The following is a 55,490-nucleotide window of genomic DNA, read 5'->3' on the forward strand; positions in this document are numbered from 1 at the left end:
CGCGCTGCCATAGTCTGGGAGCGACTCCGGTGAACCGGCCGGAGCCACGGACAGAACGAGAGGTGCCATGGCCGAGGCCGTCACCGCCGTCCAGAGCCCGCCGGCCGGCGCCCAGGCCGTCCAACGGGCCCTCGGGTTGCTGCACTGCTTCCACGACAACGGCCCGGATCTGAGCGCCTCGGACCTGGCCCGCCGGATGGGACTGTCGGTCTCCACCGCGCACCGTCTGGCCCGCACCCTGGTCAGCGCCGGTTTCCTGGAGCAGGACGAGCACACGGCCCGCTACCGGCTCGGCCCGGCCGTCGCGGAGCTGGGCCAACTCACCTTCCACCAGCGGGGCCTGCACCTGGCCGCCCCCGAGCTCGACCTGCTGTCGCGGCGCACCGGCGCCGCCGCCGACCTGGCGATCCGCAGCGGCCCGCACGCGGTGATCCTGGTGGGCGCCTCCGTTCGCCCGGACACCGGGCTGGGGCTGCGCCGGCCGCTGCACTCCACGGCGCTCGGCAAGGTCCTGCTGGCCTGGCCGCGCCCGGGGGACGCGGGGGTTTCGACGCTGGGCCCGCTGCCGCCGTTCACCGACCGCACCATCACCGAACCGGACCGCCTGGGCGAGGAGTTGGAGAAGGTCAGGACGGCCGGCTACGCGCTCAACGACGGCGAGTCGGCGGCCGGGGTGCGCACGGTGGCCGTGCCGGTGCTGGACGGCGCGGGACAGGCCCGCTTCGCGCTCGCCGTCCGCTCGACGCCCGCCCACCTCACCGACGAGCGGCTGGACTGGTTCCTCGGCCACGCGCGGTCCTGCGCCGGCGCGCTCGCCGTCCTGCTGCTGCCGCCGGACCAGCGAATATGACGGACCGCCAGACATGCCGGAAAGGCCGGGCGTTCACGGGAACGCCCGGCCCGGTGGGCGGCGGTCAGGCGACCGGGGTGTACTTGTAGCCGACCCGACGGACCGTCACGATGCTGTCCCGGTAGGCCACTCCGAGCTTGCGGCGCAGCCGGGCCACGTGCACGTCCACCGTGCGGCCGTCGCCGACGTGGCCGTAGCCCCAGACGGCGGAGACCAGGTGGTCGCGGGTGTGCACCCGCTGCGGGTGCTCGGTCAGGTGGGCGAGCAGCTCGAACTCCAGGTACGTGAGGTCGAGCAGCCGCCCGTCCACGTAGGCGTTGCGGCGCTCCACGTCGACCGTGATGCCGCGGCCCGCGGGCCGCACCGGACGGACGGGGGACGCGGTCGCGAACGCGCCCGAGGCGGACGCGCCGGGGACGGAAGGACCGGGGACGGAAGCGCCCGCGACAGCGGGGCCGACGACGGACGGGCCGGCGCCGAACGGCGCGCCGGCGGCCGGAGCCGCGGCGGGCGCCGGGGCCCCGATCGCCGCGACCGGGAAGCTGGTCGCGGCGGCACCGCCCGCCGGAGCGGCGGCGGCGCCGTCGGCCGGGACGAGCACCAGGTAGCCGACCATCGGCTGCCCCGCCGAGCCGCCGAACTGCGCCCCGTACTGGGCGAGCAGGGCCTGCGGCAGCGAGCCCTGCGGCAGCGCGGCGACCACCGCCGCACCCTCCGGCAGCGCCGCGAGCAGCGCCTGCGGCGGGAGCACCGGAACGGCCGGGGCCGGCCCGGGCACTCCCGGGACGACGGACGGGACCGCCGCGGCGGTCGGGACGGAGCCGGGCTGCCCGGGCACCGGGCGCTGCGGACCGGGCCCGCCGTGCCGGCGTTCGGGATTGGCGGGGACGGAGCGGACCGCGCGCAGGTGCGGGGTCGCGGAGGGGAAGGAGAGGGTGGCCGTGGAGGTGGTGGACATGATGCCGCTCATTTCGCGCGTGACGGACGGGGTGGAGTCGTCTGCGCGTCGACCGGGCGTGCTGCCGAAGACTGACCCGAGGTCAGCGGAGGGAGTGCCGGGACGCGCTGGGCGAGCCCGGACACGTCTGATCGAACAGGTGCGGCTGCCGGGACGGCCAGAACGGCTCGAGGTCGGGGTGCCGGCCTCTTCTTCCGTCCGCAGCGTGGTTCCCGCGCCCATCCGACCGGGTGGCCCCCGCGTCGCACCGCATCGTCCCGGCCGCCCCGGCCGTCCCTGCCGCGACGCGCACGGCGGCGCTGACGGTGACGGTGGTGGCGACGACCGGGTGGAGGGTGGTGCTGGCGAGGTTCACTGGTGCTCTCCGCGAAGCGGGCAGGGACGACGGCGGCCCACCGGACGGCTGGTGTCCGGTGCTGCCGGGTCGACGGTGCGAGGGGCCGTGGGCTTCCGCCGGGCCCGGTCGGGCGACCCGGTCGGGCCGGGCCGGCCGGGAAGGCTCCCCGGGCGGCGGGCTACGGCGACGGTGACGTGGACGGCGAGGGGTGGTGACGTCAGCGACAGCAGGCGCTGCAGATCAGCGCCTGGTCGATGTACCGCCGAACGGTCAGCGCCGGGGTGACCGGAACGGGGCGAGCCGGGAAGGCGGATCCGGCCGCGGCACGTCGCTGGTCGACGTTCACGGTACGGTCCTCCCCCCTCTGGTCTCGATGCGCGGGCACGTCCCTGTGCCGCGCTGCGGCGCGCGCCGGGCGCACTCGGTGCGCGGCACGTTCGAGGCACCCCGGCGACGGGCCGGGCGGCCTTCGTTCCCAGAGCCTTCCACGCCGGGCCGGTCAAGGCAACCTGCCGCGCGTCGATCGTCCGGCATGTGAACACCGGAATGAGACGCTGACGCGGCGCCACCCTCCGTGGCGGGGAGGGCGAACCGGCGCCGGGGCCCGTCCGGCCCTTCTCCCCGCGCCGGGTCCGACCCCGCCCGCGGCCGCCTCAGACCGGGGCCGGCGCGCCCCGGCGGCGGGCGGCGGCGTGCTCGACCAGCGCCACCAGCAGCTCCTTGCCGTCCTCCCGCAGGCGCGCGTCGCAGAGCAGCACGGGGATGCCCGGGTCGAGGTCCAGCGCGTCCCTGACCTCCTCGGGGGCGAAGACCTCGCTGCCCTCGAAGCAGTTCACGGCCACCAGGAACGGGATGCCGCGCTGCTCGAAGAAGTCCACCGAGGGGAAGCAGTCCGCCAGCCGGCGGGTGTCGGCCAGCACCACCGCGCCGAGCGCGCCCCGGGCCAGCTCGTCCCAGACGAACCAGAACCGGTCCTGACCCGGCGTGCCGAACAGGTAGAGGGCGAGCCCGGGCCGCAGGTCGATCCGGCCGAAGTCCATCGCCACCGTGGTGGTGCGCTTGGCCTCCACGCCCGCGGTGTCGTCCACCGGGCGGCCCAGTTCGCTGAGCTCCTCCTCGGTGCGCAGCGGGCGGATCTCGCTGACCGAGCCGACCAGGGTGGTCTTGCCCGCGCCGAAGCCGCCGGCGACCAGGATCTTCACCGCGACCGCCGGGCCGCCCCGCCACCGCGGGTCGTTGGCTCGGTCCTCGGCTCGGTCGTCGGCCCCGCTGCCGGCCCGGCCGCGGGCGGGCGGCGGCGGCGGGACGGCGGTGGCGGTCGCGGGCAGGTCAGAGCGCACGGAGTCCATTGATCACGTCTCGCAGCAGGCGCTCGTCCGGCAGCTCGGCGAGCGGAACGGGTCGGGTGACGCTGATCAGGTCGGCGTCGTAGAGGTCGCCGAGCAGGACGCGCACGACGCTGACCGGCAGGTCGGTGTAGGAGCCGAGCTCGGCCACGGAGATCGGCTCCCGGCGGCACCAGGCCAGGATGGTCTGGTGCTCCGGGTCGAGCACGTGCGCGGGCACGGCCCCCGTGGCCGGCGCGGGGTCCTTGGCGATGATCAGCGAGATCAGGTCGAACAGGCCGTCCTCGACCGGCCGGGTGCGGCCGCGGGTCATCGAGTAGAGCCGCACCACCGGGCCGGCCTCGTCGTCGAACCAGCGGTCGTCGACCGGCGTCCGCGCCCGGAACAGGTCGAGCTCGGGCCCGTCCTGCGCCGGGACGGCCGGGCCGATGTCCGGATCGACCGGGACGGCCGGGCCGTCCGGCCCCCGGTCGTCCCGTCCCGGTTCCGGTTCGGGGGGCACCGGCGTCGGGTCCTCGTCCGCCATCGGACCGCTCATCTCCCGGGCGGGGCCACGTCGGCGCGCGGTTCGGCGGCCAGGTGCTCGCCGACCCGCTTGACCAGCAGGGCCATCTCGTAGGCGATCTGGCCGATGTCCGCCTCGGCCTCGCTCAGCACCGCCAGGCAGCTGCCGTCGCCGGCCGCGGTGATGAACAGGAAGGCCTCGTCCAGCTCGACCATGGTCTGGCGCACGCCGCCGACCTTGAAGTGCCCGCCGGCGCCCTTCGCCAGGCTGTGGAAGCCCGCCGCGACGGCGGCCAGGTGCTCGGCGTCCTCCCGGTCGAGGTCGCGGGAGGCGCCGGTGGCCAGGCCGTCGCTGGAGAGGATCACCGCGTGCCGCAGCGCGGCGACGCGTCCCACCAGGTCGTCCAGGAGCCAGTTGAGGTCTCCGGGCGACTGCGTCGAAGTGGTCATTGAATCTGTTCCTTCCGCTGGAGCGGGTGGTGCGGGTGGTGCTCTTGTTGCTTGTCGTGCCGGTGGTGCTCTTCGTGCCGGTGGTGCGGGTCCTGCGGGGTCGTACGGGTCTTACGGATCGTGCGGGCCGGGCGGGCCGGGCGCGGGTCAGACCGGTGGTGCGGGTGGTGCGGTGCCTTCGGACGGCCCGTCGGACAACGGACCGGCGGGTGCGCCCGGTTCCGCCGCCGCGCGCGGAGCACGGACGAGCCTGCTCGGCGGCGGCACGGGGGCGCGGCGGGCGAGCGGCGCCGGCTCGCCCCCGGCGGGGCCGGGCAGCGCCGCCGGGGCGGGCGCCGGGCTGATCGCGCGGCGCGCCTGGTCCGGCGGCTGCCAGCCGGGCACGGGCCGCGCGGCCGCCGCCGAGGCCGCAGGCGGGGCGGGCGCCGGGGAGGTGCCCCGGCCGCGGGTGAAGCCCCGCTGGAACGAGGCGAAGGTGGCCCGGGCCTCCTCGGGCGAGCGCTCGCGCACCGCCTCGGCTCCCCCGTCCGCGCGCTCGCCGGCCGGAGCGGCGGCAGCGGCCTCCGCCGCCCGCTCGCGCAGTTGCGGGGCGAGGCTCGCCTGCCGGACGCGGCGCGGCAGGGCGCCGCCCGGCGAGGCGGTGTCACGCACCGGTGCGGTGTCCTCGGGGACCGTCGCCGCGACGCCCGGCAGGCCGTCCGGCAGGCTGTCGCCCGGCGCTCCGTCCGCCGGGGCCGCCCCGTCGGCCTCGGCGCGCCGGTGCCGTCCGGTGCCCGGTCCGGCCGGCTCGCCGCCGGGCGCCGGGACGAGCACCGGCCCGCCGTTGCCCCGTGACCGGCGCGGCAGTCCGCCGGGCGTGCGCGCGGGTTCCGGCGCCGAGGGGCGCGGCCCCCCGCTGATCCGGTGCCGCCCGCCCGGGGCGTTCGCCGCTTCGGTGCCGTTCGCCGGTTCGATGCCGTTCGGACCGCCGGTGCCGCCGTCCCCGTCCGCGCCGAGCGCCGGCACCGCGACCAGGTCGCGCCGACCCGCCGCCACCCGCCGTCCCCCGGCCGCTCCCGGGCCCGTACCCGTGCCGGGACCGGACCCCGAGCCAGAACCGGAGCCGGAGCCGGTCCGAACCCCCCGGCCCGAACCCGTCGCGGGCGGCTCCGGCAGTCCGTCCGGCGCCTCCGCCAGCAGCTCGCGCGGGATCAGCACCACCGCCGTGGTCCCCCCGTACGGCGAGGGCCGCAGGTGCACCCGGATGCCGTGCCGCCGGGCCAGCCGGCTGACCACGAACAGGCCGAGCCGGTCGGTGTCGGCGAGGTCGAACTCCTGCTCCACGGCAAGACGTTCGTTGATCCCGGCGAGGGCCTGCTCGCTCAGCCCGAGCCCCCGGTCGTCGATCTCCAGCGCGAAGCCGTGCGCCACCACCTCGCCCTGGACGGTGACCTGGGTGGCGGGCGGGGAGTACACCGCCGCGTTCTCGACCAGTTCGGCGACCAGGTGGGTCACGTCCGCGACCGCGCTGCCGAGCAGTCCGGTGCCGGGGAACGGCCGGACGATCACCCGGGCGTAGTCCTCGACCTCGCCGACCGCCGCGCGCACCACGTCCACCATCCGCACCGGCTTGCGCCAGGCCCGGCCGGGCGAGCCGCCGGCCAGGATGATCAGGCCCTCGGCATGCCGGCGCATACGGGTGGTGAGGTGGTCGACCTTGAAGAGGTCCTCCAGCTCCGCCGGGTCCTCGGTGCGCCGCTCCATGGTGTCGAGCAGGGTCAGCTGGCGGTGCAGCAGCACCTGGCTGCGCCGCGCCAGGTTGACGAAGACCGCGGAGACGCCGCGCCGCAGTTCGGCCTGCTCGACGGCGGCCTCGACGGCGGCCCGCTGCACCGCGTTGATCGCCTGTCCGACCTGGCCGATCTCGGCCGGGCCGAACTCCAGTTCCGGGGCCTCGGCGGCGACGTCCACCGCCTCGCCCTTGCGCAGCCGCAGCATCACCGAGGGCAGCCGGGTGCCGGCCAGCTCGTTGGCGGCGTTGCGCAGGCCGATCAGCTCGCGGACCAGGCCTCGGCCGATCCGGTAGGAGATCAGGATCGAGAGCAGCACCGCGACCAGGCCGATCACACCGGCGATGCCGCCGCGCCAGAGCAGGCCGATCGCGTACGCGTGGTCGCGGTCGTCGATGGTGCCGGCCAGCCGGGTGTTGATCGCCGCGAGGTCGCCGAGCGCGTGGTCGGCGATCTGCCGCCAGTCGCTGCCGTTGAGCGCCTGGACCACGCGCTCGGGGCCGCCCGCGCCGACGAAGTCCGCCTCGGCCCGGGAGAGCGCGGCCCAGGCCTCGCCGCCGCGCAGGGCGATGTAGTCGGCCTGGTCGACCGGGTCCAGCTCGGCGATGTAGACGGTGAACAGGGCCTGCTGGTTGTGCAGGGCGTCGAGCGCGACCTGGTACTGCTCGGCCGTGGGCCGGCCGGTCGCGGTGCGCAGCCCCTCCATCGCCGCGTCCTCCTGGGAGAGGTACTCACGGGCGCGCACCAGCTCGGTCAGGATCGTCCCCTGCCGCGGGAGCTGGCCACTCTGGCGGGCCACGAAGGCGGACCGGAAGCCGAAGGTGGGCTTGACCAGGTCGGTGTACTGGGCGAGCGCGAACTCCCAGTTGAGCGCGGCCCGGCCGACCTGCGCGCGCAGCGGCGGGAGCTGGTCGGCGGCGGCGAGGATCTGCAGCAGGCGGCCGCGCTGGGCCTCGTCGAGCCGGCCGCTGCGGACGTCCTTCTTCTGCCGCAGGACGGCGAGGTCCCGGTCGGTGACGGCCTGCGCCTGTTCGAGGGCGTCCCGGGCGGCGCGCGAGGCCGGGTCGGCCAGCCGTCGGACGGCGGCCCGGCGCTCGTTCTGCAGGTCGTGTGCGTACTGGTCGACCGGGGTGCCGAACTCCTGGTACGTCCTGCTGAGGTCCAGCCGGCTCCAGACGTCACCGGCGGTGGTGAGCGTCGCGTACGCCCAGAGGGCGGCGAGGGCCACGATGGGCACCAGGAGCAGCGCGATGATCTTCGCGCGGATCGAGCTGCTGCGCAGACGCATGGAGTCCTCGGTCGGAAGTGCCAGGCGCGGACGGGGTGCGGGCGGCGGGGTCGGTGGGGGGCGTGGAGCGGCGCGGACGGGAGGCGGGATGGTACGGACCAAGTGCCGGTCCGGGGGTGGTTTTCAGGACAGGCCGGGAAGCCCCGGCCGCAGGTCTGCGAGACTCTACTACGCCCTGACCACTCGTTCGAGGGTCGAACCCGGCCTCTCTTCGCCCCGGGCCGGATCATGTCCGGATCGGCACCGAGATCACCGGTTTCGCACCGGCGGCGGGCAGCCGCGCCCGACACCGCCGCACGGCCCCGCCCCGCCCCGCCGACCGGCGACGTCGCAGGCGGATGACCGTTCGGCGGCACTTTTCGCACGGACCGGTGCCGATCTCGTCGCGTCACGGTCACAACCCTGGGCAGTCGGCACGCCATCCGATAGTTTCGCTCCACCTGCAGGACGGATCGGGGGGATCGTGCGCGAGTTCACCACCCCCGCCCCGGCCGGAGCACCGGCCACCGGCGGGCTGGCCGACTCGCTCTACGACGCCGCCGAACGCTCGCCCGGCCTGGTCCAGTTGGCCCGTCGTACCCCCGGAAGCGCGCGGGCCCCTCGGGGCGCCCGCGCGGCCGGCGGAACCGGCACCACCGGCGCAGGCGGCGCAGGCGGCACGGACCGCGCGGCCGGCACGGACGGCTGGCAGGACGTCACCGCCGCCGCCTTCCGCGACGAGGTGCTCGCCCTCGCCAAGGGCCTGCTCACCCGCGGCGTGCGCTACGGCGACCGGGTCGCGCTGATGTCCCGCACCCGCTACGAGTGGACACTGTTCGACTACGCACTCTGGTCGATCGGCGCGATCCCCGTCCCCGTCTACCCCACCGCCGCGGCCGAGCAGGTCCGCTGGATCCTCGCCGAGACCCAGGCGGTGGCCTGCCTGGTCGAGGACGAGGACCACGCGATGACCGTCGGCGCGGTCTGCGACGCGCTGCCCGAGCTGACCGGCATCTGGCAGCTGGACCGGGGCTGCGTCGCCGCGATCACCGAGGACGGGCGCGGGGTCCCCGACTCGCTGGTCCACCGCCAGCGGCTCGGCGTCACCGCCGACACCGTCGCCACCGTCGTCTACACCTCCGGCACCACCGGCCGCCCCAAGGGCTGCCTGATCACCCACGGCGCCCTGGCCACCGCGGCCGACGCGCTGCTCGCCTGCTGGGACGAGGCGCTGTACGACACCGGCGGCCAGCAGCCGTCCACCGTGCTGTTCCTGCCGCTGGCGCACGTATACGGGCGGATGGTGCAGATCGCGGCGTTACGCGGCGGCTTCCGGCTCGGCCACGTCGCCGAGGTGTCCACCGACGCCCTGCTGCCCGCGCTCGCCGCGCTGCGCCCCACCTTCCTGCTGGTCGTCCCGTACCTGCTCGACAAGGTGTTCCAGCAGGCCCGGCGCACCGCCGAGGAGACCGGACGCGGCGAACTGTTCGAGCAGGCCCGGCAGGTCGCCGTCGACTGGGCCGCCGGCCGCGAGCAGCGCGCCTTCGGGCGCGGCCCCGGCCCGGGCGCCGGACTGCGGCTGCGCCACCTCGCCTACGAGCGCACCGTCTACCAGCGGCTGCGCGCCGTGTTCGGCGGCCGGCTGCGGACCCTGATGTGCGGCGGCTCGACGCTGGAGCGCGAACTCGGCCTGTTCTACGCCGGGATCGGCTTCCGGCTGTACGAGGGCTACGGGCTGACCGAGACCTCGGCCGCGATCACCGGCAACCCGCCCGGGCGGGCGAAGATCGGCACGGTCGGGCGGCCGGTGCCCGGTGCGACCGTCGCGATCGCCGACGACGGCGAGATCTGGGTGCGCGGCCCGGGCGTCTTCGGCGGCTACCTCAACCACCCGCGCTGCACCGCCGAGTCGCTGTTCGAGGGCTGGTTCGGCACCGGGGACCTCGGCAGCCTGGACGAGGACGGCTATCTGACCATCACCGGCCGCAAGAAGGACGTCATCGTCACCAGCAGCGGCAAGAACCTCGTCCCCGCCGCCCTGGAGATCCGGGTCGAGACCCACCCGCTGGTCTCGCAGTGCATGGTGGTGGGCGACAACCGCCCCTACGTGGCCGCGCTGATCACCCTCGACCCGGCGGCGCTGGCGCACTGGCTGAAGCGGCGCGGGCGCGGACAGGCCGACCCCTGGGCGGTGCTGACCGACGAGGAGCTGCACGCGGAGATCCAGCGCGCCGTCGCGGCGGCCAACACCGCCGTCTCGCGCGCCGAGTCGATCCGCGCGTTCCGGTTGCTGCCCCGGGAGTTCGACATCGACCAGGGCCTCCTGACGCCCGACCTGAAACTGCGGCGGGCGGCGGTCACCGCGTACTACGCGGCGGACATCGAGGAGCTGTACGGCCCCTGACGGCACGTCTTGTCCCTTTTGCCGCACGGGTGGTACCGGGTCCGGTGGTCGGCACCGGGGGGAATCCGGGGGCGGCTCCGGCACCGGGGGCAGACGGCGGGCCGCCACTCCTTGACGATCGGAGTGGTCCAGTCCATTGTTTTTCTCCGGTCCGAGTGCGGCGCGCCAACGGCTCCCGCCCCCTCCGGGAGCACCCCCACATCCCGTTTCCCGCGCGCCCGCCCCAACGGGCGCGCGTCCCCACGCAGGAGTCCCCACGTGTCCATCTCCTCGCGCATGTCCGCACGCCTGTCGGCACTGGGCGCCTGCGCCGCGCTGCTGACGGCCGGCCTCGCCGGGCCCGCCACGGCGGCGCAGCCCGGGGCCGCCGCGTCCGGCGGCGCCACCGCCCCCACCGTCAACCTGGCCACCAACCCCGGGTTCGAGATCCCCGCCTCCTCGCTCGCCGACTGGGGCAGCGTGCCCGGCTGGCGCTGTTCCGGCGGGCCCGCCGAGGCCTCCGTCACCACCGCCGCCCCGCACTCGGGCGCCTCTGCCCTGGCCGTCGCCCCGGCGGGCGACGAGTCCACCGGCGAGTGCGCCCAGACCGTCTCGGTCCAGCCGGGCACCACCTACACCGCCTCCGCCTGGGTCCGCGGGAAGTTCGTCTTCCTCGGCGCCACCGACGGCACCGACCGCCCGACCGCCCCCGCCTGGACGGAGGACACCCGCGGCGGCTGGCAGAAGCTCACCACCCGTTTCACCGCCGGCCCCACCGCCACCACCGTCCGCCTCGCCGTCCACGGCTGGTACCAGCAGGGCCCGTTCGCGGTCGACGACGTCCGGGTGGACGGCCCGGCACCCGCGCCCGCGACCGGCGCCGCCTCGGTGCCGACCAGCGACAAGGTGGTCTTCTTCACCGTCGACGACGGCTGGCAGACCTCCCCGGAGGCGGAGCGGTTCATCACCGACCACCAGCTGCCGATCACCGCCTTCCCGCTGCCGATGGCCGCCGCCAACAACCCCGGCTACTTCCAGCGGGTCGCCGCCGTGCCCGGCTCCTCCGTGCAGAACCACAGCGTCTCCCACCCCGACCTCACCAAGCTCACGCCCGCCGAGCAGCAGGTGGAGATCTGCGATGCCCGGGACTCGCTGACCCGCCTCTTCGGCACCGCGCCCACCGTGTTCCGCCCGCCGTACTTCGCCTGGAACGCCGACACCCTGCAGGCCGCGGCCAACTGCGGCATGCGCACCGTGCTCACCGCCGACGCGGACTTCAGCTGGGGCGCCTCCAACGTCTGGCACGAGGGCACCCTGTCGCCCGGGGACGTCGTCCTCATGCACTGGAGCGACACCCTCGCCGGTGACCTGCAGCGTGCCCTGGCCGCCGCCGAGGCGGCCGGTCTCAAGCCCGCCGGCCTGACGTCCTACCTGCGCTGAGGACGCCGCACGCCACTCACGCTCCACCTCGCACCACCTCGCACCACCTCGCACCGCCGGTCCCGCGACGGGGGCCGGCGGTGCGCCCTTTCCGCGCCCTGCCCGTGGCCGGGACGAGATCCTCCGCCGTCAGACTCGTCGCCATGGGGAGACCGGGGGTCCGAACCTTCCGCCGCGGGCCGCGCTCCTTCCCGCTGCACCACCCGCCCGCCGACTGGGCCTCGGACGGCGGGCCGCTCCCGCCGCCCGACGAGCGCCCGCGCCGCTACGGCATCGACGTCCGCACCACCGAACCCGCCGCCTCCCACGTCTCCTTCAGCGCCGGCGACCTCGCCGGCCTCTCCCCCCGGACAGGTCTGGGCGCACGCCCGGATCTGGACCCTGGAGGACTTCGACTCCTACGCCCGCACCTCGTGCTGAGCGCCCTGCGGGCCTCGCTCGCGACCCGGGCCCGCCCCGGCCGGCTCGGCCGGCTGACCGCGCGTTGACAGGGCGCGGGCGGGGTGCTCTGATGGGCGCGTGCAGCGTGGCGCCGGCCAAAGAGAAGTGGGCCGGCCGGCAGCCGGGCCGGCACCCGACACCGAGGGACGACGCGTGATGAGTTCGTACTCCGCTCCCCTTTCCTGACCCTTCGCGCGGCCGCGGCCCAGACCGTGGCCGTCGCCCACCCCTGTTCGGAGATCTGTCCAGGCGCATGCCCATGTCTTCTTCCTCTCCCCAGTCCCTTTCCGATTCCTTCTCCGAGTCCTTCTCCCCCGCCCGGTCGTCCGCTCGGCCGCCGCTGTCGTTCAACCAGAGCGTCATCGAGGAGTTCCGCGCCAACGGCGGGCGGGTCGGCGGCCCCTTCGAGGGCGGAGACCTGCTCCTGCTGACCACCGCCGGTGCGCGAACCGGCCGGGAGCACACCGTGCCGCTCGGATTCGTGCGCGCCGAGGGCCTGCTGCTGATCGTCGCCTCGGCGGCCGGGGCGCCCGAGCACCCGCAGTGGTACCGCAACCTGATCGCCCGCCCGGCGGTACGGGTCGAACTCGGCGAGGAGGTGTTCGAGGCGACCGCCGTGCCGGCCGAGGGCTCGCGGCGGGACCGGCTCTTCGCGGCCGTCGTCCGGGCCGCGCCCGGGTACGGCGACTACCAGCGGCACACCCGGCGGGTCCTGCCGGTGGTCGCGCTGGAACGCCGCTGAACGGACGGGCCCGCCGGTCCCTCCCCCGTGTGGGGGACCGGCGGGCCCGGGCCTGGTCAGGCCCCCTGCGGATCCGTTCAGGCCTGGGCGGAGAAGACCTGGAGGTAGCCGCCCGAGTGGCCGGCGGCGTTGGGGTGGTAGCTCTCGTCCACCGGCAGCGTGGTGCTGCGCAGCCAGGTGGTGCCGGAGCCGCAGATCTCGTGCTCGCGGTAGATCGAGCGCACGTCACCGAAGGCGAAGCCCGCGTTGGCGGCGCGCTTGGCGAGGACGTCGTCCAGCGCGTCGGCGGCGCCGTTGATGGCGGCCCGCTTGGTGTCGCCGATGCCGAGGATGCAGCTGCCGCCGATCTTGTAGAGGTGCGGGTAGCCGAGCACGACGACCCGGGCGTTCGGCGCCTTGGCGCGGATCGCCGAGTAGACCCTGTCGAGCTGGGCCGGCAGCGTGCTGGTGGCGTAGTTCTTCGCGGTGGCGACGGCGTTGAGGCAGGCGCTCTCGGAGTCCAGGACGCACGTCTGCATCGTGCTCGCGAAGCCCGCGTCGTTGCCGCCGACGCTGATGCTGACCAGCGTGGTGGTCGAACTCAGCGAGGAGATCTGGTTGTTGATGACGTCTCCGGTCTTCGCCCCGGCGCAGGCGACGAACTTGAACGACGACGGCGCGTGCGCGTTCTTCCACAGGTACGCGTACGCGAGGGTGCTGCGCTTGCAGCTCCCGCTCTCGCTGGTGTAGCTGCCGGCACCGAGGCCGGAGGCGTACGAATCGCCCAGGGCGACGTAGTTGGCGCCGGCGGCGTGGGCCGATCCGGCCGTGGCCAGCGTGGTGAGGGCGAGGAGGGCCGCGGTGACGGCGACGGACATGGCTCGGGCAGGGCGTGACATGAGTCCTCCTGGTCGTGACGTGCGTCACGGAATTTGATACCAGGCGGTAGCTTTCATGTGAAGTTGTCATGCCAAGGCAATTGACGAACAGTCTGACAACCGCCGGGTTAACGCGCCCTTTTCTCACCACGCGCGACGGGGCAAGCGCCGTTGGTGACCGAACGGAGCGTCACCCGGCCGGAGGACGGCTGTCGGTGGAGGGTTGACGACCGACCGAGGGGCGGCGGACGGCCGGGCGACGACGACCGGGTGAAGGGCTGCGGCGGCGAGCGCGTCAGCCGGGCTCGCCGTCGTGGACGACGATCTCCAGCTCGAAGCCCTGGCGGTCGATCAGGTGGACCGTCCCACCGGTGTCCACCCGGACCGTCCAGCCGGCGGCGAGCGCGGCGGCCACCGCCGACCGGTCACCGTGCACGGCGAGGTGGTTCAGGCCCGCCCGCAGCCGCTGGTGACCTCCCGGCAGCAGGGCCGGCGACTGCTCGATCACCAGGTAGGCGTCACCGAGGCGCCAACTGCGGCCGCTCGGCCATTGCTGGAACGGCTCGCACCCGAGCGCGAGCAGCACCGGGCCCCACTGCCGCGCCGCGAGCGCCAGGTCGTCCGTCCACAGCTCCACGTGGTGGAACAGGCCGCGGGGGTGCGGCGGTCGAGGAGCGCTCACCGGCCGTCGCCCGGGCCGGTGGAGCCGGTGGGCGCGGCGTCCGGGGCCGCACCGGGGAACACCTCGCAGCCGTCGACCGGCAGTTCCTCGATCGCCTCGTTGGCCGCGGCGGGCACGCCCAGCCACCGGACGGCGGTCGCCACCGCCGCCCGGGCCTGGCGCAGCCCGGGCTCGCCCCAGCCGAGCAGCTCGACGGCGAGACCCGGCGCCACGAGCAGCCGCCGGTAGTGCCGCCCCGAGGCGGGGTCCGCCGCGCTCGGGCCGACCGCCCGCAGCGCGGCCGCCATCCGGACCCGGGCGCACTCGTTCCCGCCGTTGGCCGACCCCACCCGGTCGTAGAGGTAGCCGAGGTAGTACGCCGTGCCGATCAGCGCCTGCGCCTCCTCGCCCGCCTCCCGGGCGAGGGCGGAGCCCGGGTCCCCGGCGTCCTCCGGCTCCAGCGACCCGCCGGGCAGCGAGACGATGCCGTCCTTCGGGTTGACCAGCGTCAGCACCCGGCCGTCGGGGGCGAACAGCCACCCCCACGACTGCTTGACCGCGAGCCCGGGGGGCACCGGCTCGCCCGGCCGCCACGGCCACCCCGCGGTGGGACGCCTGCGCACCCGTCCGAGCAGCTCGGCGATCTCCGCGCTGTACTCGATCCGGCTCATGCGTCCCCCCTTTCGGTTCGGGCTCGCCGGACCGGCGGTGCGCGGGGACGTTCACGGGACGTTCGCGGTGCGCGGTTCGGGGCCGAGCGGGCAGGCGCGGCGGCGTGGGGCACCGTCCGTTCCCACTGTTGATCTTCCCCGAAATCTTCCCCGAACAGGCGGTCGATGAACAGTCCCCAGCGCCGCTTGGTGGACACCGAAGACCGAACGCGCTGGTCAGCCGGGTCAGTCCAGGGGCTCACCGCCGTCCTGCCGCCCGGGTGACACCGGCAGGGGGAATCCAGGCCCCGGAACGGCGGCCGGCGGGAAGGGCAGCCCGCGTCCGACGTCGTCGGCCAGCTCGTCCAGCACCTCCCGGACGGTCATCGGCCGCAGCCGTCCGGCGTGCAGCGCCCAGCCGCGCACCACCTGCCCGCCGGGCACCGCCGGGTCCCCGTGCAGCACCACCGCCCCGGCGCCGCCGGCGGCCAAGCCCGCCGCCAGCGTCACGCAGAACGCCTCGCCGTCCCGCCCGCCCGTGCCCGACCGGCCGCCTTCCACCAGGAGGTCGGTCGCCGAGGTCAGCTCCTCGCCGTCCTCGGGGCCGTGGCAGCGCACGGTCAGCAGATGGAGACCGTCACCGGCACCCGCCGCCACCGCCGACCGGACCTCGACCGCGTGCCGCAGCACCGCCACCAGCCGCCGCTCCCCCGGCGGCCCCTCGCCGACCGCCGCCAGCAGCGCCGCCATCGCGATGGAGATCCGCACCCTGGCCCGGTGGTCGTCGACCAGCTCCGGCAGCAGGACCGCCAACCGCTGCCCGGCGTAGACGAACGGCTCCCCCGCCAGCTCGGGATCGGCCGCGTACGCGACGCGGGCCGCCGCGCCCCCGGGGTCGAAGCCGAGCGCCTCGCAGTACTCCTCGTAGTCCGCCGGGTCCAGCACCCGCAGATGCACCTCGACGCCGTGCCCGGCCAGCGCCCGGAGCTGGACCGCCACCCGCCGCAGGTAGGCCCGGAAGGACAGCCCGCCGAACAGCCCGTACCCCGCGAGGTCGGCGAAGTCGGCGGCACGCACCACCAGGGCCAGCGCCACCGGCTGCGGCGGCGGCGCCCCGCGCGGCCGCCCCGAGCGCCACCCCCGCGCCCCGGGCCCGCCCGACCCGCCGCCCGGAGGCCGTCCACCAGGGCCGCGCGCCCCCGGTCCACCCGGCCCGGGCCGCCGCTGCCCGGCACGCCCGCTCCGCATCCCGTCCCGCTTTCCGTCCCGCACGCCCATCGCGCCACCCTTTCGCTGCGGACACCCGCCACACCGGCCCCACGAGCCCCTCGGCTCCCGGCGACCGCGACCCTACATACCGTCACTGACAATCCACCCTGCGCGACCTCCACGGGTCGCGCGGGAAGCCGCCGCCCCGGCACTGCGGCCACCTTGACTCTCAGCGACGGTGACCCTACACACGGCCACTGACAGTCCGCCCGGTGCGGCACCCGCCGCCGAGGGGTGGACGGGAAGCCGCGACCGGGGACCGGACGGCCGGGGTGCCGCCCGTCGTGCGACGAGGCCACGCCCCGGAGCCCGAGGGCACCGCCGCCGGCAGAGCCGCCCCGGGGCAGGCGGGGTCAGGTGAGGGAACGTGGCGGGCGGGAGAGCGCGACCGGAATCGGGATCCCGCTATCGCCCCGGCCACGCGACGACACGCCGCCTCGAAAGCCGTGGGGCGCGCGGGAAGCCGTGGCCGGGACCGGGCTTCCGGTACCGCCCCGTCGTGCGACGAGGGATCACGCCCCGGCGGCCGAGGGCGCTGCCCCTGCCACGGCCGCGCCGGGCCGCAGCGCTCGCGAGGGACCGTGCGGCGGGCGGGAGTGCATGGCGCGGACCAGGCTCTCGGCACCACCCCTCCATGCACCGACGGGCCTCCCCGAGAACCGCCCCGGCCGCCCAAGGCGGGCGAGACGGCCCGGGGTGGCCGGGGGTGGCAGGCCACGGCGGCCGAGGCGGCGTGGCGGGCCAGGCGAGACGGCCGGGGTGGCGGAGGGCCACTGGGTGGGGTGGGAATCCGCGGTCCGGGGCCGCTTGTCGGTGGCGCCCGTTATGGTCGGGGACCATGCGACTGCTGCATACCTCCGACTGGCACCTCGGGCGATCGTTCCACCGGGAGAGCCTGCACGACGCCCAGCGCGCCTTCCTGGACCACCTGGTGGCCGTGGTCCGGGACCGGGGCGTGGACGCCGTGCTGGTCGCCGGGGACGTGTACGACCGCGCGCTGCCGGGTCTGGAGGCGGTGGCGCTGTTCGACGACGTGCTGCACCGGCTGGCCGGCCTCGGCGTGCCGACGGTGTTCATCAGCGGCAACCACGACTCCGCCCGCCGCCTCGGCGTGGGCGCCGGGCTGATCGGCCGGGCCGGCGTCCACCTGCGGACCGACCCGGGCGAGTGCGCCGAGCCGGTGCTGCTGGCCGACGAGCACGGTCCGGTCGCCGTCTACGGGCTGCCCTACCTGGAGCCGACGCTGGTCCGGGAGCGGTTCGGACTGGCGCGCGGCGGGCACGCGGCGGTGCTCGGCGCGGCGATGGAGCAGGTCAGGGCCGACCTCGCGGCCCGCCCCGCCGGCACCCGCGCGGTGGTGCTGGCGCACGCCTTCGTCACCGGCGGCGAGCCCAGCGACAGCGAGCGCGACATCGCGGTGGGCGGGGTCGCGGCCGTCCCCGCCTCCCTCTTCGACGGCGTGCACTACGCGGCGCTCGGCCATCTGCACGGCTGCCAGACGCTCGCCCCGCACCTGCGCTACAGCGGCTCCCCGCTCGCCTACTCCTTCTCCGAGCACGAGCACCGCAAGAGCATGTGGCTGGTCGACCTCGCGGCCGACGGCGAGGTCACCGCCGAACGCGTCCCCTGCCCGGTGCCGCGCCCGCTGGCCCGGCTGCGCGGCCGGCTCGACGAGCTGCTCACCGACGAGCGCTACACCGCCGACGAGCAGTCCTGGGTGCAGGCCACCCTCACCGACCCGAGCCGCCCGAGCGAGCCGATGGAACGGCTGCGCCGCCGCTTCCCGCACACCCTGCAGCTGCTCTTCGAACCGGAGGAGACGGCCCCGGCCGCCTCCTCCTCCTACGCCGCCCGGGTCGGCGGGCGGACGGACCTGGAGATCGCCGAGGGCTTCCTGCGGCACGTCCGCCCCGGCGCCGAGCCGGACCCGCAGGAGCTGGACTGGCTGCGCGAGGGCTTCGAGCGCGTCCGGGAGACCACCGACCGGAAGGCGGAGCTGCCCCGATGAGACTCCACCGGCTGACCGTGACCGCCTTCGGCCCGTTCGCGGCCACCGAGACGGTCGACTTCGACGCGCTGGCCGCCGGCGGACTGTTCCTGCTGCGCGGCGCCACCGGCGCGGGCAAGAGCAGTGTGCTGGACGCGGTCTGCTACGCCCTCTACGGCGAGGTGCCCGGCACCCGCCGCGCCAACCGGCTGCGCAGCGACCACGCCGCGCCGGACCGGCTGACGACCGTCCGGCTGGAGCTGACGCTCGGTGGGCGGAGGCTGGAGATCACCCGGATCCCTGAGCAGCCGCGGCCGAAGAAGGTCGGCCGCGGCATGACCCTCGAACGCGCCCAGACGCTGCTGCGCGAGTGGTCGGCGGACGGCGCCGGCACCGGGGACGACGCGCCGGGCTGGCGGGCGGTCAGCAAGTCGCACCAGGAGGCCGGGGAGGAGATCCACCGGCTGATCGGGATGAGCCGCGACCAGTTCTGCCAGGTGGTGCTGCTACCACAGGGCGACTTCGCGCGGTTCCTGCGGGCGGACTCGGAGGAGCGCGGAAAGCTGCTGCGCCGGCTGTTCGACACCGAGCGGTTCCAGTCCGTCGAGGCCTGGCTGGCCGAGCGGCGCCGGGCCCAGGAGGCCGCCGTCCAGGCCGGGCGCCGCCGGCTGCGGGATCTGGCGAGCAAGGCGGAGCAGGCGGCCGGCCCGGACGCCGAGCCGGCCGCGGGCCGGGTGCCCGGCGAGGAGGAGTCCGGCCCGGCGGGGGTCCCGGCGGACACCGAGCTCACCCTGGGCGTGCTGGGCTGGGCGGCGGTGCTGCGCGGCGGCGCGGCCGAGCAGCTGGCCGTCGCCGAGGCGGCGCTGGCGGGCGCGGAGGAGGCGCATCGGGCCGCGCAGCGCGGGCGGGAGGCCGCCGAGCAGCTGGCCGACCGGCAGGAGCGGCACCGGCAGGCGGTGCGGGAGGCGGCCCGCCTCGCCGAGGACGAGCCCGCCCGGGCGGAGGACCGCCGGCGGCTGGCGGCGGCGCAGGCGGCGGTCGGCGTCGAGTCGGTGCTGCACCTGCGCGAGCGCGCGGCGGAGGCGTACCGGCAGGCCCGGGAGGAGGAGCACCGGCACCGCGCGGTGCTGGCCGGGCTCGCCGACGGCCCGGCGGGACGGACCGTCTCGGCGGGACGGACCGTCTCGGCGGGCGGCGATGCCGCGGACGGCGGGGACGGAGACGATGGGGGCGCCGACGGGGACGGCGGCGCGGCGGGCGGGGGCCCGGCGCTGGCGCACGCCGAGGCCGAGGAGCTGGCCGGGGCCGAGCGGCGGCTGCGCGCGGAGGTCGTCCGGCTGGAGGCCGCCCGGGAGGACGAGCGGCGGTGCGCCGAACTGGACGGCGCGCGGGCGGCGCTGGCCGCCGACCTGCGGCGTGCCGAGGACCTCGCCGAGGAGGCGGGCGACTGGCTCGCCGAGTTCGAGGCCCGGCTGGCCGCCCTCCAGGCGGAGGAGGCGGCCGCCCGGGACGCCGCCGGGCGCGTCGAGCGGCTGGACGCCCGACGGGCGGATCTGGCCGCCCGGCTGTCCGCCGCCCGTGACCGGGACGGGCTGGGCGTGGAGATCGACCACGCCCGGCCACGGGTCCTCGCGCTGCGGGCGGAGGCGCTGGACGCCCGCCAGTACGGGCTGGACCTGCGCGAACGCCGGCTGGCCGGGATGGCCGCCGAGCTGGCCGCGCGGCTGGGCGCCGGGGAGCCGTGCCGGGTCTGCGGCTCGACGGAGCACCCGGCCCCCGCGCGCCCGGCCGGGGAGCCGGTCCGGCCCGAGGACGAGGAGCGCGCCCGGCGGGCCCAGACGGCCGCCGAGCAGGCGGCCGAGGCCGCGGAGCAGAAGCTGTCCGGCCTCCAGGTGCGCCGGGCGGCGGCGGCCGGAGCGGCCGGGGAGGAGCCCGCCGAGGCCCTGTCCGCGGGGCTCGCCGAGCTGGAGCGCGAGCACCGCGAGGCGCTCCGGGCCGCCGAGCGGCTGGCTCCGGTGGGTCTGGCGATCGAGCGGCTCACCGCCGAGCAGGCCGTCCGGCGGACGGCGCTGGCCGGGGCCCGCGAGCGCGGCGCCGAGCTGGCCGCCCAGGCCCGGACCCTGCACACCGAGCAGGAGAAGCTGGGCGCCCGGGTGGCGGCCGCCCGGGGCGACGCGCCGTCGGTGGCGGAGCGCGCGGCCGCCCTGAACCGGCTCGCCTCGGCCGTGGCGGCGCTGGTCGGCGCGGCCCGGTCCGCCACCGAGGCGGCGCATCAGCTCAAGCGGGCCGACGACGAACTGGCCGGCGCCGCGGTGGCGGCAGGGTTCGCGAGCGCGCGGGACGCCGCCGCCGTGCTGCTGCCCCGGCAGGAGCGCGAACGGCTGGAGCGGCGGCTGGACCGGCACCGGGCGGAGCTGGCGGCGGCCGAGCGCCGGCTGGCCGAGCCGGAGCTGGCCGCGGCCGCCGCGCTGCCGGCCGCGGACGTGCCGGGCACCCGCGCCCTGCTCGGGGCGGCCACCGACCGGCTGCGGGCGGCGCACGCGGCACGGGACACGGCCCGGGAGCGGTGCGCGGCGCTCGCCGTGATCGGGCGGCAGCTGGCCGAGCTGGCCCGCTCGCTCGCCCCCGAGCTGGAGCGGTACGCGCGGATCAGCCGGCTGGCCGCGCTGGCGGCGGGCACCTCGGCCGACAACCGGCTGCGGATGCGCCTGGAGTCGTACGTCCTGGCCGCGCGGCTGGAGCAGGTGGCGGCGGCGGCCAGCGACCGGCTGGTGCGGATGTCCGGCGGACGCTACACCCTGGTCCACAGCGACGACCGGGGCGCGGGCAACAAGCGCTCGGGCCTGGCCCTGCGCGTGGTGGACGCCTGGACCGGCACCGAGCGCGACACCGCGACGCTCTCCGGCGGCGAGAGCTTCTTCGCCTCGCTGGCCCTGGCGCTCGGTCTGGCGGACGTGGTCACCGACGAGGCCGGGGGCATGCCGCTGGACACCCTGTTCATCGACGAGGGCTTCGGCAGTCTCGACGAGCACACCCTGGAGGAGGTGATGGACGTCCTCGACGGTCTGCGCGAGCGGGACCGCGCGGTCGGCATCGTCAGCCACGTCGCCGATCTGCGCAGCCGCATCCCGGCCCAGCTGCTGGTCCGCAAGGGCCGGCACGGTTCGACCCTGGCCCTGGCCGGGCGGGAGGACGCCTGACGCGCGTCTGCCGCAGACCTGACGCGCGCCTGACGCGCGCCGCGGCCGGGCCGGGTCGCCCCGGACCGGGCCGCCGCGAACCCGCTCCCGTCAGCCGGAGCAGGCGATCCGCTGGGCCTGCTGCCAGGCGCAGACGGGGCACAGGGTGCTGCCCGGGCGGTCGGCGGGCAGTTCGGTCGGCTCGCCGCACAGCACGCAGTCCGCGCGCGGGCCGGTGAGGTCCGGATCGGGCAGCAGCGCCGCCACGGCGTCGCCGTCGCCCGGGGCGAGGACGCAGACCTGGTCGGCCGCCGAGCCGCCGCCGTCCGCGAGGCCCTCGGGCTCCGGGGCGCGGGCGGGGCGCGGGTCGTCGGCGCGGCCCCTGTCGTTCACGGCAGTTTCGCTCATGGGGCCCTCTCTACTCCTCGGCCGGGCCCCGTGCAAGACGCTCCCGGACGGCCGGTACGGTGGCGGCATGCCCGACTCGCCCGGTACCGCCCCGGATCCCGGCGCCGCCCGCCCGCCCGCCCTCACCCGGCGGCTGCTGGCCGCCCGGGCCGCCGCGCCCAGCTACCGCGAGGTGGGCGCCACCCGCGGCGCCCGGCTGCCGGAGGGCTACGCGCACCTGCGTCGGCGGGTCCACCTCGGGCACGGCCCGGACGTCCTGGCGCGCGCCGGGCGGTTCGTCCTCGGCTGGGGCTGCCAGCTGGGCACCGGCTTCGCCGTGTACCCGTACGCGCCCGCCGAGGCGGGGTCGACCGTGCTGCTGCGCCTCGCCCTGCCCGGCACCCGCCGGCCCCGGCTGGTGATCCCGTGCCGGGTGGTGTGGCGGGTGGACGAGCCGGACCGGATCGGCTTCGCCTACGGGACGCTGCCGGGGCACCCGGAGCGCGGCGAGGAGGCGTTCGTGGTGTCCATGGACGCCGCGGGCGAGGTGTGGTTCGAGGTGAGCGCCTTCGCCCGGCTCGCCGCCTGGTACGCCCGGCTCGGCCGTCCGGTCGCCGTGCTCTGCCAGTACCTGGCGATCGAGCGGTACCTCGCCGCCGTCGTCGAAGCGGCGGCCGGCGAGGTACCGGCCGGTGAGGCCCCGGCGGTCGAAGCCGACGCCCACGCGCGCGACCGCGCCGGCGACCGCGCCGAGGCCGCCTCGGGCGGGCCGGCGGCGGGGTAGGGCCGCCGGCCGGGGACCGTCGACTCGGGTCCGCCGGCCCGGGCCCGTCAGCCCAGGAAGGAGAGCCGGACCGTCCGCCTGGGGTTGTCGCCGTTGGTGTCGACGAGGACCACCGACTGCCAGATGCCCAGCGCGAGCCGCCCGTCGATCACCGGCAGGGTGGCGTGCGGGGCGACCAGGCCGGGCAGGACGTGGTCGCGTCCGTGGCCGGCGCTGCCGTGCCGGTGCATCCAGCGGTCGTCGGCGGGCAGCAGGTCCCGCAGGGCGGCGAGCAGGTCGGCGTCGCTGCCGGAGCCGGTCTCCAGGACGGCGATCCCGGCCGTCGCGTGCGGGACGAAGACGTTGAGCAGTCCGTCCCGCCCGGCCGCGTGCCCGTCGAGGAACCGGGAGCAGCGGTCGGTGATGTCCAGCGCGACCTCCTGGCTGCCGGTGGTGATCTCGAAGGTCTCGGTCCGGAAGGACGTGGAGTGGGGGGTGGTGTGGATGTGGTCCGCCATGGCGTCATCCTCGCCCACGTCCGGGGGCGGGCAGACCAGCCTCGCCGACTCTCCGTGCCGGTGGGGCAAGTCGTCGTACCCTGAGAGGTTCAGACCAATCCGGGCGGCCCCGGGCGGCCCGGTTCCGGGCATGCTTCCGGGCATGCCGAAGACCCGACGGTCACGGGGATCCGTCGGGCCGGTGCTGGTGGGTGCGGGGGGCGGCGGCGCGCCCCGGGGCCGGTCGGCCCCTCAGCCGCGCCCGCCGAAGAGACCGCGGCGCAGCCGGCGCAGCGGCGCCAGCAGCCTGACCCGCGCGTGGCGGCGCGGCGGCGCGGTCGGGGCACCGAGGCCGCTCGGCGTCAGCTCCCTTATCAACCCGAGCGCCTCGGCGGTGTCCACCGCCGGGAGTGCGGGCGCGCCGAGCACAGCCAGGTGTCGGTCGATCCGGCGGCCGGTCGTACCGACACCGCACTGGACCGCCGGCACGCGGGGCCGAGTCCGCACTTGCATGTGTTCCATCTGATTTCCCACCCCTACGAGGCGCCAGGGCCGTGAGGCGAAGACTATCCGCGACAGACGGTCTTCGCGCAACCGTCCCGGTGTTCTGCCACCGTATCGTGCGGCGTCAACTGACACCGCACCAGGGGCTGCCCGGGCGGTCACGACTAGGCATCAATGATGGTGCACGACCGGGCACCCGTCAGCGGGTTCGTCGGAGTACGGGCCCGGCGCCCGGCGCGAAGCCGCGCGCCCGGCACGCGAGGTGACCACTCCCTCACACCCCGTGCCCGCCGGGCGGCCCGCGGGAACCACCAACCCGGGCCCGGATCGGTACGACTATCCGTTTAGGAAGTGAACACAGACGAGGGATTGACGGGAGAGTCGGCTCCAAGCAATATCTGTAGCGACCACGCGGGCGCGAGCCGCGCCCACCGTCGTGTTCGACTGATGAAGACTCCGGCTCCCCCGTTCCTACTGCCAGGCCGCCTCGACGCTGCGGCGGCCGGGTTCGGGCGGTGCCCGGACCGGCGGCCGGCCGTAGAGGGTCGGCCGGGCCGCCACCAGGCTGCCGGTGCCACCCCGCACGGGGTCCGGCACCGGCGGCTCCGTCAGCCGCGGCACCGGCGGGTCCGGCACCGGCGACCTGCGGGTTCCCCCGGGCGCCCCGCTCGGTAGACTCGGCCAGCGTGCCAGTCCTCCTCAGCATCGTGCTCCCGGTCCACGGGGTGGAGCGCTTCCTGCCGCGCTGCCTCGACTCCCTCCTGGCGGACACCCCCTCCACCGAGTCCCGGTTCGAGGTGATCGCGGTCGACGACCGCTCCCCCGACCGCTGCGGCGCGATCCTGGACGAGTACGCGGCCCGCGAGCCGCGCCTGCGCGTCCTGCACCTCGCCGAGAACCAGGGCCTCGGCGGCGCCCGCGCCGCCGCCCTGCCCGAGGTGCGCGGCGACTACGTCTGGTTCGTCGACAGCGACGACTGGGTGCCCGAGGGCACGGTGGCCGCCCTCCTCGACGAGCTCGCCGCCGAGGCGCGGCGCGAGGACGGCGGCGAGGCGCCCGCCGACGTGCTGCTGACCGACTTCACGCACGTCTACCCCGACGGCGGCACCGAGCCCAACCCCTGGCGGCACGTGCTGACCGGCTCCCCGCTCGTCGCGGGGTGCACGCTGGCCGAGCACCCCGCGCTGTTCAGGACCGTGATGTCGGTCTGGAACAAGGTGTTCCGCCGGGAGTTCCTGCTCGGGCTCGGCGTCTCCTTCGGCCGCGGCTACTACGAGGACATCTCCGTCACCTACCCCGCGCTGCTCGCCGCCGGGCGGCTGCGCTACCTCGACCGCCCCTGCTACTTCTACCGGCGCGGCCGGGCCGGGGCGATCACCAGCACCGCCTCCGCCAAGCACGCCGACGCCTTCGCCCAGTACGACGCGATCTTCGCCTTCCTGGACCGGCCCGACCGCCCCGGCCGGCCCGTCCCGGAGGCGCTGCACACCCTGGTCTTCGAGCGGACCGTGCAGCAGGCGCTCACCGTCTACGACACCCCGGGGCTGGTCCCGGTCGGGCTGCGGCCCGAGTTCTTCCGCCGGATCGCCGAGCACTTCGCCCGGCACCGCCCGGCGGGCTACCGCTTCCCCGGGGGCGTGCGCGGGGTGCAGTACCGGCTCGCGGCGCGCGGCGCCCGGCGCGCGTACGCGGAGCTGCGCCGCACGGGGCGGCTGCCGCGCGAACTCAAGCGCGGGGCCCGGGCGGTGGCGCCGGCCCTGAAGAAGGGGGTGCGCAGCAGCGCCCGGTTCACCGCGTACAACGCCTTCCGCCGGATGCCGCTCGACCCCGGGCTGGCGGTGTACGCCGCGTACTGGCACCGGGGCTACGCCTGCAGCCCGGCCGCGATCTACGAGAAGGCGAAGGAACTGGCGCCCGCGATCCGCGGGGTCTGGGTGGTGGAGAACCGGACCCAGGCGGCGGCGCTGCCGGAGGGCGTGCCGTACGTCATCGTCAACACCCCGGCCTACCTGAGGACGATGGCCACGGCGAAGTACTTCGTGAACAACGTCAACTTCCCGCGCACCATGGTGAAGCGGCCGGGCACGGTGCACGTCCAGACGCAGCACGGCACGCCGCTCAAGGCGATGGGCATGGACCTCAGGGACCACCCGGTGGCGGCCGACGGGATGGACTTCGACCGCCTCCAGGAGGCGATCGACCGCTGGGACTTCCTGGTCTCCTCCAACCCGCACACCAGCGAGCACTTCGCCCGGGCCTTCCCCGGCCGCTACGAGATGCTGGACACCGGCTACCCGCGCAACGACCGGCTGGCGAACGCGACGCCGGCCGAGACGGCGGCGATGCGCGAGCGCTTCGGGCTGGAGCCCGGGCAGCGGGCCGTGCTGTACGCGCCCACCCACCGGGAGGCGCGCGGCGGCTACGTGCCGCTGCTGGACGTGCGGGAGCTGGCACGGCGGCTGGGACCGGGGTTCACGCTGCTGGTGCGCACCCACTACTTCCACACCGGCGGCCCGGGCGACCTGACGGAGCAGGAGGGCGCGGCGCGGATCCTGGACGTGTCGGCGCACCCGACCGTGGAGGACCTCTACCTGGCGGCGGACGTGCTGGTCACGGACTACTCGTCGATGATGTTCGACTACGCCGTGCTGGACCGGCCGATCGTCGTCTTCGCGCCGGACTGGGAGGAGTACAAGCGGGACCGGGGCGTCTACTTCGACCTGTTCGAGCAGCCGCCGGGCGCACTGACGACGGATCCGCAGGGGCTCGCGGCGGCGCTGCTGGCCGGGGATCCGGAGCCGGTGGCGCGGGCGGAGTTCCGCAAGCGGTTCTGCCCGTGGGACGACGGCGGGGCGGCGGAGCGGGTGGTCCGCCGGGTGTTCCCGACCACCGGCTGAGAACGGGCCGCCGTACGACACACGGTGGCAGGGGCGCGCGGGAACACGGCGACGGGCCCCGGGGAGCGAGCTCCCCGGGGCCCGTCGGGCGTCGCGTCTCGCGACAGCCCCGGCGCGTGTCGCGTCAGCCCTGGCGCGCGGCCAGGAACTCCTCGAAGGTCAGCTCACCGTCGTGGTCGGTGTCCATCGTCTTGATGACGGCCTCGGCCACGGCGATCGAGGTGGTCAGGTCGCCGAGCTCACGCGCGACCAGCGCGTACTCGGTGGCGGTGATCCGGCCGTCGCCGTTCACGTCGTACTTGTCGAACGCCGCGCGGATGTCGTCGACGTCGGCCATGGGCCCTCCAGGGATGATCAGCTTCTTATGTGTCATTCCGACGGCCGTACCCTACCCGGCCGTGGTGAGCGCCACGGTCGGCGGGAGTGGACGGCCGCCGGGGTGGGTGTCGTAGTCTGCGGGTCTGATCCCGGCCCGGCCGGGCCGACCAACGCCGTTCGTCGTCACCCCAGGCCCGGGCACCTCTCGGGCGTGCTCGTCCAGGGAGGGACCATGCTCGATCTCGTCACCAGGCTGGTACTGAAACCGCTCGCCCGGGGGATCTGGCGGCCCACCATCGAGGGCATGGAGAACCTCCCGCGCAAGGGCGGCGTCATCCTGGCCAGCAATCACCTCTCGTTCATCGACAGCGTGGTGATCCCGCTCACCGCGCCGCGCCGGGTGCACTTCCTGGCCAAGGCCGAGTACTTCACCGGCACCGGCCTCAAGGGCGCGCTGTCGCGCGGCTTCTTCGAGGGCATCGGCGCGGTGCCGGTCGAGCGCGGCACCTACCGCTCCGCGCAGGCCTCGCTGGAGCGGGCGCTGGAGATCCTGGAGGACGGCAAGGCCTTCGGCATCTACCCGGAGGGCACCCGCTCGCTGGACGGCCGGCTCTACCGCGGCAAGACCGGTGTGGCCTGGCTGGCCCTGACCGCCGGTGTCCCGGTGGTGCCGGTGGCGCTGGAGGGCCCCGAGCAGATCCTGCCGATCGGCAAGCGCGTGCCGCGGCTCAAGAAGGTGACGGTCCGTTTCGGCGAGCCGCTGCACTTCGACGAGCTGCACGGGCAGGCCCGTTCGCTCAAGGCCCGCCGCCAGGTCACCGACGAGGTGATGGCGGCGATCCAGCGGCTCTCCGGCCAGGAGGTCGTGGAGACGTACAACGAGGTGCCCCAGGCCGCCTGAGCGAGGATCCCGGTGTGCCGCGGCCCGGCCGGCGGCACACCGGCCGGTGCGGGTCAGGGGGCGACGGCCGCGACCGGGGACTCCGCGACCGGGGACTCCCGGCGCAGCAGCGCGGCGTAGCGGCCGTCCGCCGCCAGCAGCTCCTCGTGGGTGCCGAGTTCGGCGACCTCGCCGCGGTCCAGGACGGCGATCTGGCCGGCCGCGCGCACGGTGGAGAGCCGGTGCGCGATGGTGATGGTGGTGCGGCCCGCCGCCAGGGTGTCGATGGCCTCCTGGACGGCGCGTTCGGTGCTGTTGTCCAGCGCGCTGGTGGCCTCGTCGAGGATCAGCACCGGCGGGTTGCGCAGGATGGTGCGGGCGAGCGCGAGGCGCTGCTTCTCCCCTCCCGAGAAGCGGTAGCCGCGCTCGCCGACCAGGGTGTCGTAGCCGTCCGGCAGGGCGGCGACGGTCTCGTGGATCCGCGCGGCCCGGGCGGCGGCGACGAGCTCCGCGTCGGTGGCGTCCGGCTTGGCGAAGCGCAGGTTGTCGGCGACCGAGGCGTGGAAGAGGTAGGTCTCCTGGGAGACCACGCCCACCGCGCGGGCGAGCGTCTCGAAGGACAGCTCGCGCACGTCCACCCCGTCGATGGTGACCCGGCCGCCGGTGACGTCGTAGAGCCGGGGCACCAGGTAGCTGAGCGTGGTCTTCCCGGAGCCGGTCTCGCCGACCACCGCGAGCGAGCCGCCGGCCGGGATCCGCAGGTCCAGCCCCGCCAGGGTGGGCCGCTCCTGCTCCGGGTCGTAGCGGAAGTCGACGCCCTCGAAGCGGACCTCGCCGCGGACGGTGTCCAGCGTGACGGGGTGCGCGGGCTCGTCGATCTCCACGGTCAGGTCCAGGTACTCGAAGATCCGCTGGAAGAGCGCGAGCGAGGTCTGCACCTGGACGCCGGTGGAGAGCAGGCTCACCGTCGGGCGGAACAGGCCCTGCTGGAGCGAGACGAAGGCGACCAGGGTGCCGACGGAGACGATCGGGGCGCCGCCGGCCGCGGCCAGGCCGGCCGCCCAGTAGATCACCGCGGGCATCGCGGCCATCACGATCTGGATGGTGTTCATCCGCCAGCGGCCGGCCATCGAGGCGCGCACCTCCAGCTCGGCGAGCCGGTCGGACTGGCCGGTGAACTCGCGGGAGAGCGAGTCGGAGCGGCCCATGGTGCGGCCGAGCAGGATGCCGCTGACCGAGAGCGACTCCTGCACCGCCGAGCTCATCGCGGCGAGCTGCTTCTGCCGCTCGCCGGTGATCTTCTTGCGCTCGTTGCCGACCCGCCGGCTGATCCAGACGAACAGCGGCAGGAGCAGCAGCGAGACCACGGTGAGCCGCCAGTCCAGCGCCACCATGGCGACCACCGAGGCGATCACCGCGGTGAAGTTGGAGACCAGGGAGGTGGCGGTGGAGGTCACCGTGGACTGCATGCCGCCGATGTCGTTGGCGATCCGGGACTGCACCTCGCCGGTCCGGGTGCGGGTGAAGAACGCCAGCGACATCCGCTGGAGGTGGCCGTAGACGGCGGTGCGCAGGTCGTGCATGACGCGCTGGCCGACGGTGGTGGAGATCAGCGTCTGCAGCACGCTGAAGATGCTGTTGACCACGGCGGCGCCGACCATGCCGAGCGCCAGCGCGGTCAGCAGGCCGGTACGGCCCTGCGGGATGGCGGTGTCCAGGACGGCACGCAGCAGGAACGGCGTGGTCACCGAGACCACGGCGGAGGCGGCGACCAGCAGGCCGACAACGGCGAGCCGGCCCGCGTAGGGGCGGAAGAGCGCGAGGATGCGGCGCCACTGGGTCGGCGGGCGCGGGTCGTCCTCGGCGCGGGCGGGCGGGGTCCACTGGATGCCTTCGGGGCGCACGGCGGGCAGCCTCCCTCGGACGGCCGGGCGGGCGCGGCCCGGACGGGGACGCGCGCCGACGGCGGGTGAGCGGTCGGGCGGCCGCCAGCATAACGAGACAGGCTCATAGTTAGCAAAGCTAATAGTGAGATGCCCTCTGTGATGCCGGATGCCGGGCCGCCCGACCGGGCCGCCCGCGCCGTCCACCGACCGACCGCGCGGCCGACCGCCCACCCGCCCGTCCGCGCGGCCGCGGCTCAGGTGGTGCGGTAGGTGCGGGCCGCCTTGGAGGAGACGCCGCCGAGCTTGCCCGACGGCAGCACCCGGGCGATCGCCACCGCCAGCTTGTAGCGCTTGCTCGGCACCGAGACCGACCGCCCCCGGGCGAGGTCGCGCATCGCCTCGTCGACCACGCGCTCCGCGGACAGCCAGCCCCAGGCCGGAATGTTGTCGGTGCCCATGCCGGCCCGCTCGTGGAACTCGGTGCGGGTGAAGCCCGGGCAGAGCGCCATCATCCGCACCCCGGTGCCGCCGAGGTCGCGCATCACGCCCTGGGTGAAGCTCACCACCCAGGCCTTGCTCGCCCCGTACGTACCGCGCGGCAGGAACGCCGCCACCGAGGCCACGTTGACGACCGCGCCGCGCCCGCGCTCGCGCATCCCCGGCAGGGCGGCCGTGGTCAGCCGCAGCACCGCCTCGATGTGCACCTTCAGCATGTCCAGCTCGTCCTGCAGCGGCACGGTCGAGAACGCGCCCCGGTTGCCGAAGCCGGCGTTGTTCACCAGCAGGTCCACCGGGCGGTCGCCGTCGGACAGGCGGGCCTCGACATCCGCGATGCCCTTGTCGGTGGAGAGGTCGGCGCCGAGCACCTCCACCTCCACGCCGAACTTCCCCCGCAGGTCCGCGGCGCAGCGCTCCAGGCGCTCGGTGTCCCGGGCGACCAGGACGAGCCGGTAGCCGCTCCGGGCGAGCCGGCGGGCGAACGCGGCTCCGATGCCGGCGGTCGCGCCGGTGATCAAGGCAGTGGTCATGCAGCGACCGTACCTACTTGCGGGTACCCGCGACAGCCCGGTGGTTCCGGTGCGCCGCGCGCCGGCGACTCCCCGTGGTCACGGTCACGGAGCGTGCAGGGGTGGCGCCGTTCGGTTCGTGCTCGTATCGTCGATCGAGGGGGGCACCGCCGGACCCGGCGGTGGAGATCCTATGAGGAGGCACTCAGATGCTTGCTCAGACCACCCGTACCACGCGGGCACCGCTCGCCACCCGGGCCGAGATCGACGCGCTCGGTACGTTGATCACGGAGGACGAGGCGGCCGTCAGCGACGCGCCCACGTACCAGCCCGAAGCCGCAGGCCTGCTCCTGCTCCTCGGACTCATCCTGCTCTCGCCGCAGAAGGCGCCCAAGGAGAAGACCCGGTAGACCCGAGGATCCGGTCGACCCGGTCGAGCCCTCGGCCGGGTCAACGGCCCGACCGGGGCCTCGACCGACCGGACCGACCGGACCCGAAGGTCCTGAGCACGCTCCAGACAGGAGAATCCCACTCCATGCCGTTCGCCGACACCACGCTCCGCGACGAGTACGCGGCGGCCGTCGAGCGAGTGGCGGGCCGGGTCCTCGACGCCCTCCGGGGTGCCGGGGACCCGGCCGCGCCCACCCGCCCGTCCGCCCCGGACCCCACGCGGCCCACCCACCCGACACCCTCCGCGCCCGTGACGCCGTCGACGCCGTCGGCACCCGAGGGCCCCCTGCTGGACGAAGGCCCCCTCCCCAAGGCCTCGCTGGCGGCGGTGCGGGTCCTGGGGCCCGACCTCTTCGCCGCCCCGCTGCTCGCCGGCCTGCCCCCCGACGGGCCGACCGCCGACGCCGCGGCCGAGGCCCTCGACACCTTCCCGATGGCCGAGTCCTCCCCCGCGCACGGCGCCACCACCGCGCACCCGGCCCCGCTGGACGCCGCGCTCGCCAACGCGTGGCGGGACCGGGCCACCGCACGGCTCGTCGAACTGGCGGGCCGCCCCGCCCCGGTAGCGGGACCCGAACCGGCGTGCCTCCCGGAGCCGACGGCGGGCGACTGGCCGCGCTGGTCCGTGGCCATGGCCCGGCTCTCCGCCCTCGCCCTCCCCCGGCTCGACGGCCCCGTGCACGACCTGGCCCGGCGCCACTCGCTGACGCTGGCCCGCGGCGTCACCCGCTCCATGCTCCGCCGCGACTACCGCACCGCCGCCCGGCTCGCCCGCTGGCTGGCCTGGACCGAGGCGAACGGCGGACCGGCGCACCTGGACCTCGGCCCCGTACTGGACCGGATCCGGGCGGTCGGCGACGGCAGCACCCGCATGTGGCTCGAACTCTCCATCACCGAAAGGCTGTCGGGCGCCGGCACGACGGCCGCCGGAACACCCGCGGAGCCCACCCGGCCCGGGAACCGTCCGGCCCACGGAAGCACCGGCGACTCCCCGGACGGAGCGGCGGCATGACGAACGCCCAGATCATCGCCACCGCCCAGCAGGTCGGATCGCAGGCGCTGCGCTGGCTGCACTCCTACTACGACCGCGGCCTCGGCGGCTTCGACGACGACGTCACCATGGACCTCGCCAACCCCAACGACATCTACAAGCCGCTCGGCGAAGTCGCCCTGGCCACCGGCCTGCTGCTGCGCGAGGGGGTCGCCGGGGCCGACGACACGCGGATCGCCCGCCAGGTCATCGACCTCGCCTGGGCCGAACTGCGCGAAGGGGACCTGCTGTACGACCGGCAGCTGCGCTACCCGCTGATGACCGACCCGCTGGAGGTCTACGTCCACTTCGCGCGGGCCGGATACCGCCACCGGCCCCTGGAGGACCAGCTGGCGACGCTGAACCGGCTGCACTCCGTGCGGGCCGCCGAGCAACTCCCCAGCCGCCGCCTGGCCTCCGCCAACGCCCGGCGCGTGATCGGCCTGGACCAGCTCGAGGACTGGGACGCGCTGGCCGGCGCCACCTGGCTGGGCGCCACGCCCGAGCCGTGGCTCATCGACTGGCTCACCGCCTACTACGTCACCCACTCCGTCTTCCACCTCACCGACTGGGGCGCCCGCCCCGAGTGCCTGGCCCCGCACATCCGCGACTACCTGCGCGACTGGCTGCCGGCATGGCTCGAGGTGTGGCAGGAGGTCGGCCACTGGGACCTCGTGGGCGAACTGCTCATCGTCGCCGCCTGCATCGGCGAGCTCGAACAGGGCACGACGGGCTGGGCCGCGCTGGCGTCCGCCCAACAGCCCGACGGGCTCCTGCCCAAGGACGCCAACACCGCGACGGAGGGGGATCCCGCCCAGCTGCTCGCCGACCACGGGCACACCGCCGTGGTCGCCGTGGTCGCCGCCACCACCACCCTGGCCCGCGCGCTCGGCGGCACGACCGGGGCGTCCGCGGGCGCGCCGGCGGTGGCGCTCGGCGCGCCGCCGGAGAACTAGGCCCTCCCTTTCGGATCACGCCGGGCGGTCGCCGCCGGAGCACGCACTCCCCCAGCCTTCGGCCGGGAGGTGCCCCCGTCTCCGCACCGCCGATGCACGCACTCCACCGACACCCGCCGACCCGACGTGATCCGAAAGAGAGCGCCCAGGTGACCACCCTCGACGAACCCGCGCAGGTGAACGACGAGTCCTGGGGCGAAGGGGAGCTGGCGGACCTGGTCCGCGCCGCCGGGCCCGGTGCCAGCGCCGTGACGCTCGCTGTGACGCGGGGCGATCGGCAGGCGGTACGGTGCGCCGGGCGGATGGACCACGCCGCCGGCGAGCCCTGCACACCCGACACCGTCTTCGAACTCGGCTCCATCACCAAGACGTTCACCGCCCTGCTGCTCGCCGACCTGGCCGCACGGGGCGAACTCGCCCTCGACGACCCGGTGGAGCGGCACCTGCCGGTCGGCTGGCAGCCCGCCGAGGTCCGGCGCGGCGGGCCGATCCGGCTGCTCCACCTGGCCACCCACACCTCCGGCCTGCCGAGGCTGCCGCCGGGACTGATCGCCAGCGCCGTCGCGGCCTGGAGCAGCAACCCGTACGCCGCGTACGACGAACGGCGACTGCGGGCGGGCCTTGCCCGGACCACCGTGCGGCACCGGCCCGGCGAGCGGTTCGGGTACTCCAACTTCGGCGTCGGGCTGCTCGGGCGGCTGCTCACCGAGGCGGGTCGCAGCGCCGGCTACGCGGAACTGCTCGCCGACCGGATCTGCCGACCGCTCGGGATGCGCGCCACCACCTGCTCGCCCGACCCGCCGCACCGGGCGATCGGCCACCGGCACGGGCGTCCGCTGCCACCGTGGCGCATCCCCGGCCTCCCGGGCGCGGGTGCCGTCCGGGCCAGCGGCGCCGACCTGCTCCGGTACCTGCGTGCGCATCTGCGGCCGGGCGAGGGCGGGTCGGCGGACGGGGGCGGGTCAGCACACGGGGGCGCCCTGGCGGACGCCCTGCGGGACGTGCAGCGGCCGCGACTGAGGCTGCCGCGCTCGGGTGACCAGCTCTGCCTGGTCTGGAACCACCGGCGCACCCTCGACGGCCGCGACCTCCTCTTCCACTCGGGCGGCACCCGCGGCTGCACCTCGCTCATCGCGTTCTGCCCGCAGACCGCCACCGCCGTCGCCGCCCTCTGCAACGCCGGCCCGAGCCGGCGGGGCAACTTCGCGCAGGCGGCCTACGACGTGTTCAAGCGGCTCGCCCGGGCGGAGGACGGGGAGTAGGGCGGGGCGCGGGGCTGGGTGGCTGACAGCTGACAGATATTGATATCTGTCAGCTGTTATCTGTTATCTGTCAGCTGTCAGCCACCGTCCGTCAGTGCCGCTCCGAGCGGGCCGCGGTGTCGGCGGCGCCGCCGGCGCCGACCGCGCGCAGGCGGGTGGCGGCGGTCGCGGCGAGCTGGGGCGCGAGCCGGGCCACGTCGCGGGAGCCGACCGCGGCGATCAGCGACGGCAGCATCCAGCGGACCGGCTGCATGCCGCGCAGCCAGGCCTGGGCGTAGACGTGGGCGGAGCGCCGGGCGATCCCGGCGACCAGCCGGTCCACCGCCGGCTCCAGCGGGTACGTCTTGTTCGCCGGCCACGGCAGCCGCGCGCGCATCTGCTTGAGCACGGTGTCCTCGTCGGCCCCGCGCACCATATCGGTGTCGGTCCAACTCAGGTAACCAACACCGACCTTGACGCCCTCGTGGGCGACCTCGGCGCGGATCGCGTGGGCGAACGCCTCGACGCCGGACTTGCTCGCGCAGTACGCGCTCATCAGCGGCGCCGGGGTGAGCGCCGCCAGCGAGGCGATCTGCAGCAGGTAACCGCGGCTCTCCGCGAGCACCGGGAGGAAGGCCCGGGCGGTGGCCACGCTGCCGAGCAGGTTGACCTCGATCACCCGGCTGAACGCCCGGTGGTCGTTCTGCAGCAGCGGGCCGCCGATCGCGATCCCCGCGTTGGCGACGACGGTGTCGATCCGGCCGTAGTGCTCCTTGATCCGCCCGGCGAGCGCGGTGAGCGCCTCGACGTCGGTGACGTCGGCCTCCCAGGCGGTGGCGTCCGGGCCGCACTGGGCGGCGACGGCCTTGAGCTCCTCCGGTTCCAGGCCGACCAGCGCGACCTTGGCACCGCGGCGAGCGAGGCCGCGGGCCAGCGAGGCGCCGACGCCGCGCGCGGCTCCCGTGACGACGGCGACCTGGGCGGAGAGCGGCGGGGTGGCGGTCATGCGACGGCGGTCCTCTCGGGGTCGGTGGTGGTCACAGTTCCGGCGGCGGTGTCGGTGTCGGCACCAGGGGCGCCGGCCGGCTGAGCCGGAAGGTGGGCGGTCGCCATCCGGTCGATCTCGGCGGCGATCTCGGCCGGCCGCTCAAGTGGCGCCATGTGACCGACCCCGGGCAGCAGGAGCAGCCCCTGCGGGTCGGCCAGCGCCGCGACCATCCGGTGCGCGTGCACCGGCGGGGTCAGCCGGTCCTCGGCGCCGACCACCACCGACGTCGGCGCGGCGAGCCGGGCGAGCCCCGCGCGGACGTCCAACCGGTCCAGCACCTGGGCCCAGTTGGCCCGCACGCCGGTCGGGCAGGCGTGCACGATCCGGGCCGCCGCCTCGACGCTCGCGGCGGGCGCACCCGCCCCCATGATCGCGTACCCCAGCGCGGCCCGGGTGAGCGGACCGACCGGTCCGAGCGGCAGCCGCGAGCGCAGGATCTGCCGGTGCAGGAAGCGCCGCACCCCCGGGGAACGCACCGCCCCCGGGACCACGCGCAGTTCCTCGACCAGGTCCGACGGACCGGTGGAGACCAGCACGGCGGCGGCCGTGCGCTCGGTGACCTCGGGCCGGGCGGCGCCCGCCATGACGGTCATGCCGCCCATGCTGTGCCCGGCCAGCACCGCCCGCTCGCCCTGCGGGACGACCCGGGTGAGCACCGCCGCCAGGTCCTCGGCCAGCGCGCGGGTCGAGTAGCGCACCCGGCTGGGCGGGACCTCGCTGCGGCCGTGGCCGCGCTGGTCGTAGGCCACCACCCGGTACCGGTCGGCGAGCCGGTGGATCACCGGCGCCCAGAAGTGGGTCGAGCAGGTCCAGCCGTGCGCGAGCACCACGGTCGGCGCGCCGGGCTGCCCGTGCACCTCGACGTGCAGCCTGGTCCCGTCGGCGGAGAGGACGGCCAACTCCTCGGCGGGGACGGGCGGGAGGAAGTCGGCGGGAATCGTCGGGCGGCTCATACCAGGACCTCCCCGGCCTCGGCGGTGGTCGCGGACAGTCCCGGACGGCTGTCCTGACGGAGGATCAGTTCGTACTCGGTGAGGTCGACCTTGCGGGTGGCGCGGCGGAATGAGGTGGTCGATCCCGGCCAGAGCACGGTGTTCTTGCCGCTCTTGTCCAGGTACCAGCTGCGGCAGCCACCGGTGGTCCAGACAGTGCGGTCCATCCGGTGCTGGAGTTCGAGGTTCCAGCGGCGCTGCGCCCGGGCGGAGGGCTGCATGGCGGTCGCGCCGATCTCGTCGAGCGTCTTCAACGCGTCGATCATGTAGTTGAGTTGGGACTCGATCATCAGGATCATCGAGCTGTTGCCGAGGCCGGTGTTGGGACCGATGACGAAGAAGAAGTTCGGGAAGCCGTGCACGGTGGAGCCGCGCAGCGCCTCCATGCCCTCCTTCCACTCCTCGGCGAAGCTGGTGCCGTTGACGCCGAAGACCCGGGAGCCCATGGGCATGTCGGTGACGTGGAACCCGGTGCCGAAGACGATCGCGTCCACCTCGTGCTCACTGCCGTCGGCGCCGACCAGGGCCGAACCGCGCACCTCGCGCAGGCCGCCGGACACCACCTCGGTGTTGGCGGCGGCGAGCGCCGGGTAGTAGGTGTTGCTCAACAGGATGCGCTTGCAGCCGATCCGGTAGTCGGGGGTGAGCCGGGCGCGCAGAGCCGGGTCGGCGACGCCGTCGGCGATGTGCCGTTCGGCGAGCCGCTGGACCGCCCGGAGCAGGCCCGGGCGCCGGACGAAGGCGTCCACCTGGAGCTCGCGCAGCGCGAACAGGGCGCCGCGGCGGACCTTGGCGGTGAAGGGGAACCGGCCGTGCAGCCACTTCTCCAGCTCGGTGATCGTCCGGTCGCGGCGCGGCAGGACCCAGGCCGGGGTGCGCTGGAAGACCGTCAGCTTCCCGACCTCCGGCTGGATCGCCGGGATGATCTGGGCGGCGGAGGCCCCGGTGCCGACCATCGCGACGCGCTTGCCGGCGAGGTCGAAGTCGTGGTCCCAGCGGGAGGAGTGGAACACCTCGCCCGGGAAGGAGTCGAGGCCGGGCAGGTCGGGGATCTGCGGGTCGGCGAGCGGGCCGGCGGCGGAGACGATGGCGTCGGCGGTCCAGCGGCCGGCCGTGGTGGCGATCCGCCAATGGGTCCGCTCGACGTCCCAACGGGCCTCGACGACCTCGGTGTTGAGCCGCAGGTGGGGGCGCAGGCCGAAGACGTCGGTGACCTTCTCCAGGTAGGCGCGAATGTCCGGCTGGCCGGAGAAGCTGCGCGGCCAGTCCGGGTTGGGGGCGAAGGAGAAGGAGTAGAGGTGGGAGGGGACGTCGCAGGCGCAGCCGGGATAGCTGTTGTCGCGCCAGGTGCCGCCGACCGAGTCGGCGCGCTCCAGGATGACGAAGCTCGTGATGCCGGCGCGGCGCAGCCGGACGCCCGCACCGAGACCGCCGAAGCCGGAGCCGATGACGGCGACCCGGACGTGCGGGACGGGCTGGTCGCCCACGGGCTCGGGCCCGGCGGCCCGTTCCTCGGCGGACTGCACCGCGACGGGCCGCTCCGCGACCGGCTCGTCCACGGCGGGCCGCTCCGCGGCGGGCTGGCCCGCGGTGGACGCGGCCTCGTCGGGGACGGTCGCCTCGGCGTCGGACGCGCGAGGGCGGGGGCGCTTGCTGCTGGATGCCATGCGGCGTCCTCCTGGAGGTGGGGGCCGTGGGGCGCGCGTCGCCGCTGCTCGGCTCGGCGCGGCGCGGGTCACGCCAACCGTGCCATCAATCACTGGCACGGTTGGCAGGGTAGCCCTTGTTGACAGTTGATGGAAGAAGCCCGACCGACCCGATCGGACGATCGCCGGTCCTATGCTGAGCGCCGTGGACAAGGTCGAAGCTGCTGCCGAGGACAGACAACGCGAGTTCCGGGTGGAGGAACTGGCCGAAGCGGCCGGGATCACCACCCGCACCCTGCGTTTCTACCGCGAGCGCAAGCTTCTCCAACCGCCGCGCAGGCAGGGGCGGATCGCCTGGTACGGCGAGGCCCACCTGGCCCGGCTGCGGATGATCGCCGAACTGCTGGAGCGCGGCCACACCCTGGGCGGCATCGCCGAGCTCATCGGCGCCGGGGAGAGCGGGCGGGACGTCGCCGAGCTGATCGGCCTGGAGGCGGCGATCGTCGCGCCGTGGTCCGACGAGACGCCGGTCCGCCTTGACTGGGACGAGCTGAAGGCTGCCCTCGGGGACCAGCTGACCGAGGAGAACACCGCCGAGTCCATCGCCCAGGGCTTCATCACGATCGAGGAGGACGGGATCACCCACGTCAGCCGGCGGCTGATGGACGCCACCGTCGCGCTGGTCGCGGAGGGTGTGCCGCTCTCGGTGGTCCTGGAGGCCAGTCGGCAGACACAGGAGCACGTGACGGCGATCGCCGAGATCTTCACCTCCCTGGTGCGTGAGCACCTGCTCGGCGCGCTGGCCGGCGACACTCCGCTGCCGCCCGGCGAGGCCGCCCGGCTGACCGAGCAGGTCCTGCGGGTCCGCCCCCTCGCGCGGACGGTCACCGACGCCCAGTTCGCACTGGCGATGGACCGCCGGGTGCACGCCGACTACGACGAACTGCTCCGCCAGCGTCTGGAGCACCGGGAGGACGGCTGACGGCCGGCGACCCACCGGCCGACGACTGACAGCTGACAGCTGACGAAATCTGTTATCTGTTTTCTGATATCTGTCAGCTGTCATTTGTCAGCCGCCACCCGCCGTGTGCGCACACACGCTGACGCGTAACGGTCCGCGCCGCCGGGCAGGGATGGGACGCCTCGCCGTCTGCCTCCGGAACGGAGTCGCCCGATGCCCGACGCTCCCGGCCACCCCCACCGCCTCCGCACTCCCCCGACCCGCCGCCGGCTGCTCACGCTGACCGCCGGGCTCGCCTCCGGACTGGCGCTCACCGCCTGCGGTTCCGGCGGCCCGGCGAAGGCGGGCGGATCGAACGCCCCGGACGGCCGCGTCGTCCGGCACGCGCGCGGCGAGAGCACCGTCCCGGCCCGGGCCACCAGGGTCGTCGTCCTGGACACCGACGCCCTGGACTCCGCCGTCACCCTGGGCATCACCCCGGTCGGCGCCACCACCGGCACCGCCGGCGCGCCGCTCTCCGCCTACCTCCCCGCCGAACGCCTCGCGGGCGTCAGGACCGTCGGCACCATCGGCTCGCCCGACCTGGAGGCCATCGCCGGCCTCCGCCCGGACGTCATCCTCAGCAACCAGGTCCGCGACGACAAGCGCTACGACGAACTCTCCAAGATCGCGCCGACCGTGCTGAGCAGGACCACCGGCCCGGCCTGGAAGGAGAACGTCCGGCTGCACGCCGAGGCCCTCGGCCGCCAGAGCGAGGCGGCCGCCGCCGAGCAGGCGTACCGGGCGAAGCTGGCCGAGCTGGTCACCGCGCTCGGCGGTCCGCAGAAGGCGGCCGCCCTCAAGGTCGAGATGGCCCGCTTCCTGGCCGGTGCGCCCACCCGCCTGTACCTCAACGACACCTTCATCGGCTCGATCCTCACCGACCTCGGCGTCGGGCGCCCCGCCAACCAGAACAAGCCCGGCTTCTCGATCGAGATCAGCCCCGAGCAGGTCGACCAGGCCGCCGCCGACGTCATCTTCTACTCGGTCTACGGCGACGCGGCCAAGTCCGACCACACGAAGATCGTCGGCGGCACGCTGTGGAACAGCCTCGACGCCGTCCGCACCGGCAAGGTCTACCAGGTCGACGACAACCTCTGGATGCTCGGCATCGGCTACACCGGCGCCGGTCTGATCCTCGACCAGATCCGTCACCACCTCGCCGCCTGACGACAGCCCGACCCGACCCCGCCCGACCCCGCCCAGCCCGGCCCGCACCGGGAAACCGGATGTCGGCAGGGCGGGCCCGGGCCTACCATCCGGTCATGATCGAAGGTAAGGCAGTACGGCTGCGCGCCCTGCGCGCCGAGGACGCGGAGCACCACCTCCGGTGGCGCAACGACCCCGAGGTGATCCGGCTGGCCGCGGCCGGGGATCCGCTCTTCGGCCCGACCACCGCCGAGGCGCTGGCGGACCGCTTCGAGCGGATCCTGCGGCTCAACGCACGCGAGGCCGGCATGCTGACCGTCGAGGAGACGGCCGGCGGCCGTCCGATCGGCCTGGTCGACTACCGGGGCCTCGACCCGTACGAGGGCGTCGCCGAGGTCGGGATTGCCATCGGCGAGCGGGATTTCTGGGACCGCGGCTACGGCTCCGAGGCGCTCGGCCTGCTGGTGGACCACCTGTTCGGCGCGTTCCCGCTGCACCGCCTGGAGCTGGACACCTGGAGCGGCAACGCCCGCGCCGCCCGCGCGTTCACCCGGCTCGGCTTCCGCGAGGAGGGGCGCCGCCGGTCCGCCGTGCTGGTCGCCGGAGTCCGCTACGACCGCCTGCTGTTCGGCATGCTCCGGCAGGAGTGGGAGGAGCGGCGGCGCTCCGGCCCCGGCCCCGACGGTACTCAGGGCGTCCCGGACTCCCCGGGAGCGGGCGGTGCCGCCGGCGCCTCCAGCAGGTCCGGCGCGTCCCCGGTATCCGGGGCCGGCTGAAGCCCGCCGGACACAACCACCCGCACAAGACCCTCACCCGGCAGCCGGGGTGGCGTCCACGACGGGTCGGCGAAGACGTGCAGCCGCCCCTCGGTGAGCGCGAACCGGGGCAGCGCCACCCCGAACTCGACGGCGAGCGCGGTCAGCAGGCCGTGCTCACCCTGGCGGCCATGGGCGTGCGGACCGAAGTGGCGGTCCGGGTCGAGGGCGGGCGGCACGTCCGCCATTCCGCTACGGCCGATCTCCGGTCCGCGCACGGTGAACCCGTACCGCTCCTGTCCGCCGTCGGCCACGGACACGTGGAAGAAGCCCTCCTCCGGTACGACGAACACGGCGAGGGCCCGCCCGCCCGTCCGGCCGGAGGCCGTCACGGCCGGGGCGGCGATACGCGGCCCCGCCGACCCCGCCGACCCCGCCCAGGTCTGGACCTCGAAGGCGAAGCTCCAGCCGGACCCGCCGTCACCGCCCGCGTGGCCGACGAACGCGGGCTCCGGGTCCTCGGAGGAGAAGACCGTCCGGCCCCGGAGCCGGTCCCGCTCGGCCTCCCAACGGCTCGCGGGCGGCTCCAGGACCGCGCCCTCCCCGGCGAGGACGGCCGGAAGCCCGTCCGGGGCCACCCCCTCCACCAGCACGAAGCGGTAGGGCCGGGGCCGGTCGGATCGCGGCTCCAGGGCGAGCCAGGCGAGGCCGTCCCCCGCGGACTCGGGCTCCTCGCCCCCCGGCTCCCCCGCCGCCCCGTCGGGCAGGCCCCGCGGCGTGGCCAGCAGCTCCCGACCGCGCTCCGCCGTGAGCAGCGGCCCCAGCAGCGGGTCCGCGAGCAGCCCGACCGGTGCGAGGTGGTCCGGCCCGACCGGCGTCCAGTGCGGCAGCGCGGGGCGCAGCGTCCGCCAGGCGGCGTCCGTGGCGCCCCAGCGCGCCTGCTCCCGTGCCCGTTCGACGGCCTCGCCGAACGGGCCGGACGCGGTGTAGCGGTACTGGCGCCCACGCACCTGCCGGAGCACCTCGTCGGCCGCGGCCCGCAGATCGCCGGCGCCCACCCGCAGCCTGTACCCCCACGCGGTCGTGTCCTGCCCGGTCCGCACATGGTGGGCCGCGAGCACCGGCACCACCTCACCGAGGTAGGCGGGATCGCGCGGCAGTTCACCGAAGGTCGGATCGGGCGTCCCTTGCTCGAACCGGCGGAGCTGGTCGAGCATGCCGAGGGCACGCGGCCGCCCGTACGCGACGGCCTCGGCCAGCGCCTCCCGCGCCCGCTGGTACGCCCCGGCCAGCGCGTCCTGCCGGGCGGCCGCGACGCGCGCGTCCTGCTCGCGGGTGGTGGCGTTGACGAACGCCGCGCCGTGCCGGTGGGCGCTCAGGCGGTGGAACTCCTGGTACATGGCCACCATGAACGCCCGGAACGACGGGTACCGCACGGGCGGCGCGGCCCGCCACGAGGCGTAGCAGTACACCGCCCACTCCCCATCGGCGCCGGCGTCGCCCGGATCGAGCAGGACGCGCGTCAGGTCCGACTCGACGTCGAGCTGCAGGGCCCGGTCCCACATGCCCGCCGACTCGTCGTCCTCGAAGTACTCGCTGGTCCCGTCGGCGTCCCGGTGCCAGCGCGCGCCGTCCGTCCCGGCCAGCCGGAAGACGAAGCCACCGGCGTGCCGCCACCCGTCGCTCACCGCGAGGAACTCCCGGTACGACGGCGGCAGCACGCACCCCAGCTCGGCCTGCGCCGCCGCGACCCGCTCCGCCGGGGCCCCGGCGAACCCCAGCCGGCGTGCCCGCCACGCCTCCTCGTCCCCGTCCCGGAGCTCCCCCGGACCGGTGCACGCGCCGGCCCACTCCTCGCTCCAGCGGACGAGGAAGGACCGCCAGTCGAACGCCTGCTCACTCATGGCGGTGATCCTTGCACGCACCACCGACAATTCCCGTCGGTCCGTCAGACAGCCTGTCGCGAAAGGGCATCGAATGGCGTGCCGCGTCCTCGCACCGGGCCCGCTGATCCCTATGCTGTGCGCCGCAGGGACCGGCACCGCACGCCGGTTCCGGAGTCGGAGGGGGGAACCTCGACCATGGACCACGTCCTGGAACTCGCGCGGACGGCGGGTCCGGCGGTCACCGGTCTGCTGCTCGGCACGTCGTGGCAGCGGGTACGCGACGGGATCGTCGAACTGTGGCAGCAGGCCGCGCCGGAGCAGGGTGAGGCGATCGGCGCCGCGCTCGACACCGCGCGTCAGGTGCTCGTCGCCGCGCAGGAGCAGGGGGACGACGGTGCCGCGACGCGCACCGGACAGGAGTGGGAGCAGCGCTTCACCTATCTGCTGGCCCGGAACCCGGAGCTGGCGGACCGCCTGCGCGCACTGCTGGCCACCGAGCGGCCCGTACCGGCGACGGGGCCCGTCGTCGGCGGGCGGGCCCAGTACGCGCACGTGACCGGCGGCGGCTCGGCGTACATCGCCGGCGGCGACATCACGATCACGAAATGAGCACGCGAAACCCCGGGCCCCGGGGCCGTGGGCAGTCGGGAAACGTCTCCGGCGGCGGCTCGGCGTACATCGCCCACGGCAGCATCACCATCACCCAGCCGCCGCCCCCGCCGCCGCGCCGCTCCCGGGGGTGGCTCGTCGTGCTCGCCTGCGCCGTCCTGGCCGGCGCGGCGGTGGCGGGCACGGAGATCGGACAGAGGCTGGTCGGGGACAATTCCAACGACACCGGCGCCCAGGTCACGCAGCCCGTCCCCGGCCCGCCCGCACCGCCTTCGCCAACACCGACACCGACACCGAGCCCGACGCCGAGCCCGACGCCCACGCCCACTCCGCAGCCCCCGGCCCCCGCGGAGCCCGGCTTCACGCTCGCCCCCACGGCCGAGGCCCCCGCTCCACCGGCCCCGCCGGTCACCACCACGGCTCCACCGGCGACCACCCCGGCGAGGCCGTCCCCGGTGGCATCGGTCAAGGAGACCGTGCGCTTCGAGGGGACGGTCCGGCTCGCCGGCTCGGTGGACCTCGACGAGAACCCGCCGCGGGTGCTGAGCAATCAGGAGCCCTCGCTGTACCTCCCGGGGTTCGGCGTCAACTACCCGACCCCCGGCAGCGGCCAGGGCGCGACCGCCGTGGGTGGCGTCGGCGGCTTCCCACCCCTGCCGGCGCTCGCGCCGTACACCGGCCCGCAGGATCCGACCCGCAAGCGGTGCGCCGACCTGCTCAGCTCCCAGGCGACCGAGGCCCTGCTGGTCGAGACGGGCACCCGGTTCTGCGTACGTACCATCAACGGCCGGGTCGGCCTGGTCACCGTGGAGGGCTACGACGGAACCGGGTTCACCTACACCTTCAACGGCCATGTCCTCATCTGGGAGGCCATCGGCTAGGAGAGGGAGCGGGAGAGGGAGGGACGGCATGGCCAGGCGGGACTACGAGGACAATCCCGGGGCTCCGGCGGCGAACAGTCCGGTGCCGGCGGCCTCCGTGGTCGTGGTCGACGAGGTGTCGGGGCGGGTGCTGTTGCAGCGGCGCACGGACAACGGGATGTGGGCGCTGCCCGGGGGGACGATGGAGCTGGGCGAGTCGATCGGCGCCTGCGGGGTGCGGGAGACCCGGGAGGAGACGGGGATCGAGATCGTCGTCACCGGGATCGTCGGGACCTACACCGACCCCTCCCACGTGATGGCCTACGACGACGGCGAGGTGCGGCAGGAGTTCTCGATCTGCCTGCTCGGACGGCCGGTCGGGGGCGTGCTGCGGACGTCCGACGAGTCGTCCGGGGTCGGCTGGTTCACGCCGGAGGAGAGCGACGGACCGGCGATGGTGCCGAGCGTGCGCAAGCGGCTCACGGACTGGCGCGGCGGCGGCGGGCCGGTGGTCCGCTGAGCCCAGGGCGCCCTGGACGGCCCCCGCCGGCGGCCGCAGACTGGCCCACGTGATCGATCTCCGCGTCCTGACGCCCGCCGACCCCGCCGACTGGCCGCTGTGGCGGGACGCCCGGCTGGCCGCGCTCGCCGATGCGCCGTACGCGTTCAAGGTGCGGCTGGCGGACTGGCCCACGGGCGGCGAGGCGCAGTGGCGCGCCCGGTTCGCGCGGCCGGACGCCGTGCACGTGGTGGCGGTGCCGGCGGACGGGCGGCCGGTCGGTCTGGCGGGCGGGGTGCCCGGGGACGGGGACGGGGACGGGGACGGCGTGCGCGAGTTGCGCTCGGTCTGGGTCGGTCCGCAGGCCCGGGGGCGCGGGGTCGGGGACCGGCTGCTCGCCGCCGTCGAGGCGTGGGCGCGGCGCGGGGGCGGCACGTCGCTGCGCCTCGCCGTGCTGCCGGGCAACGCGGCCGCCCTCGCGCTGTACCGGCGCCACGGGTTCGTCGACGCGAGTGAGGGCGGAGACGCGGGCGGGGCAGCGGGCGGAGACGCGGGCGGGACGGCGGAGCGCGTGATGGTCAAGCGGCTCACGACGTGACCGGCCCGGCCGCGTCGAACGCCGCGTACGGCAGGACGGCCGCCCCCGCCTCCGCCGGGTGACCGAGCGCCCGGTGCGGTCGGGCAGTTGCCGGCCCGGTTCGCGCTCCAGCTGACGGGTCTGCGCGCTGATCCCGGGTTGCGCGAGGTGCAGGCGCTCGGCCGCCCGGGTGAATCCGCCCCCTCGACCACCGCCACCAGGTACCGCAACTGCCGGAGCTCCATGACCGTCGGTTCCAGGGACCGGAAGAACCGGCTCCTGGACTTCCGGCCACCGCGTCCCGCAGCCTGGTGATCACGCGGAACACCCACCCGCACCGTGCCGCCGACCTGCGCTCCGCGGTCGCCGCCGAGCGGCGCGAACTCGCCGACGTCCTGGACGGCCTGTCCGATGCGCGGTGGAACTCGCCCTCGCTCCGCGCGGGTTGGCGGGTGCGCGAGGTGGCGGCGCACCTGGGCACGGGCTTTCGCCACCGGATGCCGCGGATCGCCGTCGAGCCGGTCCGCTCGGGCGGCGGCCCGCACCGGACGACCGACCGCTTCGCCCGCCGCGACGCCCGCGTGCCCACCGGGGCCCAACTCGCCGCCACCCCGCGGGACAACGCGGACCCCCGTGGACACCGCCGGTCGGCGGTCTCGCCGCCGCGCTGGGGCACGACGTCGTCCACGGCCCGGACATCACCGTCGCACTCGGCCTCGGCCGCCGGGTGCCCGCCGAGCGGCTGCGTCCACTGCCGGAGGACGCCACCCCGCGTACCCTGCGGTTCTTCGGCGCCCGCCCGGACGGCGTCCGGCTGCGCGCCACCGATCTCGACCGGTCGTACGGAAGCGGCAGTCGGACGGTCGCCCGACCGGCCGAGGAGTTGCCGCTCCTCGCGTACGGACGCCGCGTTCCCGGGGCCGACATCTGACCGGAAGCCTCCGGATCGCGGTCAACCAGGGGTAAAGTCAGCGGGCATGGTCGAATCGACGGTTCCGATCCTGCCCTGTCAGGCCCTCCCACCAGTGCTCGAGTTCTACACCGCGCTCGGCTTCGAGGTGACCCTCCATCAGAAAAGCCCCAACCCGTACGCCGTGGTCCAGCGCGGCGCCATCCAGCTGCACTTCTTCGGCATGAAGCAGTACGACCCGGGCGCGTCCTACAGCACCTGCCTGGTCCGCACGGACGACGTGGACGCGCTGCACGCCGCCTTCCAGGACGGCCTGCGGTCCGCCTACGGTCGGGTGCCGACCCGCGGGCTGCCGCGCATCGGCCCGGTCGCCGACACCTCGCACGGCGTACGGCAGTTCCTGGTGACCGACCCCGGCGGCAACTGCCTGCGGATCGGCCAGCCGATCCGCGCCGACCAGCGGCACCAGCCCGCCCCCGAGGAGCCGTTCGCGAAGGCGCTGCACCACGCGGCGCTGTTCGCCGACTCGAAGGAGGACCCGGCCGCGGCCGCCCGGGTACTGGACCGCGCGCTGGCCCGGCCGGACGGACCGCCCGCGCCGGTGCTGCTGTTCCGCATCCTGGCGATGCGCGCCGACCTGGCCCACCGCCTCGCGGACGGCGCGAGCGCCCGGACGTTCACCGAACGGGCCGAGGGCGTCGCCGCCGAACTCACCGATGAGGAACGGGAGTCGGTGCGCGACGACCTCAAGCGGCTGGCCGACGTCCTGCTCTGACGCACCGTCGGGCACGGCTGGGGCTTGCGACGGTCCTCGGGCAGCGCGAACGGCGTACGCGGCACACCGCCTCGCACCGCCGGCGCGCTGCTCGGGAGTCCCGCCCGGTCAGGAACTCCACCGGCGGGCGCAGAGCACCAGGCGGTAGCCGTCCGGGTCGGCCACGGTGACGCCGTACTCGTCCCAGTAGGGGTTGTGCGCGGGCACGCGGGTGCCGCCGGTGTCCTCCAGGCGGCGGACCAGCGCCTCGTCGACGGGGGCGCCGAGGTAGACGACGAAGAGGTCGTCGACGGTGGGCGCCGGCTCGACGGGGTGCTGGGGGTCGCGGGTGAGCTCGAAGTGCCAGCCGCCGCCGGAGGGGCCGACCATCAGGAGGTCGTGCCGGCCGGGGACGCGCTCGGTGCTGCGCCACAGGACGGCGAGACCGAGTCCGTCGACGTAGAAGCGCTCGGCCGCGGCGAGATCCCGGGAAGGGCGTGCGACCCGGACGTGGGTGGTGGAGTCGATCACGGGCACCGAGCCTACCCGGCGCGCGCCGGGCGCACGCCGGGCGGGCGTCGACGACCACCGCCGGTCGCCACCGGTCGCGACGGTCGCCGGCGGCCGGGCGGGCGGCCGGACGGGCCGTCAGAGTCTGCGCAGCCGTTCCTCGTCAGCGGTCCGCGGACACGTGACGCAGGCCCGGGCCGGCTCGACGGCGTAGTAGAGGCAGCAGCCGAGGCGCGTGCGGGTGTGGTGGGTGCGGCCGTCCTCGCCGCGCAGCACGCGGAAGCCGGCGGCACCGGGCAGCGGGTCGGTGCGCCCGGGCAGGACGGCAGCCGCGGCGGCGACGGCGGCGTCCTCGTGGGCCGTGCCGGGGCCCGGGGCGCGCGCGTCGAGCCGCTTGCCGAGGTACCAGATCGCCGAGGCGAGGTCGTCGGTGACCATGCCCCACAGCGCGCGGGTGCCGCGCCGGGTGGGGGCGGCGAAGGCGGCGAGCAGCGGTTCGGCGTGGGCGACGACGGCGGCGCGCAGTTCGGCGCGCAGCTCGTCCTCGCCGGGGAGCGTGACATGGGCGCCCGGGCGGAGCGCGAGGTCGCCGGTGGGGGCGTGCAGCCACAGGTCCGCGCCGTCGATCGAGGGGACGCGCCCGCCCAGCCACCAGGGCCCGGCGATCAGCACGCAGAGCGACCAGAGGTAGTGGTGGAGCAGCCGGGAGGCGGCCACGTGCGGGCGCGGGGCGGTGCCGTGCGCGGCGGCGACGGGGGCGATGCGTTCGGCCTCGCCGGCCAGCGCCCGCTCCAGCGCGTCCGGCTCGCGGGCCAGCTGGGCGGCGGAGTACCAGCCCTGCGCGGGCGCGGGGTCGGGTTCGTCCGCCGCGATCAGTCGCACCCGGAGCACCGGGCAGAGGTCCAGCAGCAGCCGGTAGTCGGCGTCCAGCGGGTTCGCGGGACGCGGCGCCACGGGGGCGGCGACCGGCGCGGCGAGCGGTGCGACGGGCGGCACGACGGCCGCCTGGGCACCGGGCAGGACACCGGGCACGACGTCGGGCACGACGGCAGGCAGCGGTGGACCCGAGAAGATCATCGGCACTCCCGAGATCGCATTAGGTGAGGCTCACCTTATAGGCAGTCGGCGACCCGCACATGCCGACCCCGGCCACCCGCCCCGGGGTGTCCCCGGTACGGACCAATCCGCCCAGGACTTCGGCATTAGGCTTGCCTAACCTAATATCTCCCCCCGTGCTGACCACCGATCCGCCGGCTCCCGCTCCCCCGGCCCAGACCCGCCGCTCGCCGGCCCGGCTCCCGCTGGTACTGGCCGCCGGGCTCGGCGTGCTCGCGCTGAGCCTCGCGCTCGGCTCGCGCACGATCCCTCCGCACACCGTCATCGGCGCGCTGACCGGGAGCGAGCACGGCGGCGACGCCGACGTCGTGACGGGGCTTCGGGTGCCGCGCACCCTCATCGGCCTCGCCGTCGGGGCGGCGCTCGGCGTCGCCGGGGCGGTCGCCCAGGGCGTCACCCGCAACCCGCTCGCCTCGCCGGTCACCCTCGGCATCAACGCCGGCGCGAGCTTCGCCGTGGTCGCCGCGATCTACACGTTCGAACTGACCCGCCCGGTCGAGTACGTCTGGTTCGCCTTCGCCGGGGCCGCGCTCGCCGCCGTCGCCGCGTACGCGATGTCGCGCCGCGGCGGGGACCTCGACCCGGTGCGCCTCGCGCTCGGCGGCACCGTGCTCACCGTGGTGCTCACCTCCTGGACGTCCGCGCTGATGCTGGCCAGCCACCGCACCCTGGACGAGGCCCGGTTCTGGCTGGCCGGTTCGGTCGCCGGGCGGCATCTGGACACCCTGGCGCCGGTGCTGCCGTTCCTGGCGCTCGGGCTGATCGGCGCGTTCGCCGTCGCGCCCTCGCTCAACGCGCTCGCGCTCGGTGACGAGAGCGCCCAGTCGCTCGGTGTGCCGGTGGCCCGGATCCGGGTGCTCGGCGGCCTCGCCGTCGTGCTGCTCGCGGGCTCCGCGGTGGCCGTGGCCGGCCCGGTCGCGTTCATCGGCCTGGCCGCCCCGCACCTGGTCCGCCCGCTACTCGGCAACGACCACCGGGCGCTGCTGCCCGGCTGTCTGATCGCCGGTCCGGTGCTGCTGCTCGCCGCCGACGTGCTCGGCCGGATGGTGGCCCGCCCCTCGGAGCTGGAGGTCGGCATCGTGACGGCCTTCCTCGGCGCGCCGCTGCTCGCGGTGCTGGCCCGGAAGGTGGCCCGATGAGCACGGGTCTCGATAAGCCCGACCGGCCCGACCGGCCCGACGGCTCCGGCAGGACCGAACAGTCCGGCAGGAGCGGAGGGGCCGGAGGGGCCGCGACGGGCAGGACCACCGGCACCTCGGTGGCCCGCCGCCGCGCCCGGACCGCCGTCTGGTCCGCGGCCGTCGCCGCACTGCTGGTCCTGCTCACCGGGATCGCGCTCGGCACCGGGCAGGTCGAGATGACCGCCTGGGAGGCGCTGCGCGCCCTGGCCGGGTACGGCGACTCCGGCAACGTCCTGGTGGTCCAGGAGTTCCGCGCCCCGCGCGTGGTCTCCGCGCTGATCGCGGGCGCCGGAGCGGGGAACGGGTGACGACTGACAGCTGACAGCTGACAGCTGACAGCTGACAGCTGACAGATATTGAAATCTGTTATCTGAAATCTGTCAGCTGTCAGTCGTCAGCCCCCGCCCCGGCCCCCGCCGGACCCACCACCCCCGCGCCCCGCCGCACGCCGCCCGCACTGACGTGCGAAAGTGGTAGCCGGCGAAGGGAGCGGGCACGTGCTGATGGAGAAGGTGGCGGAGATCATCGCCGAGGCTTCGGCCGAGGCGGTGGAGCCCCGGTTCCGGGCGCTGGCGGCCGGTGAGGTGATGGAGAAGGCCCCCGGCGAAGTGGTCACCGTCGCCGACCGGGAGGCCGAGGTGATCATCGCGCGGCGGCTGCGCGAGCTGCTGCCCGTCCCGGTGGTGGGCGAGGAGGCGGTCGCCGCCGACCCGGCCCTCGCCCGGGCGCTGCACGAGGAGCCCGCCGCCTGGCTCGTGGACCCCGTCGACGGCACCGCCAACTTCATCGCCGGCCGACCCGAGTACGCCGTCATGGTCTCCCTGGTGCGCGGCGGCGAGACGGTCGCCTCCTGGATCCGCCAGCCCGTCACCGCCACCACCTACACCGCCGAACTCGGCTCCGGCGCCTGGCGCGACGGCCACCGCCTCACCCGCGTCCCGGCCGGCACCGACCCGGCCAAGTGGCGCGGCTCGGTGAAGAGCCGCTTCCTCGACCCGTCCCGCCGCCGGCTGGTCGAGGCCAACACCGCCGCCTTCGGCGAGATCACCCCGGGCCGCCACGCCGCCGGAATCGAGTACCCGGACGTCACCGAGGGCGCCCTGGACTTCATCCTCTACTGGCGCACCCTCCCCTGGGACCACGCGCCCGGCTCGCTCCTGCTCACCGAGGCCGGCGGCCGCTCCGCCCGCCTCGACGGCACCCCCTACCGTCCCGAGGCCCCCGGCGGCGAGGACGGCCTGCTCGTCGCCGCCGACCCGGCCACCTGGGAGCGCTGCCGGGAGATCCTGCTCGCGCCGTAGAAGCACGGGAGCCCGGACGGCCCCGGCCGGGGCCGTCCGGGCTAGCGCGCCGCGCTCCACGCCCGGCGGCCGGCGCGGACGACCTCGGCGAGCAGCCCGCTGACCTCCTCGGGGGTGGTGTGCGGGTTGAGCAGGGTCAGCTTGAGCCGCACCCGCCCCGGGCCCTCGCCGGGCAGCTCGGTGCGGCCGACCACGGCCCGGCCGGTGCGCAGCAGGCTCCGGCGCAGCTCGGCGTTGACCCGGTCGAGCGCGGCCGGGTCCTCGGCGCCGGCGCCCGCCCCGCCCACCGGCCGGTAGCGGAACAGCAGGGCGGTCAGCACGGGGTCGGCGTGCAGTTCGAGTTCCGGTTCGGCCCGGACGGTGCCGGCGGCGGCGAGCGCGAGGTCGTGGCAGGCGTCGACGAGCCGGCCGAGTCCGGCGCGACCGAGGGTGCGCAGGGTGACGGCGAGTTTGAACGCGTCCGGCCGCCGGGTGGTGCGCAGCGAGAGGCCGAGCAGGCTCGGATAGCCGGACTCTTCGTCGTCGGCCGGGTTGAGGTACGCGGCGCGGCGGGCGAGCGAGACGTACGTCTCGGCGCGGCGGACCAGGAAGACGCCGGCGGCGGCGGGCTGCCAGCCGAGCTTGTGCCAGTCCAGCGAGACGGAGTCGGCCCGTTCGATGCCGGCCAGCAGCGGGGCGAGCCGGTCGGAGAGCAGGGCGCCGCCGCCGTACGCGGCGTCGACGTGCAGCCAGGCGCCGTAACGGGCGGCGAGGTCGGCGGCGGCGGGCAGCGGGTCGACGGCGCCGGTGTCGGTGGTGCCGGCGGTGGCGACGACGGCGAGGGGGGTGTCCCCGGCCCAGACGGTCTCGGCCAGGGCGCGTTCGAGTGCGGCCGGGTCCATCCGCAGGTCGCGGTCGACGTCGACGGGGACGACGGCCCGTTCGCCGAGGCCGAGCAGGGCGGCCGCCCGCTGGACGGAGAAGTGCGCGGCCCGGGAGGCGAGGATCCGGGGCCGGGTGCCGGGGGGCAGGCCGAGGAGGCCGTCGAGTTCGACGATGCCGTCGAGTTTCTGGTCGCGGGCGAGCATGAGGCCCATGAGGTTGGACTCCGTGCCGCCGGAGGTGAGCACGCCGGTGGCGTGGGCCGGGTCGTAGCCGACCAGGGCGGCGAGTTCGGCGAGCAGCGCGGTCTCCAGCGCGGTCGCGGCGGGGGCCTGGTCCCAGGAGTCCTGGGAGGGGTTGAGGGCGCTGACGGCGAGGTCGGCGGCGGTGGCGACGGCGAGCGGCGGGCAGTGCAGGTGGGCGGCGCAGTAGGGGTCGGCGGGGTCGGCGGCGCCGTGAGCGAGGAGTTCGGTGAGGCGGGCGAGGGCGTGGGGGCCGCGGGCGGCGGCGAGCGCCTCGGCGGTCCGGGCGGCGAGGTCGGCGGGGCGGCCGGTGGGCAGCGGGCCGCCGCGCCGGGTGGCGCCGGTCTCCAGCGCGTCGAGGACGGTGGCGAGCAGCGGGCCGAGCGCGGCGGGGCCGCCGACGCCGCCGGAGAGCGCGTCGAGCGGGCCGGGTCCGCCGAGCGGACCGCCGTCGCCCGCTCCGCCTACAGCGCCGACGCCGCCCGCGCTCACGCGGACACCGCCGGCCCCGCGGCCGAGGCCGCCGCGATGGCGTCGGCGAGCCGGTCCAGCACCGCGGCCGCCTGCTCGTCCGTCACGGTGAGCGGCGGCAGCAGCCGCAGCACGGCGTCGTGCCGCCCGCCGAGCTCGACGATCAGTCCGCGCGCCAGGCACGCCTCGCGGACCCGGACGGCGAGGGCGGGTGCGGCCGGCCGGGCCCCGCAGGCGTCCGGTTCGGCCGCCGGGTCGACGAGCTCCACACCGATCATCAGCCCGCGCCCGCGCACGTCGCCGATCACCGGCAGTTCCCCGGCCAGCGCCCGCAGCCGTTCGGTCATCCGCGCGCCGACCACCGCGGCCCGCTCGGCGAGCCCGTTCGCGGCGACGTACCGCAGAGTGGCGGCGCCGGCCGCCATGGCGAGGGTGTTGCCGCGGAAGGTGCCGGTGTGCGCGCCGGGGCGCCAGCCGTCGTACTCCGCGCGGTAGACGACGACGGCGAGCGGCAGGCTGCCGCCGATCGCCTTGGAGAGCACCATCGCGTCCGGCACGATCCCGCTGTGCTCGACCGCCCACATCGCGCCGGTGCGGCCGACGCCGGTCTGCACCTCGTCGACGACGAGGGGGATGCGGCGTTCGGCGGTGATCCGGCGCATGGCGCGCAGCCAGTCGTCGGGGGCGGGGACGACGCCGCCCTCGCCCTGGACGGCCTCCAGGACCATCGCGGCGGGCGGCACGACGCCGCCGGACGGGTCGTCGAGCAGCCGTTCGACGTAGGTGGCGGACAGGTCGGCGCCCGCCCGGCCGCCGACCCCGAACGGGCAGCGGTAGCCGTAGGGGTAGGGCAGCCGAACCACCTCGCCGCCGCCGGGCAGCGGCTCCTTGACGGCGACGTTGCCGGTGAGCGCGAGGGCGCCGGCGGTCATCCCGTGGTAGGCGCCGGTGAAGGCGAGGGCGCCGGAGCGGCCGGTGGCGGTCTGCATCAGTTTGAGCGCGGCCTCGACGGCGTCCGTCCCGGCGGGGCCGCAGAAGTGGACGCGCGCACCGTCGGCGAAGGCGGGCGGCAGGCTCTCGAACAGCGCGGTGGTGAAGTCGTCCTTCTCGGCGGTGGCGAGGTCGAGCAGGTGGAGCGGGGAGCCGCTGTCCAGGGTGCGGCGGATCGCCTCCAGGACGACGGGGTGGTTGTGGCCGAGCGCGAGGGTGCCCGCGCCGGAGAGGCAGTCGAGGTAGCGGCGGCCGTCGGCGCCCTCGACGGTCATCCCGTTGGCGCGCACCGGGACGATCGGGAACGAGCGCGCGTAGGTGCGGGCGGCGGACTCGCGGACGCGCTGGCGCCGCAGCACGGCGGCGGCCGGGGTGGCGTCAGGGACCGGGGCGGGCGCGAGGCCGGAGGCAGGGGAAGGAGCAGGCACGGGGACGGTCGGACCGGTGGCGGGCTCAGCGGCGAGCGTCAAGGAGGACTCCCAAGAATTTAGGTGAGCCTAACCTTACTTCTCAGGTCCGTCCGGATCCGCCCCCGGGCCACCGGAACCACCCGTGCGGGTGACAGCGGGCCCGTTTGCCCAACGACCGGGCTGCCCGGAGGTCACGGCCCGAGCGGCCCGAGCGGCCCGGCCTCACGCTCCCCGGCCTCGTGCTCCCCCGCCTCGCGCTACCCTCACCGCATGCCGCCGTCACCGTCCACCGAGCCGACGTCCGGGCCCGTGCCCGCGCCCGATCCCGCGTCCGGGCCCACCGCCGAGAGTGCCGCCGAGGCCGAGTACGCCGCCGAACTGGCCCGCACCCGCGCGTTCTTCGCCGTCCGCGCCGCCGGCTGGGACGCCAAGTTCCCCGACGACGGCCCGCGTTACACCGCCGCCGTCGCCGAACTCGCCCTGCGCCCGGGCGACTCGGTGCTCGACGCCGGCTGTGGCACCGGCCGCGCCCTGCCGCCGCTGCGCGCCGCGGTCGGCCCGGCGGGCCGGGTGTTCGGCGCCGACGTGACCCCGGAGATGCTGCACGAGGCCGCCGCCGGCCACCCCGGCACCGCCGACCTGCTGCTCGCCGACTGCGCCCGGCTCCCCCTGCCCGACGCCGCGCTGGACGCCGTCTTCGCCGCCGGCCTGATCTCCCACCTCCCCGACCCGGCCCGCGCGCTCGGCGAACTGGCCCGGGTCTCGCGCCCCGGCGCCCGGCTCGCGCTGTTCCACCCCGTCGGCCGCGCCGCCCTCGCCGCCCGCCACGGCCGCGCCCTCACTGCGGACGACCTGCGGGCCGAGCCCAACCTCCGCCCCCTGCTCGCCGCCGCCGGCTGGCACCTGGTCTCCTACACGGACGCCGACGACCGCTACCTCGCCCTCGCCGAACGGACCCCGCACGGCGCCGGCGGGGACGCCGACGGGAGGACCACCGCCAGGGCCGCCCCCCGCCCATGATCACCGGCGTGCCAGACTCGGAACCCTCCGCACCCACCCCGGGTGCTCGACGAGAGGAACCGCCATGGCGCTCTTCGGCAACGCCCACCGGGTGGACAACGACGAGGCCCAGAAGGAGTTCGCCAAGCTGTTCGGCGAGGGCGAGCACGTCCAGGCCGCCTACCAACTGCTGCGCGACTCCTTCCTGTTCACCGACCGCCGGCTGATCCTCGTCGACAAGCAGGGCATCACCGGCAAGAAGACCGAGTACCACTCGATCCCCTACCGGTCGATCACCCACTACGCCGTGGAGACCGCCGGCAACTTCGACCTGGACGCCGAACTGAAGATCTGGGTGTCGGGCGCGGCGCTGCCGATCTCCAAGAACTTCACCAAGGGCGTCGACATCTACGAGGTGCAGGCCCTGCTCACCCAGTTCGTCACCCGCTGACGGCCCCGGGCCGGCTCACCCCTGCCCGCCGCCACCTCCGCCCCGGCCTCCGCCCGTCCAGCGGTAGCACAGCTCCGGGCGGCCGACGGTGCCGTACTGGGGCTCGCGGGCGGCGAGTCCGGTGTCGACCAGGTGCTCCAGGTAGCGGCGGGCGGTGATCCGCGAGACGCCGGCCGCCGTGCCCGCGGCGGCGGCGGACAGGCCGGTGCGGGCCGCGCGCAGCACGCCGGCGACGGTGTCCAGGGTCGGCGCGCACAACCCCTTGGGCAGCACGGTGCGTTCGGGCGAACGCAGCAGCGCGAGCGCCTGGTCGACCTCGTCCTGCCCGGTGGCCGGGCCGGTCCGGGCGAGGGTGTCCCGGTAGCGG

The 55,490-nt window shown here is 75.7% G+C and carries 52 protein-coding genes and 3 pseudogenes (1 of these 55 only partly in view); 29 read left to right on the forward strand and 26 right to left on the reverse strand.

The features are described from left to right. Positions 1-67 precede the first annotated feature (67 nt). Positions 68-850, forward strand: coding sequence for an IclR family transcriptional regulator (locus tag ABT093_RS05705; RefSeq protein ID WP_350560742.1), 783 nt, complete (start codon positions 68-70; stop codon positions 848-850). 64 nt (positions 851-914) lie between these two features. Here the strand turns inward: ABT093_RS05705 and ABT093_RS05710 are convergent, their stop codons facing one another. The 5 genes from ABT093_RS05710 to ABT093_RS05730 all read right to left on the reverse strand — a co-directional run bounded on the left by ABT093_RS05710 (position 915) and on the right by ABT093_RS05730 (position 7,502). Then, positions 915-1,688, reverse strand: coding sequence for a winged helix-turn-helix domain-containing protein (locus ABT093_RS05710; protein ID WP_502884142.1), 774 nt, complete (start codon positions 1,686-1,688; stop codon positions 915-917). 1,110 nt (positions 1,689-2,798) lie between these two features. Beyond that, positions 2,799-3,347: a GTP-binding protein gene (locus ABT093_RS05715; protein WP_350561131.1), complete on the reverse strand. Its 549-nt coding sequence runs from the start codon at positions 3,345-3,347 to the stop codon at positions 2,799-2,801. A gap of 127 nt (positions 3,348-3,474) precedes the next feature. Continuing rightward, positions 3,475-4,017 carry a DUF742 domain-containing protein gene (locus tag ABT093_RS05720; RefSeq protein ID WP_350560744.1) on the reverse strand — a complete coding sequence of 181 codons (543 nt, stop codon included), beginning with the start codon at positions 4,015-4,017 and terminating at the stop codon, positions 3,475-3,477. A gap of 8 nt (positions 4,018-4,025) precedes the next feature. Continuing rightward, complete coding sequence (locus tag ABT093_RS05725) at positions 4,026-4,445, reverse strand: roadblock/LC7 domain-containing protein (protein WP_350542745.1); 420 nt, start codon at positions 4,443-4,445, stop codon at positions 4,026-4,028. Between the two features lie 147 nt (positions 4,446-4,592). Continuing rightward, positions 4,593-7,502, reverse strand: coding sequence for a sensor histidine kinase (locus ABT093_RS05730; RefSeq protein WP_350560746.1), 2,910 nt, complete (start codon positions 7,500-7,502; stop codon positions 4,593-4,595). Positions 7,503-7,965: 463 nt separating this feature from the next. Between ABT093_RS05730 and ABT093_RS05735 the strand changes: the two genes are divergently transcribed. The 4 genes and pseudogenes from ABT093_RS05735 to ABT093_RS05750 form a co-directional block, all read left to right on the forward strand. Then, positions 7,966-9,885 carry an AMP-dependent synthetase/ligase gene (locus ABT093_RS05735; RefSeq protein WP_350560748.1) on the forward strand — a complete coding sequence of 640 codons (1,920 nt, stop codon included), beginning with the start codon at positions 7,966-7,968 and terminating at the stop codon, positions 9,883-9,885. A gap of 258 nt (positions 9,886-10,143) precedes the next feature. Next, positions 10,144-11,304 (forward strand): polysaccharide deacetylase family protein, encoded by a 1,161-nt coding sequence (locus ABT093_RS05740; RefSeq protein ID WP_350560750.1) that lies wholly within the window; start codon positions 10,144-10,146, stop codon positions 11,302-11,304. A 143-nt stretch (positions 11,305-11,447) separates the two neighbouring features. Then, complete coding sequence (locus ABT093_RS05745) at positions 11,448-11,792, forward strand: hypothetical protein (protein ID WP_350560752.1); 345 nt, start codon at positions 11,448-11,450, stop codon at positions 11,790-11,792. Between the two features lie 293 nt (positions 11,793-12,085). Beyond that, positions 12,086-12,481 (forward strand): annotated as a pseudogene (locus ABT093_RS05750) (nitroreductase family deazaflavin-dependent oxidoreductase); the annotation flags it as partial. An 83-nt stretch (positions 12,482-12,564) separates the two neighbouring features. On the opposite strand, the gene ABT093_RS05755 reads toward ABT093_RS05750, so the two are convergent. The 4 genes from ABT093_RS05755 to ABT093_RS05770 all read right to left on the reverse strand — a co-directional run bounded on the left by ABT093_RS05755 (position 12,565) and on the right by ABT093_RS05770 (position 15,750). Beyond that, complete coding sequence (locus ABT093_RS05755) at positions 12,565-13,365, reverse strand: SGNH/GDSL hydrolase family protein (protein WP_502884134.1); 801 nt, start codon at positions 13,363-13,365, stop codon at positions 12,565-12,567. 274 nt (positions 13,366-13,639) lie between these two features. Continuing rightward, a complete protein-coding gene (locus ABT093_RS05760) occupies positions 13,640-14,026 on the reverse strand; it encodes a VOC family protein (RefSeq protein ID WP_350560754.1) in 387 nt (128 codons plus the stop codon). Then, positions 14,023-14,676 carry a hypothetical protein gene (locus ABT093_RS05765; protein ID WP_350560756.1) on the reverse strand — a complete coding sequence of 218 codons (654 nt, stop codon included), beginning with the start codon at positions 14,674-14,676 and terminating at the stop codon, positions 14,023-14,025. The genes ABT093_RS05760 and ABT093_RS05765 overlap by 4 nt, the downstream gene beginning before the upstream one ends. 225 nt (positions 14,677-14,901) lie before the next feature. Further along, complete coding sequence (locus ABT093_RS05770) at positions 14,902-15,750, reverse strand: DUF8829 domain-containing protein (RefSeq protein WP_350560758.1); 849 nt, start codon at positions 15,748-15,750, stop codon at positions 14,902-14,904. A gap of 1,012 nt (positions 15,751-16,762) precedes the next feature. Between ABT093_RS05770 and ABT093_RS05775 the strand changes: the two genes are divergently transcribed. Continuing rightward, the gene (locus ABT093_RS05775; RefSeq protein WP_350560760.1) at positions 16,763-17,932 is read left to right on the forward strand and encodes an exonuclease SbcCD subunit D; all 1,170 of its coding nucleotides are present in this window, start codon (positions 16,763-16,765) and stop codon (positions 17,930-17,932) included. Next, entirely contained in the window at positions 17,929-21,111 is a 3,183-nt protein-coding gene (locus tag ABT093_RS05780; protein WP_350560762.1) for an AAA family ATPase, read from the forward strand. Before ABT093_RS05775 ends, ABT093_RS05780 begins: the two co-directional genes overlap by 4 nt. Positions 21,112-21,201: 90 nt before the next feature. Here ABT093_RS05780 and ABT093_RS05785 read toward each other — a convergent pair whose 3' ends face one another. After that, positions 21,202-21,498: a hypothetical protein gene (locus ABT093_RS05785; RefSeq protein ID WP_350561168.1), complete on the reverse strand. Its 297-nt coding sequence runs from the start codon at positions 21,496-21,498 to the stop codon at positions 21,202-21,204. A 67-nt stretch (positions 21,499-21,565) separates the two neighbouring features. Between ABT093_RS05785 and ABT093_RS05790 the strand changes: the two genes are divergently transcribed. Next, positions 21,566-22,261 (forward strand): DUF1990 domain-containing protein, encoded by a 696-nt coding sequence (locus ABT093_RS05790; protein ID WP_350560764.1) that lies wholly within the window; start codon positions 21,566-21,568, stop codon positions 22,259-22,261. 47 nt (positions 22,262-22,308) lie between these two features. Here the strand turns inward: ABT093_RS05790 and ABT093_RS05795 are convergent, their stop codons facing one another. The 3 genes from ABT093_RS05795 to ABT093_RS05805 all read right to left on the reverse strand — a co-directional run bounded on the left by ABT093_RS05795 (position 22,309) and on the right by ABT093_RS05805 (position 23,838). Continuing rightward, complete coding sequence (locus tag ABT093_RS05795; RefSeq protein ID WP_350560766.1) at positions 22,309-22,758, reverse strand: YjbQ family protein; 450 nt, start codon at positions 22,756-22,758, stop codon at positions 22,309-22,311. 231 nt (positions 22,759-22,989) lie between these two features. Then, positions 22,990-23,259, reverse strand: a complete 270-nt coding sequence (locus ABT093_RS05800) for a hypothetical protein (protein WP_350560768.1) — start codon at positions 23,257-23,259, stop codon at positions 22,990-22,992. A gap of 453 nt (positions 23,260-23,712) precedes the next feature. Then, complete coding sequence (locus tag ABT093_RS05805; RefSeq protein WP_350542761.1) at positions 23,713-23,838, reverse strand: hypothetical protein; 126 nt, start codon at positions 23,836-23,838, stop codon at positions 23,713-23,715. 89 nt (positions 23,839-23,927) lie between these two features. Between ABT093_RS05805 and ABT093_RS05810 the strand changes: the two genes are divergently transcribed. Beyond that, positions 23,928-26,138, forward strand: coding sequence for a bifunctional glycosyltransferase/CDP-glycerol:glycerophosphate glycerophosphotransferase (locus ABT093_RS05810; protein WP_350560770.1), 2,211 nt, complete (start codon positions 23,928-23,930; stop codon positions 26,136-26,138). Between the two features lie 124 nt (positions 26,139-26,262). Here the strand turns inward: ABT093_RS05810 and ABT093_RS05815 are convergent, their stop codons facing one another. Further along, positions 26,263-26,475: an EF-hand domain-containing protein gene (locus tag ABT093_RS05815; protein WP_350560772.1), complete on the reverse strand. Its 213-nt coding sequence runs from the start codon at positions 26,473-26,475 to the stop codon at positions 26,263-26,265. Between the two features lie 213 nt (positions 26,476-26,688). Here ABT093_RS05815 and ABT093_RS05820 point away from each other — a divergent pair, with 213 nt between their 5' ends. Further along, the gene (locus ABT093_RS05820) at positions 26,689-27,357 is read left to right on the forward strand and encodes a lysophospholipid acyltransferase family protein (protein ID WP_350560774.1); all 669 of its coding nucleotides are present in this window, start codon (positions 26,689-26,691) and stop codon (positions 27,355-27,357) included. 53 nt (positions 27,358-27,410) lie between these two features. On the opposite strand, the gene ABT093_RS05825 is transcribed toward ABT093_RS05820, so the two are convergent. Beyond that, positions 27,411-29,240, reverse strand: coding sequence for an ABC transporter ATP-binding protein (locus tag ABT093_RS05825; RefSeq protein ID WP_350560776.1), 1,830 nt, complete (start codon positions 29,238-29,240; stop codon positions 27,411-27,413). A 236-nt stretch (positions 29,241-29,476) separates the two neighbouring features. Continuing rightward, positions 29,477-30,250, reverse strand: coding sequence for an SDR family NAD(P)-dependent oxidoreductase (locus tag ABT093_RS05830; RefSeq protein WP_350560778.1), 774 nt, complete (start codon positions 30,248-30,250; stop codon positions 29,477-29,479). A gap of 188 nt (positions 30,251-30,438) precedes the next feature. On the opposite strand from ABT093_RS05830, the gene ABT093_RS05835 reads away from it, so the two are divergent. The 4 genes from ABT093_RS05835 to ABT093_RS05850 all read left to right on the forward strand — a co-directional run bounded on the left by ABT093_RS05835 (position 30,439) and on the right by ABT093_RS05850 (position 33,927). Next, positions 30,439-30,639, forward strand: a complete 201-nt coding sequence (locus tag ABT093_RS05835) for a hypothetical protein (RefSeq protein ID WP_350560780.1) — start codon at positions 30,439-30,441, stop codon at positions 30,637-30,639. Between the two features lie 125 nt (positions 30,640-30,764). Next, positions 30,765-31,691 (forward strand): hypothetical protein, encoded by a 927-nt coding sequence (locus ABT093_RS05840; RefSeq protein ID WP_350560782.1) that lies wholly within the window; start codon positions 30,765-30,767, stop codon positions 31,689-31,691. Then, positions 31,688-32,665 (forward strand): DUF6895 family protein, encoded by a 978-nt coding sequence (locus ABT093_RS05845; RefSeq protein WP_350560784.1) that lies wholly within the window; start codon positions 31,688-31,690, stop codon positions 32,663-32,665. Before ABT093_RS05840 ends, ABT093_RS05845 begins: the two co-directional genes overlap by 4 nt. A 149-nt stretch (positions 32,666-32,814) precedes the next feature. Then, positions 32,815-33,927: a serine hydrolase domain-containing protein gene (locus tag ABT093_RS05850; protein ID WP_350560786.1), complete on the forward strand. Its 1,113-nt coding sequence runs from the start codon at positions 32,815-32,817 to the stop codon at positions 33,925-33,927. A 91-nt stretch (positions 33,928-34,018) separates the two neighbouring features. On the opposite strand, the gene ABT093_RS05855 is transcribed toward ABT093_RS05850, so the two are convergent. Genes ABT093_RS05855 through ABT093_RS05865 form a run of 3 tightly spaced genes read right to left on the reverse strand, consistent with a single transcriptional unit; the run spans position 34,019 to position 37,613 of the window. After that, a complete protein-coding gene (locus tag ABT093_RS05855; RefSeq protein ID WP_350560788.1) occupies positions 34,019-34,912 on the reverse strand; it encodes an SDR family oxidoreductase in 894 nt (297 codons plus the stop codon). After that, the gene (locus ABT093_RS05860; protein ID WP_350560790.1) at positions 34,909-35,907 is read right to left on the reverse strand and encodes an alpha/beta fold hydrolase; all 999 of its coding nucleotides are present in this window, start codon (positions 35,905-35,907) and stop codon (positions 34,909-34,911) included. Before ABT093_RS05860 ends, ABT093_RS05855 begins: the two co-directional genes overlap by 4 nt. Next, entirely contained in the window at positions 35,904-37,613 is a 1,710-nt protein-coding gene (locus ABT093_RS05865; protein WP_350560792.1) for a flavin-containing monooxygenase, read from the reverse strand. The genes ABT093_RS05860 and ABT093_RS05865 overlap by 4 nt, the downstream gene beginning before the upstream one ends. 184 nt (positions 37,614-37,797) lie before the next feature. Between ABT093_RS05865 and ABT093_RS05870 the strand changes: the two genes are divergently transcribed. From ABT093_RS05870 to ABT093_RS05880, 3 genes are all read left to right on the forward strand, one after another. Further along, positions 37,798-38,574, forward strand: coding sequence for a MerR family transcriptional regulator (locus ABT093_RS05870; protein WP_350560794.1), 777 nt, complete (start codon positions 37,798-37,800; stop codon positions 38,572-38,574). A 192-nt stretch (positions 38,575-38,766) separates the two neighbouring features. Next, entirely contained in the window at positions 38,767-39,762 is a 996-nt protein-coding gene (locus ABT093_RS05875; RefSeq protein ID WP_350560796.1) for an ABC transporter substrate-binding protein, read from the forward strand. Between the two features lie 95 nt (positions 39,763-39,857). Then, a complete protein-coding gene (locus ABT093_RS05880) occupies positions 39,858-40,517 on the forward strand; it encodes a GNAT family N-acetyltransferase (protein WP_350560798.1) in 660 nt (219 codons plus the stop codon). Here ABT093_RS05880 and ABT093_RS05885 read toward each other — a convergent pair. Then, entirely contained in the window at positions 40,430-42,400 is a 1,971-nt protein-coding gene (locus ABT093_RS05885; protein WP_350560800.1) for an SMI1/KNR4 family protein, read from the reverse strand. The two genes, ABT093_RS05880 and ABT093_RS05885, sit on opposite strands and share 88 nt — an antisense overlap. Before the next feature lie 177 nt (positions 42,401-42,577). Between ABT093_RS05885 and ABT093_RS05890 the strand changes: the two genes are divergently transcribed. From ABT093_RS05890 to ABT093_RS05905, 4 genes are read left to right on the forward strand one after another with little or no spacing between them, the layout of a single operon-like run. Continuing rightward, positions 42,578-42,991 carry a hypothetical protein gene (locus ABT093_RS05890; protein WP_350560802.1) on the forward strand — a complete coding sequence of 138 codons (414 nt, stop codon included), beginning with the start codon at positions 42,578-42,580 and terminating at the stop codon, positions 42,989-42,991. Continuing rightward, the gene (locus tag ABT093_RS05895; protein ID WP_350560804.1) at positions 42,988-43,872 is read left to right on the forward strand and encodes a hypothetical protein; all 885 of its coding nucleotides are present in this window, start codon (positions 42,988-42,990) and stop codon (positions 43,870-43,872) included. The genes ABT093_RS05890 and ABT093_RS05895 overlap by 4 nt, the downstream gene beginning before the upstream one ends. 28 nt (positions 43,873-43,900) lie before the next feature. Beyond that, positions 43,901-44,371 carry an NUDIX domain-containing protein gene (locus ABT093_RS05900; RefSeq protein WP_350560806.1) on the forward strand — a complete coding sequence of 157 codons (471 nt, stop codon included), beginning with the start codon at positions 43,901-43,903 and terminating at the stop codon, positions 44,369-44,371. 49 nt (positions 44,372-44,420) lie between these two features. Further along, entirely contained in the window at positions 44,421-44,948 is a 528-nt protein-coding gene (locus ABT093_RS05905; protein WP_350560808.1) for a GNAT family N-acetyltransferase, read from the forward strand. A gap of 22 nt (positions 44,949-44,970) precedes the next feature. On the opposite strand, the pseudogene ABT093_RS05910 reads toward ABT093_RS05905, so the two are convergent. Further along, positions 44,971-45,172 (reverse strand): annotated as a pseudogene (locus ABT093_RS05910) (LysR family transcriptional regulator); the annotation flags it as partial. Between the two features lie 66 nt (positions 45,173-45,238). Between ABT093_RS05910 and ABT093_RS05915 the strand changes: the two are divergent. From ABT093_RS05915 to ABT093_RS05925, 3 genes and pseudogenes are all read left to right on the forward strand, one after another. Beyond that, positions 45,239-45,580 (forward strand): annotated as a pseudogene (locus ABT093_RS05915) (maleylpyruvate isomerase N-terminal domain-containing protein); the annotation flags it as partial. Positions 45,581-45,654: 74 nt separating this feature from the next. Further along, positions 45,655-45,858 (forward strand): hypothetical protein, encoded by a 204-nt coding sequence (locus tag ABT093_RS05920; RefSeq protein WP_350561170.1) that lies wholly within the window; start codon positions 45,655-45,657, stop codon positions 45,856-45,858. Between the two features lie 46 nt (positions 45,859-45,904). After that, positions 45,905-46,612: a bleomycin resistance protein gene (locus tag ABT093_RS05925; RefSeq protein ID WP_350561135.1), complete on the forward strand. Its 708-nt coding sequence runs from the start codon at positions 45,905-45,907 to the stop codon at positions 46,610-46,612. Positions 46,613-46,720: 108 nt separating this feature from the next. On the opposite strand, the gene ABT093_RS05930 is transcribed toward ABT093_RS05925, so the two are convergent. Both ABT093_RS05930 and ABT093_RS05935 read right to left on the reverse strand, forming a co-directional pair. Continuing rightward, the gene (locus ABT093_RS05930; protein WP_502884135.1) at positions 46,721-47,122 is read right to left on the reverse strand and encodes a VOC family protein; all 402 of its coding nucleotides are present in this window, start codon (positions 47,120-47,122) and stop codon (positions 46,721-46,723) included. A gap of 117 nt (positions 47,123-47,239) precedes the next feature. Next, positions 47,240-48,178 carry a (2Fe-2S)-binding protein gene (locus ABT093_RS05935; RefSeq protein WP_350560812.1) on the reverse strand — a complete coding sequence of 313 codons (939 nt, stop codon included), beginning with the start codon at positions 48,176-48,178 and terminating at the stop codon, positions 47,240-47,242. 224 nt (positions 48,179-48,402) lie between these two features. On the opposite strand from ABT093_RS05935, the gene ABT093_RS05940 reads away from it, so the two are divergent. The 3 genes from ABT093_RS05940 to ABT093_RS05950 all read left to right on the forward strand — a co-directional run bounded on the left by ABT093_RS05940 (position 48,403) and on the right by ABT093_RS05950 (position 50,699). Beyond that, the gene (locus tag ABT093_RS05940) at positions 48,403-49,356 is read left to right on the forward strand and encodes a FecCD family ABC transporter permease (RefSeq protein WP_350561137.1); all 954 of its coding nucleotides are present in this window, start codon (positions 48,403-48,405) and stop codon (positions 49,354-49,356) included. After that, positions 49,353-49,706 (forward strand): hypothetical protein, encoded by a 354-nt coding sequence (locus ABT093_RS05945; RefSeq protein WP_350560814.1) that lies wholly within the window; start codon positions 49,353-49,355, stop codon positions 49,704-49,706. The genes ABT093_RS05940 and ABT093_RS05945 overlap by 4 nt, the downstream gene beginning before the upstream one ends. 195 nt (positions 49,707-49,901) lie before the next feature. Next, positions 49,902-50,699, forward strand: coding sequence for an inositol monophosphatase family protein (locus ABT093_RS05950; protein ID WP_350561139.1), 798 nt, complete (start codon positions 49,902-49,904; stop codon positions 50,697-50,699). 41 nt (positions 50,700-50,740) lie between these two features. Here the strand turns inward: ABT093_RS05950 and ABT093_RS05955 are convergent, their stop codons facing one another. Continuing rightward, positions 50,741-52,294, reverse strand: coding sequence for a pyridoxal phosphate-dependent decarboxylase family protein (locus ABT093_RS05955; RefSeq protein ID WP_502884136.1), 1,554 nt, complete (start codon positions 52,292-52,294; stop codon positions 50,741-50,743). Then, the gene (locus ABT093_RS05960) at positions 52,291-53,691 is read right to left on the reverse strand and encodes a diaminobutyrate--2-oxoglutarate transaminase family protein (RefSeq protein ID WP_502884143.1); all 1,401 of its coding nucleotides are present in this window, start codon (positions 53,689-53,691) and stop codon (positions 52,291-52,293) included. Before ABT093_RS05960 ends, ABT093_RS05955 begins: the two co-directional genes overlap by 4 nt. A 252-nt stretch (positions 53,692-53,943) precedes the next feature. On the opposite strand from ABT093_RS05960, the gene ABT093_RS05965 reads away from it, so the two are divergent. Both ABT093_RS05965 and ABT093_RS05970 read left to right on the forward strand, forming a co-directional pair. Further along, complete coding sequence (locus ABT093_RS05965) at positions 53,944-54,693, forward strand: class I SAM-dependent methyltransferase (RefSeq protein ID WP_350560816.1); 750 nt, start codon at positions 53,944-53,946, stop codon at positions 54,691-54,693. Between the two features lie 64 nt (positions 54,694-54,757). Further along, complete coding sequence (locus ABT093_RS05970) at positions 54,758-55,123, forward strand: PH domain-containing protein (RefSeq protein ID WP_350560818.1); 366 nt, start codon at positions 54,758-54,760, stop codon at positions 55,121-55,123. Between the two features lie 15 nt (positions 55,124-55,138). On the opposite strand, the gene ABT093_RS05975 is transcribed toward ABT093_RS05970, so the two are convergent. Continuing rightward, positions 55,139-55,490: the final stretch of a response regulator gene (locus ABT093_RS05975; RefSeq protein WP_350560820.1), read on the reverse strand. 428 nt of this gene lie beyond the right edge of the window; 352 of the gene's 780 nt are visible here — the last part of the coding sequence; its start codon lies beyond the right edge, outside the window — the gene reads right to left on this strand; it ends in the stop codon at positions 55,139-55,141.

Source organism: Kitasatospora sp. NPDC002551, assembly GCF_040296005.1.
In the GTDB taxonomy this organism is placed as follows: domain Bacteria; phylum Actinomycetota; class Actinomycetes; order Streptomycetales; family Streptomycetaceae; genus Kitasatospora.

Bases quoted from the DNA above. Each gene is read 5' to 3' on its own strand.
- ABT093_RS05705 (WP_350560742.1), top strand. From the start codon at position 68: ATGGCCGAGGCCGTCACCGCCGTCCAGAGCCCGCCGGCCGGCGCCCAG.
- ABT093_RS05720 (WP_350560744.1), bottom strand. From the start codon at position 4,017: ATGGCGGACGAGGACCCGACGCCGGTGCCCCCCGAACCGGAACCGGGA.
- ABT093_RS05725 (WP_350542745.1), bottom strand. From the start codon at position 4,445: ATGACCACTTCGACGCAGTCGCCCGGAGACCTCAACTGGCTCCTGGAC.
- ABT093_RS05730 (WP_350560746.1), bottom strand. From the start codon at position 7,502: ATGCGTCTGCGCAGCAGCTCGATCCGCGCGAAGATCATCGCGCTGCTC.
- ABT093_RS05745 (WP_350560752.1), top strand. From the start codon at position 11,448: ATGGGGAGACCGGGGGTCCGAACCTTCCGCCGCGGGCCGCGCTCCTTC.
- ABT093_RS05755 (WP_502884134.1), bottom strand. From the start codon at position 13,365: ATGTCACGCCCTGCCCGAGCCATGTCCGTCGCCGTCACCGCGGCCCTC.
- ABT093_RS05765 (WP_350560756.1), bottom strand. From the start codon at position 14,676: ATGAGCCGGATCGAGTACAGCGCGGAGATCGCCGAGCTGCTCGGACGG.
- ABT093_RS05775 (WP_350560760.1), top strand. From the start codon at position 16,763: ATGCGACTGCTGCATACCTCCGACTGGCACCTCGGGCGATCGTTCCAC.
- ABT093_RS05780 (WP_350560762.1), top strand. From the start codon at position 17,929: ATGAGACTCCACCGGCTGACCGTGACCGCCTTCGGCCCGTTCGCGGCC.
- ABT093_RS05785 (WP_350561168.1), bottom strand. From the start codon at position 21,498: ATGAGCGAAACTGCCGTGAACGACAGGGGCCGCGCCGACGACCCGCGC.
- ABT093_RS05790 (WP_350560764.1), top strand. From the start codon at position 21,566: ATGCCCGACTCGCCCGGTACCGCCCCGGATCCCGGCGCCGCCCGCCCG.
- ABT093_RS05795 (WP_350560766.1), bottom strand. From the start codon at position 22,758: ATGGCGGACCACATCCACACCACCCCCCACTCCACGTCCTTCCGGACC.
- ABT093_RS05800 (WP_350560768.1), bottom strand. From the start codon at position 23,259: ATGGAACACATGCAAGTGCGGACTCGGCCCCGCGTGCCGGCGGTCCAG.
- ABT093_RS05815 (WP_350560772.1), bottom strand. From the start codon at position 26,475: ATGGCCGACGTCGACGACATCCGCGCGGCGTTCGACAAGTACGACGTG.
- ABT093_RS05820 (WP_350560774.1), top strand. From the start codon at position 26,689: ATGCTCGATCTCGTCACCAGGCTGGTACTGAAACCGCTCGCCCGGGGG.
- ABT093_RS05830 (WP_350560778.1), bottom strand. From the start codon at position 30,250: ATGACCACTGCCTTGATCACCGGCGCGACCGCCGGCATCGGAGCCGCG.
- ABT093_RS05835 (WP_350560780.1), top strand. From the start codon at position 30,439: ATGCTTGCTCAGACCACCCGTACCACGCGGGCACCGCTCGCCACCCGG.
- ABT093_RS05840 (WP_350560782.1), top strand. From the start codon at position 30,765: ATGCCGTTCGCCGACACCACGCTCCGCGACGAGTACGCGGCGGCCGTC.
- ABT093_RS05845 (WP_350560784.1), top strand. From the start codon at position 31,688: ATGACGAACGCCCAGATCATCGCCACCGCCCAGCAGGTCGGATCGCAG.
- ABT093_RS05855 (WP_350560788.1), bottom strand. From the start codon at position 34,912: ATGACCGCCACCCCGCCGCTCTCCGCCCAGGTCGCCGTCGTCACGGGA.
- ABT093_RS05860 (WP_350560790.1), bottom strand. From the start codon at position 35,907: ATGAGCCGCCCGACGATTCCCGCCGACTTCCTCCCGCCCGTCCCCGCC.
- ABT093_RS05865 (WP_350560792.1), bottom strand. From the start codon at position 37,613: ATGGCATCCAGCAGCAAGCGCCCCCGCCCTCGCGCGTCCGACGCCGAG.
- ABT093_RS05875 (WP_350560796.1), top strand. From the start codon at position 38,767: ATGCCCGACGCTCCCGGCCACCCCCACCGCCTCCGCACTCCCCCGACC.
- ABT093_RS05880 (WP_350560798.1), top strand. From the start codon at position 39,858: ATGATCGAAGGTAAGGCAGTACGGCTGCGCGCCCTGCGCGCCGAGGAC.
- ABT093_RS05885 (WP_350560800.1), bottom strand. From the start codon at position 42,400: ATGAGTGAGCAGGCGTTCGACTGGCGGTCCTTCCTCGTCCGCTGGAGC.
- ABT093_RS05890 (WP_350560802.1), top strand. From the start codon at position 42,578: ATGGACCACGTCCTGGAACTCGCGCGGACGGCGGGTCCGGCGGTCACC.
- ABT093_RS05895 (WP_350560804.1), top strand. From the start codon at position 42,988: ATGAGCACGCGAAACCCCGGGCCCCGGGGCCGTGGGCAGTCGGGAAAC.
- ABT093_RS05900 (WP_350560806.1), top strand. From the start codon at position 43,901: ATGGCCAGGCGGGACTACGAGGACAATCCCGGGGCTCCGGCGGCGAAC.
- ABT093_RS05925 (WP_350561135.1), top strand. From the start codon at position 45,905: ATGGTCGAATCGACGGTTCCGATCCTGCCCTGTCAGGCCCTCCCACCA.
- ABT093_RS05935 (WP_350560812.1), bottom strand. From the start codon at position 48,178: ATGATCTTCTCGGGTCCACCGCTGCCTGCCGTCGTGCCCGACGTCGTG.
- ABT093_RS05945 (WP_350560814.1), top strand. From the start codon at position 49,353: ATGAGCACGGGTCTCGATAAGCCCGACCGGCCCGACCGGCCCGACGGC.
- ABT093_RS05950 (WP_350561139.1), top strand. From the start codon at position 49,902: ATGGAGAAGGTGGCGGAGATCATCGCCGAGGCTTCGGCCGAGGCGGTG.
- ABT093_RS05965 (WP_350560816.1), top strand. From the start codon at position 53,944: ATGCCGCCGTCACCGTCCACCGAGCCGACGTCCGGGCCCGTGCCCGCG.
- ABT093_RS05970 (WP_350560818.1), top strand. From the start codon at position 54,758: ATGGCGCTCTTCGGCAACGCCCACCGGGTGGACAACGACGAGGCCCAG.